Source organism: Photobacterium ganghwense, from assembly GCF_017329545.1.
GTDB classification, from domain to species: Bacteria; Pseudomonadota; Gammaproteobacteria; order Enterobacterales; family Vibrionaceae; genus Photobacterium; species Photobacterium ganghwense.
Genome location: NZ_CP071325.1, coordinates 284,729 through 342,399 on the forward strand (window position 1 = coordinate 284,729; position 57,671 = coordinate 342,399).

Below are 57,671 nucleotides of genomic sequence, written 5' to 3' on the forward strand. Positions count from 1 at the left end.
GGCGTTGAGCTAACCTGTACTAATTGCCCGTGCGGCTTAACCATACAACACCCAAGGGGTTTTACGGACTCCACGAGCACTTGAATGGTGTGCTTGAACTTTAGTCAGTTTTTTCCAAGATTGTGATTTGCGGCCTGCGGGCGGTGAATCAAAGAATTTGCCTGGCGACCATAGCGCTGTGGACCCACCTGATCCCATGCCGAACTCAGACGTGAAACGCAGCAGCGCCGATGGTAGTGTGGGGCCTCCCCATGTGAGAGTAGGACATCGCCAGGTTTTATTTGAAGTTTCCATCATTTATAAAAAGATGGGAACATACAAGTAAAGCAATAATGGTAAGACTTTATTTGTAACGCAGAATTGCGTGCTGGTATAGCTCAGTCGGTAGAGCGCACCCTTGGTAAGGGTGAGGCCCCCAGTTCAAATCTGGGTACTAGCACCACGCTTTTGTTCAGCGACAATAGCACAATGGAACCACCTGATCCCATGCCGAACTCAGTAGTGAAACGTTGTAGCGCCGATGGTAGTGTGGGGCCTCCCCATGTGAGAGTAGGACATTGCTGAACACTTCTTCCTAAACCCAGCCTAATGGCTGGGTTTTTTCATTTCAGCCTTTCTCATTTCTTTTTTATCACATCTCCCTTTTTGATGAATCATGAGTTTTATTCAACTCATGGCACTCAGCTTTAAATCTTTTAATCTTCTTTTGCTTGCGCGGTCGACTAATCTTCTATAGTTTTAGTTAGATATCTGGACGTCTACACATCTTTTAATGGGATTGTTCGCTGGATTTTACGTTTAAGGAGCAAACTAAGATGCCGATAAAAATTCCTGATAAGCTGCCAGCCACGGATATCTTGCGCAGTGAAAATATCTTTGTGATGTCGGAAGCGCGTGCAGCTAGCCAGGAAATCCGCCCGTTGAGAGTCTTGCTGCTCAACCTGATGCCGAAGAAGATTGAAACTGAAACCCAATTTATGCGGTTGCTTTCTAATTCTCCGCTGCAAGTTGATGTGGAGTTATTGCGGATTGATAACCGTCCCACGAAGAATACGCCTACCGAGCATTTGGATACCTTCTACCGCCAGTTTGATACGGTGAAGCACCGGAATTATGATGGGCTGATTGTCACTGGTGCGCCGCTCGGGTTAGTGCAATTTGAAGATGTACTCTACTGGGAAGAGATACAAGCAATCATGAATTGGGCACGGGAGCATGTGACCTCGACCATGTATGTGTGCTGGGCTGCGCAGGCGGGCTTGAAGTTGTTGTATGATTTGCCGAAACGAACCCGCAAAGAAAAGCTGTCAGGCGTGTATTTTCACCAGATTCATGATTGTCATCACCCTGTGCTACGGGGCTTTGATGATACGTTTCTCGCCCCTCATTCCCGTTATGCGGATTTTTCCCCGGATTATCTGGCTGAGCACACGGATCTCGATATTCTGGCAACTTCTGAGCTGGCGGGCGTCTATCTGGCCGCGACCAAGGATAAGCGTAATCTGTTTGTCACTGGTCACCCGGAATATGACGTCAATACATTGCACAATGAATATATCCGGGATGTCGGAGAAGGTATGGAGCCCAATATTCCGGTGAACTATTATCCGGACAATAATCCGGAGAAGCCGCCGGTGGCCAGTTGGCGCAGTCATGGACATTTATTGTTTTCTAACTGGCTTAATTACTGTGTTTACCAGCAGACACCGTATGATTTGGATCATTTCTCTGTGGCCAATTTTACGCGCGACGAGTAAAAAAAAAGACCTGCTGATGCAGGTCTTTTTTTGTCAGCAAGGTGCTTTAGTTATTTTTGATTCTGTGCTTCCCACGCTTTGGCTTTTTGAATTAGTGGGGTAATGGTTGAGCCCTGAATCAGGATAGAGAACACCACCACCGCGTAGGTCATCACCAGAATGATTTCCCGGACGTCGATGTTTTTATCCGGAATAACCATCACACCAGCCGGAATGGCCATGGCCATGGCCAATGCCAGGCCGCCGCGCAATCCGCCCCAGGTCAGGATCTTGATCGATAGCGGGTTGTAGTCTCGGTAGCGCTGGAAGCCGAAGTAGGAAAACTTGATACTGAGATAACGGCTGAGCAGTACCAGAGGCACGGCGATAACCATTAGTACCCAGTCTTCTTCATGGAACCGGAACTGCAGCATACTCATACCGATTAACAGGAACAGAACGCCATTGAGGAACTCATCGACCAGCTCCCAGAAGTGGTCGAGGTGGTCCTCACTCTCTTTTGAGAAACCAATATAGCGGGTCCAGTTACCAATCATAATCCCGGAAACCACCATCGCCAGCGGGCCGGAGACATGGATGACTTCGGCAAAAGCGTAACCGGCAGTTGGGATACCGAGTGTTAGCAGCAGCTCCATAGAGTGGTCGTTGGTTGAGCTGATCAGATAATGGAACAACAGACCCAGCGCAAACCCGTAGGCAATACCACCAATAGCTTCCTGCAGGAACAACTGGCTGACGCCCAGCACTGTTGGGGCTTCATGGCCGAAAGCAATGGTGAACAAAGTAACGAAAATCACCAGACCAAAGCCGTCGTTAAACAGCGATTCGCCTTCAATCTGGGTGGAAATTCGTTTGGGAGCATCCAGCTTTTTGACAATTGCCAGTACAGCGATGGGGTCGGTAGGAGAGATCAGTGCGCCGAACAGCAGGCAGTAAATCAGTTGAAGTTGGATTCCGATGGCTTGGCAGATCCCCCAGAGGGCAAAGCCGATGAAGAAGGTCGAGAACAGGGTAGCGAACAGGGCGAGTATTGTGATTTCCCATTTCTGATCTTCGAGGTGAGGGAGTTTAATCCCGAGACCACCAGCAAAGAGAAGGAAGCCTAAAATCCCTTTAAGCAGGAAGTTCTCGAAGTTGACTTCTCCCAGTTGCTCGGCGGCGATTTCTTCAAGGTGGAACCAGCCATTATGACCAGCGATGATGATACCTAAAGAGAGGATCAATGCGCCGGCGGTAATGGCGATTGTGGTCTGCATTTTTCCTATCTTACTGTTGATAAAGGCGATGAGCATGGCTGCCGCCGCCAGGAAGCAGAGGGTGCTGTAGACTGACATCCCGTGACCTCGATGGTGATTTAAAGTAAAGCGCAAAATTGTGTCAAAATATAAAGCGAACCTGCCTTGATATCTATCACTATTTTCCTACCTGTCCGACATAATTTAATCTTCGAAAAGGCATTTGGACGTCTAGATTTCCATCTGTGCTGTGGTAGGATGTTATTCAGCTGTGAAATATTACATAAGGAAGTAGTGCGGTGTTGAAGGGTAAGGAATTCATACAAGAGCGTTTGGCGCAGCAAATCCTGATCATCGATGGCGGGATGGGCACCATGATCCAGGGGTATAAACTGGAGGAAGCAGACTACCGGGGTGAGCGTTTTGCCGATTGGCCCTCGGATCTGAAAGGGAATAACGATCTGTTGGTATTGACCCAACCTCAGCTGATTCGTGATATCCATAGTGCCTACCTCGAAGCCGGGGCGGATATTCTCGAAACCAACACTTTTAACGCCACAACCATCGCGATGGCAGACTACGGGATGGAAGCGCTCAGTGCCGAGATTAACCTTGAAGCTGCCCGCCTTGCGCGGCAGGTGGCTGATGAGTGGACGGCAAAAACACCGCATAAACCAAGATTTGTGGCCGGGGTCCTTGGCCCGACAAACCGGACCTGTTCCATTTCGCCGGACGTGAATGATCCCGGCTACCGCAATGTGACGTTTGATCAGCTGGTTGCAGCCTATGCTGAATCGACCCGGGCATTAATTGAGGGGGGATCCGATCTCATATTGATCGAGACCATTTTCGATACCCTTAATGCCAAGGCCTGTGCCTTTGCGGTGGACACTGTTTTCGAAGAGCTGGGCTTATCCCTACCGGTGATGATTTCCGGTACCATTACCGATGCATCCGGTCGTACGCTGTCCGGTCAGACGACTGAAGCTTTCTACCATTCCTTACGCCACGTCAAACCGATTTCCTTCGGCCTTAACTGTGCCCTCGGACCTGATGAATTACGCCAGTATGTGGAAGAGTTATCCCGCATTGCGGAATGTGCCGTCTCTGCGCACCCGAATGCGGGTCTACCGAATGCATTTGGTGAATACGACCTCTCGCCGGAAGAGATGGCCGCGCACATCCGGGAGTGGGCACAAAGTGGGTTCCTGAATCTGGTCGGCGGCTGTTGTGGTACGACCCCTGAGCACATTCGTCTGATGGCTGAGGTGGTGGCTGATCTGGCTCCGCGCCAGTTGCCTGACCTACCGGTTGCCTGCCGTTTGTCCGGTCTTGAACCGTTAATCATCGAAAAAGATACCCTGTTTGTGAACGTGGGCGAACGTACCAACGTGACCGGTTCGGCCCGATTTAAGCGCCTGATTAAAGAAGAGCAGTATGACGAAGCGCTCGATGTGGCCCGTCAGCAGGTGGAAAACGGTGCCCAGATCATCGATATCAACATGGATGAGGGCATGCTGGATGCGGAAGCATGCATGGTGCGCTTCCTTAATCTGTGTGCGTCAGAGCCGGAAATTTCCAAGGTGCCGATCATGGTCGACTCCTCCAAATGGGAGGTCATCGAAGCCGGTCTGAAATGTATTCAGGGTAAGGGGATCGTCAACTCGATCTCGCTTAAAGAAGGCAAAGAAAAGTTTATTGAGCAAGCCAAGCTGATCCGTCGTTATGGCGCCGCGGTGATCGTGATGGCTTTTGATGAAGTCGGTCAGGCGGATACCCGGGCGCGTAAGCTGGAAATTTGTACCAATGCTTATCGGATTCTGGTGAATGAAGTGGGTTTCCCGCCGGAGGACATCATATTTGACCCGAACATTTTTGCAGTGGCAACCGGTATCGATGAGCACAATAACTACGCGGTTGACTTTATTGAAGCGGTCGGCGACATCAAGCGGGATCTGCCTCATGCGATGATTTCCGGCGGGGTGTCGAATGTTTCTTTCTCGTTCCGCGGCAATAACTATGTGCGTGAGGCAATCCATGCCGTGTTCCTCTATCACTGCTTCAAACGCGGGATGGACATGGGGATCGTTAATGCCGGTCAGCTGGAAATTTACGATAACGTCCCGGATAAATTGCGTGAAGCGGTGGAAGACGTGGTGCTCAACCGCCGTGATGATGCGACCGAGCGCCTGCTCGACATTGCAGATGAGTACCGTGATAACGGGGTTGGCAAGCAGGATGACGGCGCAGCGCTGGAATGGCGCAGCTGGCCAGTCGCTAAACGGCTGGAGCATGCTCTGGTCAAAGGGATCACGGAGTTCATTGTCGAGGATACTGAAGACGCTCGAGTGAACGCCAGCAGGCCGCTGGAAGTGATCGAAGGGCCGTTGATGGACGGCATGAATGTGGTCGGTGACCTGTTTGGTGAGGGCAAGATGTTTCTGCCCCAGGTGGTGAAGTCTGCCCGGGTGATGAAACAGGCCGTGGCCTACCTGGAACCGTTCATTGATGCTGAGAAACAGAGTGGCCGCTCAAACGGCAAGATTCTGCTGGCGACGGTCAAAGGGGATGTCCACGATATTGGCAAAAACATTGTCGGGGTCGTTCTGCAATGTAATAACTACGACATTATCGACCTCGGGGTCATGGTGTCGTGTGAGCAGATCCTTAAGGTCGCGCGGGAAGAAAACGTCGATATCGTCGGTCTGTCCGGACTCATTACTCCGTCGCTGGATGAGATGGTGCATGTTGCCAAGGAAATGGAGCGCCAGGGCTTTGAACTGCCGCTGTTGATTGGCGGTGCGACAACCTCAAAGGCGCATACCGCAGTGAAAATTGAGCAGAATTACCGCCATCCGGTGGTGTATGTTAACAATGCGTCGCGGGCGGTGGGGGTTTGTACCTCGTTGCTGTCGGACGAACTGCGTCCGGCGTTTGTGGAGAAACTGGATGTCGACTATGAGCGGGTCCGGGATCAGCACAGCCGTAAACAGCCTCGAACCAAACCGGTCTCGCTGGAGAGGGCCAGAGCCAATAAGGTCGCGATTGACTGGGCAACCTATACGCCGCCGGTACCGGCGAAGCCCGGTACTCATGTGTTTGATGATTTCGATGTCAGCATCCTGCGCAACTATATCGACTGGACCCCGTTTTTCATGACCTGGTCGCTGATGGGCAAGTACCCGGCCATTCTGGATCATGAGGAAGTGGGAGAAGAAGCCCGCCGTTTGTTCCAGGATGCGAACGAGTGGCTGGATCGCATCGAGCGGGAAGGTCTGATGAAGGCCCAGGGCATGTGTGCCTTGTTCCCGGCGAACAGTACAGGGGATGACATTGAGGTCTATACCGATGAGTCCCGCAGCCAGGTAGCGCATGTGCTGTATAACCTGCGCCAGCAGACGGAGAAACCGAAAGGCTATAACTACTGTCTGTCGGATTACATTGCACCGAAGGACAGCGGGAAGCCGGACTGGATTGGCGCGTTTGCGGTTACCGGCGGCATCGGAGAGCGAGAGTTGGCCGATAAATTTAAAGCCCTGGGTGATGATTACAATGCCATCATGGTACAAGCGGTGGCTGACCGTTTGGCTGAAGCGTTTGCCGAGTATCTGCATGAGCAGGTGCGTAAAGAGATTTGGGGATACTCGCCGGACGAAGCGCTGTCGAATGACGAACTCATTCGTGAGAAATATCAGGGGATCCGTCCGGCACCCGGCTACCCGGCGTGTCCGGAACATACCGAGAAAGGCACCTTGTGGGAGATGCTCAATGTCGAAGAGGCCATTGGGATGTCACTCACCACCAGCTATGCTATGTGGCCGGGAGCGTCGGTCTCAGGCTGGTACTTCTCGCATCCGGACTCACGCTATTTTGCTGTGGCACAAATTCAGGAAGATCAGCGTGATAGCTATGCCGAGCGCAAAGGCTGGGATCTGGTTGAAGCGGAAAAATGGCTGGGGCCGAACCTGTCATTGTAATGCAGCAAAGGCGTAATGTATTAAAGGCGTAATGACTCAAAGGCCCCGGATGCCACAGCTGCGGGGCCTGTTTTTTACAGGTGACACCCATCGGGAACACTGACACGGCAACAATCATACACTGATATGAAAAAGGCGCTCATCATGAGCGCCTTTTTTGTGTCCCGGACTTGGGTTACTTCGCGGCCTCAAACAGGGCAGCGTGGAGGGTTTTAACCACTTCGCGCGATTCGCTGGTTTTGACCAGGAAACACAGGTTGTGCGGACTGGCGCCAAAGCAGATCATGCGCGGACTGTAGTTGTCCAGCTTGCCAAAGACCTGAGTGGCGGCTCCCGGGGCTTCGCCCAGTTTGTTGCCGATAAGTGCAACCAGGCACAGATCCTGTTCTACTTCCACACGGCACAGCTTGCTGAGAGCCTCTGTTGCTGCGGCTGGCAGGCTTGGTGCTCCGCCGCCGGTGTTAGTCTGATCCAGGGTCAGTGAAACGCTGACTTCAGACGTTGTGATCAGATCAACAGACACCTTATGTTCACCAAGGATGCGGAAGACTTCTGACAGGAAGCCATAGGCATGGAACATATTCAGGCTGGTCAGGGTGACCAGGGTCTGGTTGCAGCGCAGGGCCAGTGCCCGGAATTTTGGTGGCTGGGCCACGTGCTGGCGAATCCAGGTTCCACCTTGCTCCGGTGCTTTTGATGAACCGATGAACACCGGAATTTGCTGGCGGATGGCTGGCAGCAACGTCGACGGGTGCAGAATTTTTGCCCCGAAGTTAGCCATCTCAGAGGCTTCGCTGAAGCTGATTTCCTGGATTGGCATGGCGTTGGCTGTAATACGCGGATCGGTGCTGTACATCCCCGGAACGTCGGTCCAGATCTCCAGAATTTCTGCACTGATGGCTTCGGCAACCAGTGCTGCACTGTAATCACTGCCGCCACGGCCCAGCGTCGTTGTCTGGCCGGTTTCATCAGAACCGATAAAGCCCTGAGAGACAATAATTTGATCAGACTGGAGCAGCGGTTGCAGTTGCTCACTGGCCAACTGGCGAATTGCATCCACATCCGGTACGGCTTTGCCGAACTGGCTATCGGTACGCATTACCGGGCGAATATCAAAACGGGTAGCTTTAGCCCCCATTTCGTTAAGAATTTGGGTAAAAAGAAAAGTCGACAGTAATTCGCCGTGGGCGACCAGCTGATCGGTCAGTTGCACGGAAGGGGCGCTGGCAGTTTGTTTGGCCAGGGCTTCAACGTCTGTCAGAAGTTGGTCGATCTCAGCTGCTACCGCTTCCGGGTGAGTCAACTGATCAATGATCGATTGGTGAATCGTTCGAAGTTGTTGTAGCCGTTGTGAGCGCTGCTCGTTGTCGGCAATTCCATTTGCTAATTCAACCAGCAGATTGGTTACGCCGGAACACGCACTGATTAATACCACTTTAGCAGCTGGGTTGTCCTTGATAATCGTTGCGCTTCGACTCATGGCGGCATGATCGGCTACACTGGTGCCGCCAAATTTCGCTACAGTAATTGGTGGAGGAACAGTAAAGTTAGTATTTACAAAGCTCAAAACAAGGTCTCCCAATCAGAAGTGTAAAAACGTTCTTAAATTTAGGGGGAATGACCCGGGATCAAGATCCCGACGCAAATGTCAGGAGAGCAATAAGGTAGGATGTAGTCAGGTACAACAACCAGAAGCTCCCCACCTTTCCACTACCTATATCGTCTGGAAAGGTGACAGCCAGAAGGATTCAACCTTCCAAGCCGATATGCCATGCCCCCTGTCACAACATATCTCGGCGCTACTCCCCCTCTCCAGACTGCCTTGGGGTGGGGCCCCGCAATCCTAGATACCTGGGTAACGCTCCTCTTCTGTCTGCCCCTGAGATAAGGTGCATCTCAGGATGAACAAAAAACGTGCTCTATTGAAGCGGATTTGAGAGTCTTTTGTCAATCATGGCGGGGCAGAATATGCAAAATAATTGCAAATTTTTTGTCTTTCCCGGACGGAGGAATCGCAGGGGGCAAAAACAGCGCTGTCACAAGAGACGCAACTTGTGATCAGACCTGATATAGTCAGTACGTACCTTACACCAACAGGCCTTACCATCAGGGAGAAATAATAATGACAATTGGTAGTTTTTATCCGCCACAGCGTACACTCATGGGACCGGGTCCATCAGATATTTATCCGCAGGTGTTACAGGCCCTGAGTCGTCCGACCATCGGTCACCTGGATCCGCTGTTCATCGGGATGATGGATGAGCTAAAACAGCTGCTGCAATATGCTTTCCAGACAACTAACCCGTTCACGATAGCGGTCTCTGCGCCGGGCAGTGCCGGGATGGAGGCTTGCTTTGTGAACCTGGTTGAGCCGGGCGACAAAGTGATTGTCTGCCGCAACGGTGTGTTTGGTGACCGGATGCGTGAAAACGTGGAACGCTGCGGCGGTGTTGCGGTGATGGTGGACAACGCCTGGGGTGAACCGGTTGATCCGCAGTCAGTGGCTGAAGTCCTTGAGGCACACCCGGATGCGAAGATTGTCGCGTTTGTCCACGCTGAAACGTCGACCGGTGCGCTGACTGATGCCGAGGCAATCGCTAAGCTGGCACGTCAGCACGATTGTCTGACTATCGTGGATGCGGTGACCTCGCTGGGTGGCGTACCGCTGCTGGTGGACGAATGGCAACTGGATGCGGTGTACTCCGGCAGCCAGAAATGCCTGTCTTGTGTTCCTGGTCTGTCGCCTCTGACGTTCTCTCCGCGTGCGGTGGAGAAAATTCAGAGCCGTCAAAGCAAAGTACAAAGCTGGTTTCTCGATCAAAGCCTGGTTCTGGGCTACTGGAGCGGCGAAGGTAAACGCAGTTACCACCATACAGCACCGGTGAACAGCCTGTATGCCCTGCATGAAGCGTTGGTGCTGCTGAAAAATGAAGGGCTGGAAAATGCCTGGCAGCGTCACCGCGACGTCCATCTGGAATTGCGTGAAGGGTTGGAACAACTGGGTATCGAGTTTGTGGTTGATGAGGCGTACCGCTTACCACAATTGAATGCGGTGCATATTCCTGCCGGGGTAGATGATGCGCAGGTGCGTAAAACCCTGCTGGAGCGTTATAACCTGGAAATTGGTGCCGGACTGGGTGCGCTGGCGGGCAAAGCCTGGCGGATTGGCCTGATGGGCTATGCTGCACGCAGCGAGAACGTTGCGCTGTGCCTGAAAGCGCTGGAGTCAACCCTGAAATAAGTGTCGGCCTGTTCAGTCAGGCTCTTTCGTTTTGCTACTGTTCGGGCAGGCGCTGCCCGGAACAGGCAGGTCGAGACCAAAACGGCTACCTTACGGTAGCCGTTTTTTATGGCTGTGTCCTATGGAGCGGATGCTTGCTCCGGGGGCACCTAGTCAGTGACTGCGGGGGGAGCCGTCAGGACGACCGCACCCGATGTGACAGGTTCCGCTTTAGCGGCTGGCGCAAAAATCTGCCCTGGGAACAGGTAGCGGGCTTCCTGTTGTACCTGCTCGGCCAGCGCGGTTTCACCGAGATGCTGGTACGCAGCAATCAGGTTTTGGTACAGCGTGGGGCGTGGCCAGATCAGGGCTTTTTGGCGAGCCCATGCAATATACGTCTGAATCAGTGCCGGGTTGGCGGTGGTAATCCCAACCTGCAGCTGGGTGACGTGCAGATCCCACTCAAATCGATCCTGCCAGGCCCATGGATTGTTGACCTTCAGCAGGTAGTCAATATTGGCCGGTTGGCGGGTCTCAAACTGGGTTAATTGATGGCCCGAGTACAGGGTAGTGGTCATGAAACCAGTGGTGAGCACCGGCAGGATCAGAACCAGTCCCCGAATGGACAGCACATACTCCACCTGACGGCGGTAGTATTTGGCGGTCAGATTGTCCACCCAGTAGATCAGGATAATGAACATCACCCAGTGCGGTAGGGAGTGGTAAAACGGATACTCCAGCTGGGTATGCAGGGTAATCGGCAAGAACAGGCCAACCAGTGCTAATTGGGTGCCAGCCCGGGCTTTGCGGATTTTCAGAAAGACGGCGGCGGCGGCCAGCAACAGTCCCAGTAACGGCAGGATGCCCCCTTCTGCAGCCCAGTAAGCCAGTTCATTATGCGGGTGATCCAGCGAAGGCATACCATAGGGCTTGCTCGGGTCCTGATGGTGCCACTGCGCTGTTTGGGTCACATAACTGGTTTCGAACCGGCCATAGCCATAGCCTGACAGCGGTTTGGCCAGGAACATATTCACGGCCTGAGGAATGTGCATGGCACGCGGGCTGATCAGGCTGAGGCGTTCTTCCTTGGGGGCCCAGCCGGTGTGCTGGTTTACCTGCCAGGAAACACTCAGTCCCATTACCACCATCAGCAGCCACATTCGCCACTGGGCTTTGGCGGCAAACCGGCGCAGGTAAGGAATCATCAGCACCACACCCACGGCGGCTCCCAGCCAGCCGGTGCGGGAACTGAGTACCACCAGGATAGGTAGGGTAACCACCGGCGTCAGTAGCAAGATCAGCTGCAGCCAGGACCATTTCCCCCGATACATAGGCAGCCTTGCCAGCAGATAAGCCGAGAGCACCAAGCCGGTTGCCAGAAAACTGGCCATCACATTGGGTTGCTGAAAAATACCGTACGGGCGGTTTTCTAGCGTGTTGTAGCCGATCGGGTTGCCCGGCTCCAGCCACAAAAACTGTACCCAGCCAAAGCCCGCTTCGAGCCAAACGCCCAGCAAAATCAGCCACAGCAGACGCTGCCGCTGTTTATGGGAAAACGCAAACTGCTGCAGGCCGACAAAAAACAAAAAGCCGGCCCATAAGCCAATCAGACGAGGCAGGGCAGTAGCGCTATTGGCCTGCGGAAACAGCACCGGAATAGTCAGCAGCAAACAGCAGACGAACAGCACCAGGGTTAGGCGGGAATAGCGCCATACCCGCTGGCGACAGATTTCCAGCAGGCCGAAGGCGATAGCAAAGCTGAACGGGATCCAGCTCATCGCATTGAATGGCAAGTTCAGGCCAGCACCGCCCGGGTTGTGCTGAAAATAATGCATGGCCAGCAGGAACAGGAAGCCCAGTGAGGCCAGAAACGGTTTGACCATGGGTTTGCTGATCCCCTGCTCGGCAAGTCGCGTGCCTTTTACATGTAAAACAGTCATGGCTGTTCCGTCTGTCACAGGGTGAAAGAAATAAAACCGGGCATCATGGGCCCGGTTGTCCTATCTGAATGTTGGAAGCGGCCAGCTTCAGCTCGCCGCAGTGAGTGCCGGTAACAGCGGCTTCAGGAAGCGGGCGGTATGCGAGCCTTCAACCAGTGCCACCTGCTCCGGTGTCCCGGTTGCAATAATTTCACCGCCGCCACTGCCGCCTTCTGGTCCCAAATCGATGATCCAGTCTGCCGTTTTAATAACATCAAGGTTGTGCTCAATCACCACGATGGTGTTGCCGTGATCTCGCAGGCGGTGCAACACGGTCAACAGCTGCTGAATATCATGGAAATGCAGGCCGGTAGTCGGCTCATCCAGAATATACAGTGTTTTACCTGTATCGCGTTTGGACAGCTCACGTGCCAGTTTGACCCGTTGGGCTTCCCCGCCGGATAAGGTGGTCGCGGCCTGACCGAGACGGATATACGATAACCCGACATCGATCAGCGTCTGTAATTTTCGCGCAATCGCTGGAACTGCATCAAAAAATTCGCGGGCATCCTCGACGGTGAGTTCCAGCACTTCATCGATGGTTTTACCTTTATAGCGAATTTCCAGGGTTTCGCGGTTATAGCGCTTGCCCTTACAGACATCACACGGCACATACACATCCGGCAGGAAGTGCATTTCCACTTTGATCACCCCGTCGCCCTGGCAGGCTTCACAGCGTCCACCTTTCACGTTAAAGCTGAATCGACCTGGTTTGTAGCCGCGGGAGCGGGATTCCTGCGTACCGGAAAACAGCTCGCGGATCGGAGTGAAGATCCCGGTGTAGGTCGCTGGGTTGGAGCGTGGGGTCCGGCCGATCGGGCTCTGATCAATGTCGATCACTTTGTCGAAGTGCTCCAGATCGCGGATCTCGCGGTAAGGAGCCGCATCGCCGCCAGCTGCGCCGTTGAGCTGGTGGTGGGCGATCTTAAAGAAGGTGTCGTTGATCAGGGTTGACTTGCCGGAGCCGGAGACCCCAGTCACGCAGGTCAGCAGACCGACCGGAATCTCTGCGTCGACCTGCTTGAGGTTGTTACCGCTGGCCCCCAGCAGTTTTACGGTGCGGGCCGGATCCATCTCCACCCGCTGTTCGGGCACGGCGATCATCTTTTTGCCACTCAGGTACTGGCCAGTCAGCGAGTCGGCGTTGCTGAGGATGTCCTCCAGTTTCCCTTCGGCAATGATGCTGCCGCCGTGTACCCCGGCCCCCGGGCCAATATCTATGATGTGATCGGCAGTACGGATGGCATCTTCGTCATGCTCGACCACGATCACGGTATTGCCGAGATCCCTGAGATGAGTCAGGGTTTTGAGGAGTCGCTCGTTGTCGCGCTGGTGGAGACCGATAGACGGTTCATCAAGGACATACATGACACCGACCAGACCGGCACCAATCTGGCTGGCCAGGCGGATTCGCTGAGCTTCCCCGCCCGACAGGGTGTCGGCACTGCGGGACAGGTTGAGGTAGTTCAGTCCGACGTTGACCAAAAAGTGTAGGCGATCTTTGATTTCTTTCAGGACTTTTTCGGCAATTTTCGCTTTCTGGCCGGTCAGGCTCAGCTCGTCGAAAAATGTCAGCGCGCCGTTGATGCTCATCTCACTGATCTGAGGCAGTGTGGTGTTGGCGATGAACACATTGCGGGCTTCCAGGCGCAGGCGTGAGCCGCCACAGCTGCTGCACGGCTTAGTGGAGACAAATTTAGCCAGTTCTTCCCGGACGGAGTTGGATTCGGTCTCGCGGTAGCGGCGCTCCATGTTGTTGAGGATACCCTCAAACGGGTGGCGGCGAACCGTGATATCTCCGCGATCATTGATGTATTTGAATTCGATTTCCGTGCGCCCGGAGCCGTTCAGAATGACGTCCTGCACTTTTTTCGGCAGCTCACCAAACGCTGCTTCCACATCAAACCCGTAATGATCCGCCAGCGATTTCAGCATCTGGAAATAATAAAAATTGCGCTTGTCCCAGCCGCGAATCGCACCGCCGGCAAGGCTCAGCTCATCATTCTGGACGACCCGGCCCGGATCAAAAAACTGCTGTACGCCCAAGCCGTCACAGGTGCCGCAGGCACCGGCCGGGTTGTTGAAGGAGAACAGGCGGGGCTCCAGCTCCTGCATGCTGTAACCACAGTGCGGGCAGGCAAAATTGGCAGAGAAGACGATTTCCTCATGTTCACCGTCGGTCATCGGGCTGACCACGACGGTGCCACCGGACAGCTCCAGTGCGGTCTCAAAGGATTCTGCCAGTCGCTGCTGCAGATCGTCGCGCACCTTGAAGCGATCCACCACCACTTCAATGGTGTGTTTTTTGTGTAACTCCAGGGTCGGAGGATCGGACAGATCGCATACCTCGCCGTCGATCCGTGCCCGGATGTAGCCCTGAGCAGCCAGGTTGGCGAGGGTTTTAACGTGCTCCCCCTTGCGCTCTTTGACTATCGGGGCCAGCAGCATCATCTTGCTGCCTTCCGGCAGTTCCAGCACTTTATCGACCATCTGGCTGATGGTTTGCGCGGCCAGTTCGACGTTGTGGGTTGGACAGCGCGGCTCACCGACGCGAGCATAAAGAAGGCGCAGATAATCGTACACTTCCGTGATGGTGCCGACAGTAGAACGCGGGTTATGGGAGGTCGATTTTTGTTCAATCGAAATCGCCGGCGACAACCCCTCAATGTGGTCGACATCCGGCTTTTCCATCAGTGACAGGAACTGGCGGGCGTAAGCCGAGAGGGATTCGACATAGCGGCGCTGTCCTTCGGCATACAGGGTATCAAAGGCCAGAGAGGATTTCCCAGAACCCGACAGGCCGGTAATAACAATCAGCTGATCCCGTGGCAGCGTAAGGGAAATGTTCTTCAGGTTATGGGTCCGGGCACCCCTGACTTCAATTTTGTCCATAATGATGCGCTTAGTGACTGACGTAGTTGTCCGGCATTATTGCATAGCCGCCGGGGGCTTAAAAGAGAAGGCTGTATAAAGATACAGTGAAGTGTATGCAAATCCACCGTTCGTCTGGTATGCTTAGCAGCTAGAATTTGCGGCGCAATACCCAGCTTCAGCCCTGTTCGCAATGGGGGGAAGCATGATAGACTGCGCGATTAAGTATAAACTTTCAATAACGGTGCTTGTGGTAAAAGCAGGCCCGATAATGAGATCGGAGTGAACTATGGCCAGTCGTGGCGTAAACAAGGTTATCCTGGTTGGTAACTTGGGTAATGATCCGGAAATCCGTTACATGCCGAGTGGTGGTGCAGTTGCAAATATTACCGTTGCCACCTCTGAGACTTGGCGTGACAAAAACACCGGCGAGCAGCGTGAAAAAACAGAATGGCACCGTGTAGTGCTGTTCGGTAAGCTGGCGGAAGTGGCGGGTGAATACCTGCGCAAAGGTTCGCAAGTTTACATTGAAGGTCAGCTGCAAACGCGTAAATGGCAAGACCAGAGCGGCCAGGATCGCTTCTCGACTGAAATCGTCGTGCAGGGTTACAACGGCATTATGCAAATGCTGGGTGGCCGTCAGGGTGGCCAGGGTATGGGTGCCCCTATGGGTGGTCAGCAGCAGCAAGGTGGTTGGGGACAGCCGCAGCAGCCAGCTGCCGCACCACAGCAGCAGAGCTACGCGCCTCAGCAACAGTCTGCCCCACAACAGCAGCCTGCGTCTCAGCCTCAGTACAATGAGCCGCCAATGGATTTCGATGACGATATCCCATTCTGATTTAGAATGTGCGAGCCATACAAAACCCCGTTAAGACGGGGTTTTTTGTTATCTGGACAAGAGAAATTCTGAGGTGCTAGGTGCTAGGTGCTAGGTGCTGATTTTGGCTTCTGGCTCACCGATTTTCGGTTGACGACTCACTCAAAAAAAATGAAGTAGCCATACGCTACCACCAGAGCGGGAACCGATGAGTAGAGAGTCGCCACCAAAGCGGCTTTGGGTGCCAGTGCAATGGCAGGGAATAAAGCATCCCCGTCATTGCTGATGGCGTTCCCAAGCTGTGCTGAGAGCGGAATGGATCCGGACAGATACAGACTGGTGACCAGAATCTGTGGGCCACAGCCGGGCAGCAGGCCGATGGCTACGCCCATCAGTGGCAACAGCAGGGCCCAGTTAGCGAAGATCTCTGACAGATTGATACCGGTCCAGTAGATAGTGAGCTCAAACAGCAGGAAAGCGCCGATGACCCAGCTGGTGACAAAGTTGGTGTCCTGTGCCACGCGCTGAAAAAGGTTGGCGGTTCGCGCTTTGGGATCCTCAGAAACGGCGGACTCATAGTCGGTGATATCGCGGCTGGTGGCCCACAGCAGCATGGCGCAAAGCGCGGCTGCGGCTCCCGCGATATTGGTGGTGTTGGCTGGCAGGCTGAACAGCTGATCCGGGTCGATCTGCAGCGATCCCAGGATAGCAATGGCGCTGGCTGGCAGGAGCAACCACTGCCAGAACCGGCCTTGCAGGCGGCTGACCGGTTCGCTGATTGGGGCAATGTGGCGCGAGTGGTCATCAGCCGTTGACTGTGCATCACGAACCGGACGCATAAACGCGGTGCCGTGCAGGCGATCGACAATCATGCCGGAAATCAGACCCACCACAAAACCGACGGCGATGACAGCCAGCGCAGTAGACGGCTCTGCCGCCAGTAACAGGAAGGCGGCATCGCCCATGGTCGCAGTCAGCACCGCCACGACCGCCCCAAAACTGAGTTTGCCCCTGACAAACTGGGTGATCACCACAATGGCGCCACCACAGCCGGGTAAGGCCCCCATCGCTGAGGCAAACAGCACCTGAAAGCGGGCGCTCTGGGCCAGCATCAGACTCAGTTGGTTATTGTCTTTGTTCAACCTAGCGGCAATGGCGTGGTACAGCGTCAATGTAGCCGCTACATACGCTGCTACCTGCCAGAATGCATCAGCCATGACTCCGACAGTGATTGCTCGGGTGGTGGGCGAAGCGGTAAGTAATGCGATCAGAATCACCGGAAGGATCAGGCGTTTGTTGGCCAGTCGCCATGAATGCTGCTGAATGTGCCGACTGAGTGTCTGCTGAAAAGATGTCATTGCCGCCTCCGGAGCCTGTTTGTAATTCCTTATCATTTAAACGCAACTGATAATTATTATCAATTGGTTTTTGTGGTTATTGTGTCGAATAACGGGTCGCCCTGTTGGTGAGCAGGGCTCTATCACAAATTGTAGGGGCTGGTGGGCGAACAGGCCGATTATTCCTGATCTCTGAGCCTGTTTTACCGACGTCTGAGTGTCAGTGATCACGACCGGCTCAGACCCGGACGGCATGGCTTCAGTCAATCTATTGATTTACCCATGTATCCATTTATTCATAACCGGTTATCTGTCACTGGATGACTGGCATTACTGCATCATGCGAACTGGTACCGGGCTAATTAGCCGGATTGGCTTTGGCCTTGATGAAGTCAATAAACAGCTTTGTTTTGACATGGTTATAGTCGAGTTTGGGGTAATAGGCATACGCGGAGCTGACCGGCTGCTTCAGCTGTGGTAGTACCGGCACCAGCAGGCCCTTACTCAGTTCACGGCGAACCGTATTTTCACCAATCAGAATGATCCCCATCCCGGCGACTGCTGCGGCAACCAGGGCTTCCGGATTCTGGGTGGTGAAATTGCCCGTTAGCCGCAGACGCAGGTTGTTCTCGAACACATGCTCCTGTTCATGGCCGTGCGTGCCGAACAGCAGGCAGTTATGCTCTGCCAGTTGTTCAGGAACCTCGATGGCCGGACGACCTTCCAGATAGCTCGGGGCGGCATAAAAGCCGGGCTGGAAATCAAACAGTCGGGTTGCGATATAGCTGGAAGAATTAAAGTCCGTCAGTGCCTTACTGATAAAAACATCCAGATTGAGGTCCGGCAGCTGGCCCGGGGTCACGGTATGCAGCTCCACCTGAATTTTCGGGTAGGCCTCAATGAACTCAGCCAGGTAGTGCACCAGCAGGCGGCTACCGGTTGCCAGCGGCGCCCCGATGCGTAGCACCCCGCTGACTTCACCATAGGTTGAGGTGGTTTCTGCCAGCAACTGGTGCCAGTCATCCAGCAGGCGGGCGCTGCGTTGATAAAACAGCTTTCCGGCGTCGGTCATGGTCAGGCTGCGGGTGGTGCGCTTGAGCAGCTGCACGCCCAGCTGTTTTTCCAGCCAGGACAGGCGTTTCGACAGTGCAGAGCTGGAGGTGTTGAGCTTGTTCGCGGCCTGTGCCAGAGAACCCTGGTTAACGACCATGACAAAGCTGTTGGTGCAGGTGATCCAATCCATGTTTTGACGTACCTATTTTGACGTAGCTATGTTGACATTGCTATCTGACGGCGAGCGGCCGGGTGGTTGCGGGAACGGAATGGGGAACGATTTGCCTATTCTGTGCGGGCAACTATAGTCTGTGCGGCAACTATAGCATGCGTAAGCACAACCTGAACGCGGCTTCCGGTGCCAGAAGTGAACGCCGCATGCATTTCGCGTCAATCAACCGGATAAGGTATTAATAAATTGTTAATTTGTCGACCGTGGCACTGACAAATTGACCATGATAATGGTACTTTGCACGCCAGATCCTGCTTGATGATGACCGGAACCAATGTCGAGCAACCCCTTCTACAACTTACTGATATTTATCTGCCTATGAGAAAAGCGTCAGGAATGAGACTGACCAACCGGTTGGTTGCTTTTGTTACCGTCATTGTGATCTGTGCGATGTTCGTCATTTTTATCGGCGGCGCCGTCAGTTTCCGTAAACTGGGCCAGGACTACCTCACCCACTACCTTGATGGGGTGGTGGAAGTGATTGATCAGGAAATGGCCGATCCTCAGGGAGCGCAGTCCCTGTCGCGCTGGCTGCCTAAATTGCTCAAAGCCAGCAATGTAATGGAACTGGAAGTCAGCAGCGAAGCCGGGGTGATCTACAGTTTTAAAGGGCTGCAGACCTTAAACGATCCCTCCATTCTGTATCGGAGCCGGTATGAGCTGCAGCACAACCCAGGCTACTTCGTGGACATGAAGTCGATCCCGCCATACACCGAATTTACCTATTCTCTCGGGGCGATGTCGTCCATCAGTCTGGCCATCGCAATCATTATCGCCGGGCTGATATGGGGCATGGACTGGCTGCGTCGCCAGCTGCTCGGCTCTGAATTACTGGAACACCGAGGCCGGATGATTCTGGCCGGACGGGTCGAAGAGAACGAAATTGGCGATGAGCGGGAGTGGCCGGCCACGGCCAGTCTGGCCCTGGATAAGATGATAGCCGAGCTGAAAGATGCCCGGCAGGAGCGCAGCCGGTTCGATACTTTTATCCGTACCCATACTTTCCTGGATCAGCTGACGGGCGCGGCCAACCGGGTGATGTTCGACAGCCGTTTGCAGTCCATGCTGCAGGATCAGGAAACCCACGGGGCCGTGATTTTGGTGCGGATTGCAGACTGGGAAGAGCTGTTGGCGGAGAAAGGCAAAGAAGAAGCGGATGAACTGATTCAGGACGTCGGCGGCATCTTGTCGAACTTGGTGCAGCGCTATCCCGATACCGTACTGGCGCGTTATTTCGATGCCGAATTTGCGATTTTGCTGGGACAACAGTCGGTGAAAGAGGTTAAACAGTTCGCCAATACCATGATGAACGCCCTCGACCGGCTCAGCCCGCCCACACCACTGGACAAGGAAAATTGGTGCCACATTGGTGTGACTTCCTGGGTCAGCGGGGAGCGGCGAGGCCGTATCATGGACGAAGCCGACATGGCGCTGCGCAGTGCCCAGCTGCAGGGCACGAACGGCTGGTTTGCCTTTAAAAAGGATCAGCAGGTGGAAGACGCCCGCGGCAGTGTGCGCTGGCGAACTCTGCTTGACAGTATTTTCAGCAGCGGCGGCCCACTGTTGTACCAGCAACCGGTGATCATGGCTGATGGTACGACGCTGCACCGTGAGCTGTTGTCCCGGATCCGGGATGAAAACGGCATGCTGATCAAGGCCTCGCGTTTCCTCAGCGCGGTGGAGCAGGTGGGATTCAATGCCCGCATGGATCAGCAGGTGATCAGCAAGACGTTAAATATGTTGCGCAATGAACCGGTAGAAGATGCACTGTCGGTCAATGTGAGTGTGGAGGCGCTGCTCGACAAGGCTTTCGTCAAATGGCTGCGGGACGAGCTGCTGCAGACGCCGCGGACGGTGCTGAACCGGCTGTCGTTTGAGATCCCGGAAAGTGGCCTGGTTAAGCATCTGGATGCAATTCGTCCGGTGGCCCGAATTCTTGTCGGCCTGGGCTGTAAGCTGGTGGTCGATCAGGCCGGACGCACGATTGTCAGTACCCATTACATCAAGGATATCAAGGTCGATATCATCAAGTTGCACCGTGGTCTGGTGCGGGAGATTGACTTGCGGCAAGAGAACCAGCTGTTTGTCCGCAGTATGCTCGGTGTTTGTGCCGACTCGGCGGTGCAGGTGGTTGCGGTCGGGGTAGAAAATCAGAATGAATGGCAGGTATTAAAGCAGTTGGGCGTCAAGGGCGGCCAGGGACGTTATTTTGCCGCAGAGTTGTCACTGGAAAAGCCGGAAAGTCCGCGTAAACAAAAATAGACAAAAGACTTAATAAAAGTGTTTCTATTAATTAAAAAACACTATTAAATCAATATAATTTATTTATAATGGTCAAATAATTGACGCAGGTAAGGCAAATTTATGCAAATCGCAAAATTTGCCGTTTTTTTTTGGGGTCGTTTATTACGGCCATAGACATTGAATATGTTAGTTACCCAATTTTTTAAAAAGAAAAGCCAGCGCCAGACAGCCTGCATTGCGCTGTTTTCTGACACGCTAGCCCTCGCTTACCAATTCGAAAATCAATGGCATACCGATGAGCACCCTGTCGCTGACAGCCATCAGTGGGGCGATGCCATCAAGGCGCTGATCAGTCGCAACCCACTTAAGGGAGCGGCCCTGCGTCTGGTACTCGGACACGGCTACTACCAGAGCATGATGATCGAAAAGCCGGAGTTGCCGCAGGAGGAATACCCGACCGCGTTGCCTTTCCTGGTCAAAGAATTGGTCAATGAATCTCCGCAGGAGCTGGTGGCGGATGGATTTCTGGCACCGCTGAAGCAGCGTTTGCAGGTGTTTGTCGCTAATCGGCGTTTACTCGAAAAACTGGCGGCGGCCTGCCGCGATGCCGGTTGTGACCTGACTGTGGTATCCGCGGAAGACGTGGTCTGGGGTCAGTTGACGGCGGCGACGCAGAGCCAGGTGATTCTGCATCGTCGCAGCCAGGGGAATTTACAGTTAACGGCGTTCAAAGAGCAGGTGTTGTGTTTTCAGCGCCAGCTGCGTGGTTTCGCTGCCCCTTTACTGGTCGGGCAGGCGGATGATTTGTCCTCCGGCTTGCAACTGGACGGCCTGGCGTTGGAGTTACAGCGCTCGCTGGATTTTCTGAGTGCGCAGCTGCGTGAAACCCCCGTGACTCAGATGCTGGTGTCCTGTGATGATGATGACGATAGTCGATTGGCGCAGGTGCTGGGTGAACGTTTGAGTGTGCCGGTAGTGGCACTGACACCGGCACAACCCGCTCTGCTTAGTAACGCACTGCGGGTCGCTCAGGCCGGTGCCGCTTACGGAACCGGGGCGATCAACCTTTACAACGAGACCCTCAAACCCAAAACCGAATTGCTTACCCTGCCGAATATTGCGGCCAGCTGGTTGGCAATTGCCATTCTGCTGGGGGCTTTCAGCGGTTGGTGCAGCTGGCAGAATCACCAGCAGCAACTGGCCCTGCAGGCGGAACAACGTCAGCTGGATGAAAAGCGCCAGCAACTGGATCGGGCGAAAGCCGCGTTGGCACGGCATCTGCCGAGCGTCCTGAAAGTGGAATCCGCAGACGGACTGGAGCAGCACCTGGCAGCCAAGCAAGCGACGCTGGCAGCGATTGCCCAGCATGATGACAGCCTGAAGGTAGGCTACGCCGGTATGCTCCAGCAACTGTCGGATGCCGCCAGCGGGGATATTTCCCTGCAGCGGATCAGTGTTGCTGGCCGTCGCTTGGATCTGGAGGGTCTGGCTCGTTCACCGGACTCCGTGCCGAGCTGGCTGCAGGCTTTCAAAACCTATCCGGCGCTGTCTGACCGTCGCTTCGAGCTGATGTCGTTGGGCCGCACCGAAGACAACATTGTGACGTTCAAACTGCTGGCAGAGCGGAGCCAGCCCGGCGCCGTGGCACCATCCGTGAAGCAGGGGAATCAATCATGAATCGCTGGTACACGTTGTGCGATAAATTTGCGGTGCTGACCGAGCGTGAGAAATGGCTGATCGCGATTTCCGGCTGGGTGGCCTTGAGCTTTGCCGGTTATTTGCTGGTGGTTGAGCCGGTTCTGATGAAACAGGAATCACTGCAGCGGCAGCGAGCATCAATCAGTAATGTACTGACCGCCAGTATGGACCAGATTCAGGTGATTGAGCGCAAGCTCCGGACCGATCCGGACCAGGAAATTGATGAGGAAATTGCGCGCCTGACCCGTGAAAACCGGGCGCTGGACGATGAGCTGGGCGAGCGTGTGGCGAGCCTGGTCAGCCCGGTGCAGATGTCGGCGCTGATGGAGCAGGTTCTGCAGCGCACCAAGCAGCTTAAGCTGGTGGCGCTGACCTCGCAGCCGCCGGTTCAACTGATCAGCGGTAACGATCAGGGGTACTACATTCATCCGGTGAGCCTGACCCTGCGTGGACGTTACTTCGATGTGGTGGCGTATCTGCAGCAGCTGGAGGCGTTGCCGGTGAAATATTACTGGCGCAGCCTGAATTATCAGGTCGATACCTATCCATGGGCGGACATTCAGTTGGACGTTTATACCCTGGGCGAGAGTAAGGACTTTATTGGTGGCTAAATCTCTATTTATTGCTCTGGGTCTGATGGTTCTGGCCGGTGCGGCCAACGCCACTCAGGATCCGACCGCTCCGCTGGGGTGGCAGGCACCGGCGGCCAAACCGTCTGTATCGCAGAGCCGGTTACCGAGCCTGGAAGGCATCTTCTGTGACAAAGCCAGCCAGGATTGCACTGTGGTTCTGAGCGGCAAAATGGTCAGCCAGGGTGGCAGTGTTAATGGTTATCAGGTCGCGGCTATTTACGATGATGCGGTTATCGTAAAACGCGGCGGTCGGCAGTGGCGGCTGGAAATGTTTGCCGACAACATCAAGTCAGATTTTTAAATAAGTGGTTAAGATGCGTGGATTAGTTGTAGCAGCGGTCATTGCCTCCCTGGTCGGATGCTCGACCAACATGGGGCACCGTGACCCGGTTGAGGTTAAAGGGGCGTTAAACGAGGCGGCCAATCAGGCTAACAGCCGACCGTTGATGGATTTGCCGGCGTCGGTGAATGCGGATCTGATGCCAAGCCTGGACGGCAGTGATTATGTCAGTCCGGTGGCGGTGGAGAAGCGATTCCGGGTCAGTGCCCGCAATGTCGATGCCAAAGCCTTTTTTGGCAGTCTGGTTAAAGGGACGCCGTTTAACATGGTGATCCACCCTAACGTGCAGGGCCGTATTTCGCTGACGCTGCAGGATGTCACGCTGGATGAAGTGCTGGAAGTGGTCTCTGACATTTATGGATACAGCACGACCCGCAAGGGCAATATCATTCAGATTTTGCCGGCGACCCTGCGCACTGAAGTGATGCCGGTCGATTACCTGCAGCTGAAACGCCGTGGGATCTCGCTGACTTCTCTGACAACCGGCTCGATTTCGGATACCGGCAGCGATAGCTCCCGGAATAACCGCTCAAGCAGCAATCGTAATAACAATAACGATTCCGAGCAGAACAACAGCAGCTCCAGTTCCAGTAAAGCGACCGGCGGGACACAGATTGAAACCCTGTCGGAAAGTGATTTCTGGCAGCAGCTGGAGCGTGCCGTGCAGGCGATGATCGGCAGTGGCCAGGGACGCAGCATTGTGGTGTCACCGCAGGCCAGCCTGATTTCGGTGCGTGCGTACCCGAATGAGTTGCGTGAAGTGAAGGAGTTCCTCGGGGTGTCGCAGCAGCGCCTGAAGCGTCAGGTGGTGCTGGAAGCCAAAATCATGGAAGTGACCCTGAGTGACGGTTATCAGCAGGGTATCAACTGGAGCAACATCACCAAGAGTATCGGCGGGACCGACATTACGTTTGGCACCGGTCAGGTGGTCAGAGATCTGGCGGGCAACATTGTGCCTCAGCTGCTGCCGGGCGGAAATGAAATCTCTAACCTGCTGAACGGTCAGACTAACGTGACGATCTCAGACGGTAACTTTGATGCGGTACTGAGCTTCCTTGATACTCAGGGCGATCTGAATGTGCTGTCCAGCCCTCGGGTAACGGCGGCTAACAACCAGAAAGCCGTGATTAAAGTCGGCGGTGATCAGTACTTTGTTACCGATATCTCCGGCGGCGAAGTAAACAGCGATGGCGGTACGGCATCGCCGGATATCGAACTGACCCCATTCTTCTCGGGTATTTCCCTGGACGTGACGCCGCAGATTGATGATGAGGGCGGCGTGCTGTTGCACGTGCATCCGACCGTGGTGGATGTAAGTACCGAGATCAAAGACATCGCCCTGGGCGATACATTCGGCACCTACAGATTGCCATTGGCAAAGAGCTCGGTACGTGAGTCAGATTCTGTCATCCACGCCCGCTCCGGCGATGTGGTCGTGATCGGCGGCCTGATGAAATCATCGGTGCACGATCAGGTTAGCAAAGTGCCGTTACTGGGAGATATCCCGATGCTGGGCCATCTGTTCCGTAACGTGAATCAGCTACAGACTAAAACCGAGCTGGTGATTTTGCTTAAACCAACCGTGGTGGGTGAGCAGACGTGGCAGAAGGAAATTGAGCGTTCGCGTGCCCTGGTTAACGAGTGGTTTCCTGAAGAGGGATAATCATGTACCAGTCCCATTTTGGTCTCACGTCAGCGCCGTTTGCGCTGACTCCCAATACCCGGCTTTTTCATGCTTTGCCTCCGCACCTGGAGGCAATTGAAACGACTCTGGCGGCGCTGGCGATGGGAGAAGGTATCATCCAGATCTCCGGTGAGGTCGGGACGGGAAAAACGCTGGTGTGTCGGATGCTGATTAACCAGCTGCCGACGCAGTTTGAGCTGGCCTATCTGCCGACACCGGCTCGAAGCGGCAAAGAGCTGCGAATCGCACTGGCCCGGGAGCTGGCGCTCGAGACCGATGGTGACGAGGCATTGCTGGCTGACGGTCTGCAGCAGGCGCTGCTGGCCCGAAAAGCGGCCGGGAAAACCGTGGTAGTGCTGATAGACGAGGCGCAGGCCCTGCCGGACGATGCGCTGGAAGTGGTCCGCTTGCTGGGTAACCTGGAGACCGAGCAGGAAAAGCTGCTGCACATCATTCTGCTGGGGCAGCCTGAGCTGGATACCCGGTTGGCGCAGCACCACCTGCGTCAGTTCCGCCAGCGAATCACGTTCCGCAGTTGTCTGCGGCCGCTGGATCTGTCTGAAACCGCAGCCTATATCATCCACCGTCTTGCCGCTTCAGGCTGTGAGACGGAACTTTTTCATCTGGCCGAGATAAAAGCGATCTGGTCTGCCAGTCGGGGGATTCCGCGGCTGATTAACCAGTTGTGTCATAAGTCTTTACTCGCAGCCTGTAGTGAACAACGCCAGCACATTGATCGTCAGGACGTGCTGCTGGCAATCCGAGATACTTTGGGCGCGCGCCAGCCTCGCTGGACGTTTCCGGTATTGTGGGGATGGCAATAACACCCATGAGTGAACTGAATAAAAAATTAAGTGCGTTGCACCAGCAACAGGCGCAACAGACATCCGCTGCGGCAACGCTGCAACCTGCCGCTGTGACTCCGTTGCCGCAGCCGAAACCTTGGCGCTGGGGCGTGGTCGGTGTTTGCTGCCTGCTGGCAGCCGGTGGTGTTGGTTGGTGGCTGGGAAGCGGTCAGGTACAAACTGTTACCGATAAAACAGCCACGGGCATCGCTGCCACCGACGCAACGGTTGATGATACGGTTGCCACGGCTACTGAAACGACAGCGAAAACAGCGGCAGTTAAAGCCCCGGAAGCTAAAGTCCCAGAAACTAAAGTCCCAGAAACTAAAGCCCCGGCGGGCAAAGTAACGGTAACAGCGACCGAGGACGAGGCCATCGAGGAAATAGCCGTCGGGGAAACCGCTGGCGGAAAAATAGCTGCACAGAAAATGGCGGCGAAAGATAGCGCCATAGCAAAAACCACGAGCAAGAGCACTGCTCAGGCCGAGGATTCGGCGACCGTGGCGCAAGTCATGAACTCCCGTGTTGCCGCTGGCCGTTCGGCGGTGACGCCTGAGCCGGAAGTCCAGACAAAGCCGACCCCACAGATGGCCGTGCGCCAAGCACCGGTGTCTCGACAGGTGAACGACGAGCCTGTGACGGTGGCCAGTGCGTATGATGACGAAGACGTTGACGCGTTTGAGTCTTATGACGACATGCAGGACACGGACGAACAACCAGCCGAGTTGGAGATTGAAACCGTTGAGCTGGATGCTGGTCAACTGGCACAGGTGGAATACAACCGTGCCCAGAAGGCCATGAAAGAAGGGAATACCCGCAAAGCCATCGGCTATTACGAAGCGGCCCTGAAATACCAGCCGGAATGGGTGTCGGCCCGTCAGAAACTGGCGGCGCTGTACTATGGCCGAGGCGATGCGCGCCATGCCCTCAACACGCTGCAAAAGGGGCTGGAATTCAACCATACCCAGCCGGACCTGCGTCTGACGCTGGCCAAGCTGCTAATGAATGAGTCGCAACCCCAGGCCGCACTGAATGTGCTGTCTGCGATGCCGGAAAAAGATCACAGTGGTTATCTGGCCATGCGCGGGGCGCTGGCCCAGCAGTTACAGAACAATGCGATGGCGAAAAGCAGTTACCAGCGCTTGAGCCAGACAGAGCCGTATGACGGACGCTGGTGGCTGGGACTGGCCATTGCGCTTGAGCGCAGTCATGACGCCGAGCAAGCACGTGAGGCCTATCAGCAGGCATTGCTGATGGGGCGGATCTCCGCGACCTCGCAACAGTTTATTCAGCAGCGCTTAACCGTGCTGAGCCAAGCAGAGGGTTAACCATGCCGATCAGACTTCGAAAACGCCTGGGTGACCTGCTGGTCGAAGAAGGCATTGTGGATCAGAGCCAGCTTGAGCAGGCACTGGATCAGCAGCAAGCGACCGGCCGCAAGCTGGGCGCCACCCTGATCAGCATGGGGTTCCTGACCGAGCAGCAGATGCTGCAATTCCTGTCCCGTCAGCTGGATATCCCGCTGGTGGATCTCAACCGGGTGACGGTCGAGATGGAATCCGTCACTTTGCTGTCAGAAGTGCATGCCCGTCGGCTGCGGGCACTGGTTATTGGCCGCCGGGACGACACGGTTCGGGTGGCGATGAGTGACCCGGCAGATCTGGCAGCACAGGAAGCGGTCTACAACCAGCTGGCGCAATATCGGGTGGAGCTGGTGATTGCGCCGGAGCGCCAGCTGATTGCGGCGTTCGACCGTTACTACCGCCGGACTCAGGAAATTGTTTCTTTTGCTGAGCAGCTGAAAGCCGAGCATCAGCAGGAATCGGATTTCCGGTTCGGGTTTGATGATGCCGATAACGATGAAGTCACGGTCGTCAAACTGATCAATTCCTTGTTTGAAGACGCGATTCAGGTCGGCGCATCCGATATTCACATTGAGCCGGACAGCGATGTGCTGCGTATCCGTCAACGTATCGACGGGGTGCTGCATGAAACTCTGTTGAACGAAACCAGCGTGGCTTCGGCACTGGTGCTGCGCCTGAAACTGATGAGCGGGCTGGACATTTCCGAGAAACGCTTGCCTCAGGATGGCCGTTTTAATGTGAAAGTGCGTGGCAACTCCGTCGATGTGCGGGTCTCGACCATGCCGGTCCAGCATGGTGAATCGGTGGTGATGCGTTTGCTCAACCAGTCGGCGGGTATTCTGAGTCTAGATCAAATCGGGATGCCGGAGGCGATCCTGCATCGCTTCCGCCGTCAGCTGAAGCGCCCGTACGGCATGATTCTGGTTACCGGGCCAACAGGCTCAGGGAAAACCACCACGCTGTACGGCGCGCTGAGTGAACTCAATAAGCCGGGCAAGAAGCTGATCACGGCGGAAGACCCGGTGGAATACCGCCTGCCGCGGGTCAATCAGGTGCAGGTGAACACCAAGATTGGCCTGACGTTCTCGTCGATTCTGCGGACGTTCCTGCGCCAGGACCCGGATATTATTCTTGTGGGTGAGATGCGTGATCAGGAAACGGTGGAAATTGGTTTGCGTTCGGCCCTGACCGGTCACCTAGTCTTGTCGACCCTGCACACCAACGACGCGATTGACAGTGCGCTGCGCATGATGGACATGGACGCGCCGGGCTATCTGGTTGCCAGTGCTGTGCGCGCCGTGCTCGCACAGCGTCTGGTTCGCCGGGTGTGTCAGGATTGCGCTGAAAGTGTGATGCCGGATGCGGCTAAACAGCAATGGCTGATGGCTCGATTCCCGCAGCATGCCGGGGTGCCGTTCCGTCAGGGGCGGGGCTGTCAGAGCTGTAACTTTACCGGCTACAAAGGCCGGGTTGGCGTCTTCGAACTGCTGGAAATGAATACGGACATGATGGATGCCCTGCGTGCCGGAGATGCGGTGCTGTTTGCCCAGATCGCCCGTCAGACACCGGGATACCAGCCTCTGATTGAATCTGCGATGGCGCTGGCTCAGGACGGGGTCACCAGCCTGGAGGAAGTGCTGATGCTGGGTGAAGGTGATGACCACGACGGTTTTGTACTGTAACCGGCACTGGTGCTGTGAATAAAAGGATCCGGGTATGCCTGTATTTAACTACCGCGGTCGTGGCGCTCAGGGCGAACTACGGCGCGGACATATTGAAGCGGCCAGTCAGGATGCGGCGGCCGATCTGCTGCTGAGACAGGGAATCATCCCGCTGGAACTCCGTCAGTCGAATGCCCGTAGCAACGGGCTGGATCTGAACCAGTTGTTTAAGAGCACCATCCCGCTGGAAATGCTGGTGATCTTTTGTCGTCAACTGTACAGCCTGACGAAAGCCGGGGTGCCATTGCTGCGATCCATGAAAGGATTGGGACAGAGTGCGACGCATCCCTTGATGAAAAGCACACTGGAATCCGTTGTGGCGGAAATGACCAATGGTAAGCCGCTGTCGGTGGCGATGAAGCAGCATCCACGGGTCTTCAATACCTTGTTTGTCTCGATGATTCAGGTCGGGGAAAACACCGGTCGGCTGGATGACACCTTGCTGCAGCTGGCGCATTACTACGAGCAGGAAATGGAAACCCGTCGCCGTATTAAATCCGCGATGCGTTATCCGATGTTTGTCATGAGTGCCATTATGCTGGCGATGGTGATCCTGAATATCAAAGTGATCCCGCAGTTTGCGTCTATGTTCAGCCGGTTTGGCGTGGAGTTGCCGTTGCCGACCCGCATCCTGATTGCCAGCTCGAACTTTTTTGTCGGTTACTGGCCGTTGATGCTTGGGGGATTGGTGGTGGCTTGGATGGGGGTGCGCCTGTGGCGGCAAACACCGGCGGGCAGTGAAAAGTGGGATCTGTGGCGTCTGAAAGTGCCTATTGTGGGCGATATCGTTAATCGCGCCCAGTTGTCCCGTTTTTCCCGTACTTTCTCATTAATGATTCGGGCGGGGGTGCCGCTTAATCAGGCGATTCAGATGTCCGCGGAAGCGCTGGGCAACCGCTACCTGGAAACCCGGCTGATTGACATGAAAATGGGGATTGAATCCGGTAACAGTATTGCGGCCACAGCCAGCCAGTCAGGGGTCTTTACCCCACTTGTCCTACAGATGATTGCGGTAGGGGAAGAAACTGGTCAGGTTGACGAACTGCTGTTTGAAGCGTCGGAATTTTATGATCGCGAAGTGGACTACGACCTGAAAACTTTAACGGCGCGTATTGAGCCTATCTTGTTGTTAATTGTGGCAGCCATGGTGCTGTTGCTGGCACTCGGCATCTTCCTGCCGATGTGGAGTCTGCTCGATGTGGCCAGAGGTGTATAAGTGGCTTCAGCAGCGGCGGCTCTATGTCTTTTTGTGGGGGAGTTTGTTGCTGCTGACGGTCACCATATTAATGGTGCAGGGTGAACATTTTGTTGATCGGGCGGAAGAGATCCAAGTCAAAGTTTTGACTCAAACTATGGTGAAAAGTGCGGCCTCCATTCGTCAAAAATGGGAGCTTGAAAACCGACCTGAATACAGTTCAATTAACGGAATAAATTACGGCTTTACTCAATATGGCTGGCCTATTATTCGTTCTGAAAAGGGAATTGATTGCTCCCAAACGTGGAATTTGCTGTCTTCGAGAAATTCTGAATTGGAATATTTAAATTTCGAACGTAAAAGTACTGTTACATCATATTCTTATGACTCGTGTTTTTATCAAATTAGCCATGGAAAATGGGTGGCATTATTTTATGAAAATGAGACAATACGAATTAACGGTTTTTTGACGCATTACGAAAAGTGATGACGTTGATTTGACAAAAAATAATAAAAGGTAAATCCCAAGATGAAAAAGCAAACCGGATTTTCCCTGGTGGAATTAGTCATCGTAATTATCGTTGTCGGTTTGTTGGCTGTTGCTGCATTACCACGTTTTCTTAACGTGACCGACGAAGCGAAGAAAGCGTCCATTGAAGGGGTTGCCGGTGGTTATGCCACCGCCGTGCTGTCAGTACGTGCACAATGGGAAGCGTATGGTCGACCAAAAAGCGATAACCGTAACATGGTTAACTATGACGGTACTGACATTTACCTGACTCAGGCCGAAGATGCGAACAACCCGAGTGTGGGATACCCGATTGCCCTGACAAATAAAGCGGTTGCCGCTTTGTCAGCAACCGACTGCGTCGCTTTGATGGATAACCTGTTACAGAATCCACCGAAAGTGACCAGTGACAGCAGCGAAGCGCAGGGCGGTAAATACCTGTTCTTTGCATCACTGACTCAGGAAAATAACCAGAATGCTTGCCGCTATTATCAACTGGCCTCTGCCAGCAGTAACGGCGGTGGTAACTCAGATGTGACCTCCGGTCACTACTTCACTTACCAGCCTGCCAAAGGTCTGGTGCAGACTGTAATACGCTAAGCGTATAGAAACATAAAAATTAGGAGAAACTTATGAAACGTCAAGGCGGTTTTACGCTGATTGAGCTGGTTGTGGTTATCGTGATTCTGGGTATCCTGGCCGTTACTGCAGCCCCTCGTTTTCTGAACCTGCAAGGTGATGCTCGTCACTCTGCGCTAACCGGTCTGGAAGGTGCAATGAAAGGCGCTGCGGGCATTGTTTACGGCAAAGCGGCCATTCAAGGCCTGGAGTCAGAAGCTGGTACAGCGAACAAGTCAGTAACAGCGTCAGGTACAACTGTTGAAATCGCATTCGGCTACCCGAAAGCGACAGATAAAGGTATTGTTGCTGCGCTGACTGGTTTTGAAGATAACGGTGACTGGGTTATCGTGAAAGACAGCGCTAAAGATAACTCCATTCTGCTGACTTTCTCTGAGTACAAAGATCAAAATCAGAAAGATTTAGACGATAACAACCGTAAATGTTACATCCAATACACAGAAGCGAAAAATAACAATAGCGAGCCGACAATCACGCTATTAACTGACGCTTGTAAATAATATTTTATATAGAGCTCTTCGGAGCTCTATTTACTCAGGGCATTCTCGAATATATGTCCTGAGTAAATAGCCTGTCCTTCCCAGTTACATTTTCAGGGTGCACTTATGCCCGCCAGTCAACGTGGCTTTACCTTAATTGAACTTATTGTGGTGATTCTGCTGGTCGGCATCCTTGGTGCCACAGCGGCTTCTCGCCTCTTTGGTCGCAGCCATTTTGATGCCTTTGTCGCCCGCGATCAGGCCATGACCATTACCCGTCAAATCCAGTTAAGTGCGATGCAGGCGCAAGACTCGGAAATCCAGCGTATCCGTTATCCGCTGCGCATCATTGCAGGGAGCAGTGAGAAAGATTCTTGTCTGGGGCGAATGGTGGACACCGTCTGTCCTACAGCGTCCAGCCTCAACAGTGACGTACTGTTAGGAACAACCAGCCAGACCCGATTCACGGTAACGAGCCCGCATCCGGCCCCTTCAGTTTTGTATTTTGACCTGCTGGGCCGTCCTGTCGACAGTCTGGGGCGTATTGTCTGCGAGCTGGGGTGCGAAATTTCGCTGACGGCCAGGGATAACACTCAACTGAGTTTTTGTATTAATCGTGAAGGATTTATCGGCAAGGGAAGCCTGAGCGAAGGAGCTTGTCAATGATCCCGTATCAACGCGCCAGAGGCTTTTCGCTGATTGAGGGGATCATTGCCATTGTGGTAATGGGAATCGCCATGGTCACGTTAACCAGCTTCCTGTTTCCTCAGGTGGAACGGTCTGCGATTCCGCAATATCAGGCCCGGGCCGCAGCTATTGGCCATGCCATGCTTAATGAAATTCTGGCCCGGAAATTTGACAGTCGCTCAGATCCGAATGGTGACAGCCTGATTCGGTGCGGGGAAAAATTGCCGGTCATAGACACATTTATCGAATGTACGGCGCCGGAGCTGCTGGGGGCTGAAAGTGGTGAAACAGACCCCAAGGGTAGCCTGAATACCGCCCTTGCTGATGATGTGGATGACTTTAAAGGATGTTGGGGCACGAGATCTCAATGCAAAGGAAAAGTCTGGCGTGGTTCGCTCAGCCAATTCGTGCCTGGTGATGAATATGCCAATATCTGGGCTGAAGTCGATGTTTTTTATGATGAAGGCTTTGTCGGAACGCCGCATGAGCAGGTAACTGCTCACAAGCGAATCACTGTCTCCATCAAGACAACACGCTATGGGGAATATGTTTTCATTGCCTACAGGAGTAACTACTGATGCGGGCAATGAAAGGGTTTACGCTCATTGAGTTACTGATAGCACTGGTGATACTGGCCATCATTTCACTGGGGATAGGCAGTTTTCTGCGCTTTGGCGCTGATGGTTATGTCAGTACGGTTGAGCGTGAACGGTTACAGTCCGAGGCTCGATTTGTCACGGAACGCCTGAGCCGTGAAATCCGTCATGCCGCTCCCAACAGTGTCGCGGTCAAGGATGGTTGCCTGTCGTTTTTCCCTATTTACCTGAGTAGCTTTTATCTGCAGCAACCTACCGCATCAAGCCATTCGATTGGGTTCATACCGCGGCAGCAGGACGTTTCAATGTGGACAGCAGAAGCGGGTGGCCAGCCAGCGATTAAAAATCTGGGGGTGGCCGTGGGCTTGATGAATCCCGCTCAGTATCAGGACGTTTTATTACCGCGAGCTGAGCGGGCAATGATAGCCAATGGCCTGGGAACGCTAACCTATAAGCATTCACTGACGACGCAGTCTCCGGGAAAGCGCCTTTATCTGGTTGGAAAACAAGTGGCGTTTTGTTTTGATGGTGTGTCGCTGACGCGTCAGGTGCAGGGAAGCGATACCTACGTAATCAGTAAAAAGCTGACTCAATTTGCAGCGGTATCAGAAGGCGCGGCGCTAAACAGTAATGGGTTGGTGCATTTAGAAATGACGTTTACCGATCCGCGCAGTGGCGAAAGGGCGCATTACAATCACAGCGTACAGGTGATCAATGTTCAGTAATTCCCCTCGACAGAAACAACATGGCAGCGCACTTATTGTGTCGCTGTTTGTGATTGTTGTGATGTCTTTATTGGCCGCCGCCATGATTCGAGTTGACTGGGCCAATCAAGATATCACCACCAAAGAAGTGTTGGGTACCCGCGCTTGGTTCACTGCGCACTCCGCCAATGAAGTAACGTTGAGCGAGCTGTTCCCGTTAAATCAACCGCCTAATACGGCAGCGTGTACAAATACCCATTTTGCACCGGCAAATAATTTTCATTGCAGCGCAGACGTGGCCTGCACGCTGCACGCAGTATCTGGTGCCGAAGGCACAATCAACACCTTTTATCTTGTCAGTACCGCCACGTGTGGCAGTGGCGAAAACCAAGTAAGCCGTACTCAGGAAGCCTGGGCGAAGGAAATACAGTAATGTTCAGACATATTTTCGTTGTTTTGTTTCTGCTTGCAGGCTTTTTTAGTGTATCGGTACAGGCATCACCACAGTTTGAATTCGGTAAACTGGATTTCCAAGACTGTTTAACTCAATCTTGTACCATCAAGTTTAAAACGGATTTTAAAACGGTTCCTTATATCTTTGTCATGCCGACGATTGGCATGAACGATTGGCAAAGCGCACCTTCATCGGTTCGAATCATGAGCCGAACCCAAACAGAAGCTTCATTCAAACAGTTTATTGCGCCATACAGAGCGGTTCATAACTCCTCGAATGGTCACTACCGTTCAATTAAGCCCACCAAAATGACTGGCTTCCATTATCTGGCGATTGAAAAAGGGGTCATTGATCTGGGTACTGCCGGTAAAATTGTCGCAGGTGAGGTCAATACTACCGGTTTTTATTGGCAGGGCGTGAAGTGGAATGACATCAATAAAGACAATAATGACTATGGCGTACCAGCGATAAATTACTCCGACTTTGGCTTCAATAGCCGGTTTGATAATCAGCCGGGAATTTTGACGCAAATCCAGTCTACCAATAACACTTATCAACAGTCACTTTTGCCTTTTTACCATGAGGGGGAGCCGATTTGGCTGACGTCATTGGGGTGGCATTTAGAAACGTCAGGAAATCGCCAAAAAATCAAAATAGCGATGGATACCTCAGAGGTACATACCAATAAGCAGACGGCAAAACCACCTTTGGCTTTTCGTCCTCAGGTGCCTGAGACGATTGCCTTTGTGGCTGCTGAAGGGAGCGGTTTTGTTAACGGTAAAAAGTTTTGGATGGGGAGCATCGAAACGAAAAATACGCATAAAGATCCCGAGAATGGCTATAAAGACCTCACTAATACGCCTCAGGATAATGTGCAAAAACCGACTACGATTGCATGTAAATACAATAGTCTGGACTTCGTTGAAGACTTCCCGTCAGCACCCGTCGTACTGATCGGGAAAAACTCCCGCAAAGGGCCCAATGGAGGCTGGATTCGCCGATGTCAGCTAACTAAAGATAAAGTAACGGTTCAAATTGAAGAAGATTTGGATCGCGACTCTGAAAGAAAACATGCTTCGGAGTTAACTGGCGTTTTCATTTTTGAAGGCAGTAAGCAAGCCCCTTACTGTGATTTGTTCCCAGGACCGGCACAAACCTGGCGTCACAAGCAATCTCTGAAATATATAGCACCTGCGCGAGGGGTTTATATTGCAAACAATGCGCAAATTCTGGGGGCCAGAAAGGTTAACAATGAGCGTGTTCTTGGCTTTGAAAGCATTTCAGGCCAAGGTGTTGCGTCAGGGTGTGATGGGAGTGAGTGTACGTTAAATGACGGTTTGATCGTCTCTGCGACTGAATTAGGTACATTCCCGGCGCTACCCAATGCTTTGTATCCGGTTGATGGCAATATGACGTTTACTCAAGCCGAACACGGAGTGTTGGGCGCGGTATCCGTGAATAAGCATGCGACGCTGTATTTAAACTCTGGCACATACTGGTTTGATAGCTTGGATGTCAGGGGCGACATACGTATTAGAAAAGGGCAGAAAGTTATTATTCATACCAAAGCAATGGCTGTGAATAATAACAGTGTGGTCATGATGGATGATGATTCATCGCTGGATAATTTACTTATTTATGTCCATGACAAACCTTTCAGTACTTCTTGGTCTAGAATTCATCGCCGTGTTGATTTCAACAATAATGCTGTATTTCGAGGGTTAATCTATAGCGAAATAGAGACTGCGTTGAGCAACAACGTACATGTCTATGGGGCTATTACGACTCTCAGCCTGGACATGCATAACAACTCGATCATTCATGGTGAAAGTGCCTGTTTTTCTTCTGTTGAAGACTACCAGATTTCCGTGACACCAGACGTTGATTTCTCCCTGACCTGTGATGCACAAGAAGTGACATTTACTGTGACTAATGACGGCAGTGTGGCAGAAAACTTCGATGGTCAGGTACGGATCTCCACCAGTTTAACCAAGCAAGGGTTGGCTGCCTGGCATGAAAATGCCGGCGGAACAGGCGCGGGCTCTGATGCCTCATTAAGCTACACAACGACTCCCAAAAATGGTCAGGTGACACTCTGGCTGAAGAGTGACTATGTCGGCACTATCAATGTGCAAGGTGAAATTGTTAATGACGATGCCGAACCCGCGACAGCTGCTTACACCTTTGTGCCGTTCAAGTTTGATATTGAAAATGCCAATGTCAATGTGGTCGCCGGAAGGCCGAAACCGATAGTCATCACGGCCCACTCGTGTAAAAGCAGTATCCGGTCAGATGTGGCTAAAGGTTATCAAGGTAAGCGAACACTTACCCTTAATACCCGTTACCTGGCTCCTGAAAATGGTCAACAGCCCGCAATTCAGCTTTCCTCGTGCTCGACCAGTGCGTGTGATGATGCAGAAGATTGGAAAGGTGACCGAATTGATTTGCGCTTCAGCGAAGGAGTGGCTCATGCCAAGCTGAAATATGAAGAAGCAGGCAAAACCGAGCTGACAATAGCGGATGAAAACTGCACCGTTGAAAAAGGCTGTGAACTCCTTCCGGCTACTTTCAAGGCTGCTAAATCTGACTTAGGTGACTGGAAGCGCCTTGAGGGCAAACGAGAGATCTGGGCTCGGCCCTATACGTTTGCGTTGTGTAAGGTTGCCGGACAGCGAAGCATCGAAGAGGCCAGCGGTACTTCGGCGCAAGGTGCGGCATTTACTGCTGCCGGCCGCGAGTTTCAAACGCAGATCAGACCGGTAATCTGGATGGCGAGTGATGGTTTTGCAACGGTAAACAGCAGCATGAATGCCCTCACAGATGTTGATAGTAGCGCTATGTGTCAGCGTCAGGAAACTCGCAACTTCTATCACCCTGATGCTCCTAAGACATTGGTACGACTGACTCACCAATTAGCAACACCGGCTGCAGGGGAGCAGGGAGTGTTGAGCGGTATGACAGAGCTCGCCCATACTCAGTTAAGTGATCCCGTTTCACTAAGCTGGAGTGAAGTCGGAAGTATTCGATTATATGCCGATACCGCGGGGAATTACCTTGATATGGATGTCAACGCAGGGTACCGCGAGGTTGGCCGTTTCTACCCAGCGTATGTTGAAATCCAAAATGGCAACAGCTACGCCTATCCATCAGGACAACGTGGTTTTGCCTATCTGGGGCAGGAATTTGATGCCCGTTTTTCGGTACTGCCCAAATCACAAGATGGCTCGCTTGTGCAGAATTACGCCAAGTTTAGTGAAAGCCTGCAGGTGAGACTTGGGCTGGATGCCATTGATAAGAAAGGCATCAGTTTTGGTGATCGCCGTAAACCGCTTAGTACCTGGCGTGACTGGAGCAATACGACAACTGAGATGCCATGGAAGCTGGAACGTGCCGGTTTTAACTCGGCTCCCCTAACCACGATACCGGAAGCGCCTTGGCATGAAAGCAACAGTCATTGGGGGCTTTATATTGCGGAAGGGGTTGATCCTACCGGGCTGAAAGCGCAAAACGGGGCAACGGCTTTGCCTGTAAATGGCAGTGCGCTGACTGAGGAAATTGTCCCGTTTGCCAATACGCCTGAGCTGCGCTATGGCCGGATGACCTTAGAGGACGCGGCGGGGAGAAATGACTCGCCGATTGCGATTCCGCTGAGGGTGGAATATTGGGATGGCGCGCGTTTTATCACTAACAAAGACGACAGTGTGTCTTGGTTTGACGGCCAATATTACTGCCGCCAAGTGGTGACGCAGTCTGATACTTCCGTAATCAGTACAAGTGACACTCAGGGAGAAGGTCACGTTAAGGATGGAGAGACCCGCTCCGGTGACTTTATTGCACGGCCGACGCCGGGGGTTAACTATCGGGAGCAGGTACGTTTTTGGCAAAAATTGATCGCAGATAAGCCGTCTCAAGCTGTGTCCGACGATGGCGATATTCACTGTGAGAATGGGTTTAGCGGAAGCAATGAGCAACCCTGGCTGACCTATGACTGGCGCGGCTTGGGCGATGAAAACCCGTCAGCTTTGGTGACGTTCGGGGTGTATCGCGGGAACGATCGCGTCATCTACCGGGGCGAGAAAGGTATTAATACAATGCTCAATTAAATAAAATGCGGTTCTGAAGCAGGTTTGACAATCCTTGCCTTGTCTCGATCCGTGCCCCCTGATACATTTAGCGCAATTTAACGAATTTGTGAGCTTGCAGGATTAGCCGGAGACTATGTTTAAAAAACTTCGTGGCATGTTTTCTAATGACCTGTCCATTGACTTGGGTACCGCCAATACCCTGATTTATGTTAAAGGCCAGGGCATCGTTCTTGATGAACCATCAGTGGTTGCGATCCGTCAGGATCGTGCCGGAGCAACTAAAAGTGTGGCCGCTGTCGGTCATGAAGCCAAGCAGATGCTGGGCAGGACTCCGGGAAATATCGCGGCAATCCGTCCAATGAAAGACGGGGTTATCGCAGATTTCTACGTCACTGAGAAAATGCTGCAGCATTTCATCAAGCAGGTTCACGACAACAGTCTGTTACGTCCAAGCCCACGAGTTCTTGTTGCTGTTCCTTGCGGTTCTACTCAGGTGGAGCGTCGTGCTATCCGTGAATCGGCGCAAGGTGCCGGTGCTCGTGAAGTGTACCTGATTGACGAGCCAATGGCGGCGGCAATCGGTGCGGGTATGCCTGTATCTGAAGCAACCGGTTCGATGGTGATCGATATCGGTGGCGGTACTACAGAAGTGGCCGTTATCTCGCTGAACGGTGTGGTTTACTCATCGTCTGTCCGCATCGGTGGTGACCGTTTCGATGAAGCCATTATCAATTATGTGCGCCGTAACTACGGTAGCCTGATTGGTGAAGCAACGGCTGAGCGTATCAAACACGAAATCGGCTCGGCGTACCCGGGTGATGAAGTGCGTGAAATTGAAGTGCGCGGTCGTAACCTAGCTGAAGGTGTACCTCGCAGCTTTACGCTGAACTCGAATGAAATTCTGGAAGCCCTGCAAGAGCCTCTTACAGGTATCGTTTCTGCGGTGATGGTTGCCCTTGAGCAATGTCCGCCGGAACTGGCTTCAGACATTTCTGAGCGCGGTATGGTACTGACTGGTGGTGGTGCGCTGCTGCGTGACCTGGACCGTCTGCTGACTGAAGAAACCGGTATTCCTGTTGTGGTTGCCGATGAGCCGTTAACATGTGTTGCCCGTGGGGGCGGTAAGGCTCTTGAAATGATCGACATGCACGGTGGCGATCTCTTCAGCGAAGATTAATGCCCGTTCGGGCATGTCAACAAACAGGTTATAGCGTTACATGAAACCTATCTTTGGCAGGGGGCCTTCCCTGCAACTGCGCCTGTTTCTTGCCATTTTACTGTCGGTTGGCTTAATGCTGGCCGACAGTCGTCTTGATGCTTTTGCCAATGTCCGCTATTTGCTTAACTCTGCGATTGCACCGCTGCAATACGCGGCCAATCTGCCCAGAGAGCTGTTGGGTGGGCTGTCAGGCCAACTGAGCTCTCATCAGCGTTTGCTGGCAGAAAACAAAGCGTTACAGCGGGATCTGCTGGTTCAGCAAAGTGATGTACTGCTGCTCGAGCAACTGAAGCAAGAAAACCAGCGTTTGCGGGAGTTGCTTGGCTCGCCATTTGTTCGTGATGAAAAGAAGCTGATTGCCGAAGTGATGGCGGTTGACTCGGATCCTTACAGTCATCAGGTGATGATTGATAAAGGCCGGGTGGACGGCGTATATGAAGGCCAGCCGGTGATCAACGAAAAAGGGATCGTCGGTCAGGTTGCATACGTAGGTGCCCATAACAGCCGGGTGCTGCTGCTGATTGACCCCACTCACGCCATTCCGGTTCAGGTGGTGCGCAACGACATTCGGGTTATTGCCTCCGGCAGTGGCCAAATCGATCAAATCCAGTTGGAACATGTGCCGAGCAGCACCGACATCGAGGTCGGGGATCTGCTGGTCAGCTCCGGGCTGGGCGGTCGCTATCCGGAAGGGTATCCGGTTGGCCGTGTCACGGAATTCTCATTCGACAACAAACGGCCGTTTGCGCAGATCAAAGCCCGCCCGACGGTGCAGTTTGATCGCCTGCGTTACTTACTGCTGGTCTGGCCGACGCCGCGCGAAACCTTGACTGAAGGAGAATTCGACATTGGTAAACAGTAGAGCCAATGGCCGGCTGTGGATATGGCTGTCTTTTATCGTTGCCCTGATCTTGCAGGCTGCACCGTGGCCGGGGGAGCTGGAGCCGTTTCGTCCGTCCTGGGTGATCCTGATTACCTTTTACTGGGTACTGGCGTTGCCGCACCGGGTCAATGTCGGCACTGCACTGGTGCTGGGTTTGCTATGGGATCTGATGCTGGGCTCCACGCTCGGGGTTCGTGGCCTGATGATGGCCGTGCTGTGCTATATCGTGGCGCTGAATTTTCAGGTTCTGCGTAACCTGTCGCTCTGGCAACAGGCGATGGTGGTGGCGCTGCTGACACTGGGCGGGAAACTGGTGGAATTCTGGGCCGAATATCTGGTCTCTGTAGTGGCGTTTGAACCGGATCGGCTCTGGTCTGTGTTGCTGAACTTCCTGCTGTGGCCATGGCTGTTCTTATTGCTGCGACGCATGCGTCGTAAGCTCTCAATTCGTTGATTTAGTTTCCCATTACGATCTGTTCAGTGCTAGTGTGTAACCATATCCATCGAGCCTGCCTGAACAGATCGCATTGATTTATCTGACTAAACCATAGACCGAAACGAAAGACCGAAAAATCAAAAAAGATTGCTAACATGTCGACACCGCAACTGTATTTAGCTTCCGGCTCACCTCGCCGTCAGGAACTTCTCACTCAACTGGGCTACCGCTTTGAGCGTGTGATTGTTGATGTGGAAGAGCAGCACCAATCCGGGGAATCACCCGCTGAGTATGTCTGCCGTTTGTCGCTGGACAAGGCGATGGCTGGCGTTGCAGAAGCCGCCCAACCTTTGCCGGTACTGGGGGCGGATACGATTGTGGTGGTGGATGACACCATTCTGGAAAAGCCGCGTGATGTTGACGACGCAAAGCGGATGCTGGCACTGTTGTCAGGCCGCAAGCATCAGGTCATGACTGCGGTGACACTGGCAACCGCGATGCGTCAGCAAACCCGTCTGGTGGTGACGGACGTCTGGTTCAAGCCATTGTCGGAGCAGGAAATAGAGGCCTATTGGGCCAGCGGTGAGCCACAGGATAAAGCAGGAAGTTATGGCATTCAGGGAATTGGCGGCAAATTTGTCGAACGCATCGATGGCAGTTATTACGCTGTGGTGGGGTTACCCTTGATGGAAACCGACATCATGGTTCAAGAGTTTTTAAGCTTAGCATTGTAGAGGCAACCATGAGCACAGAGCTGCTGATTAACGTCACGCCCAGCGAAACCCGCGTGGCAATGATTGAGGCGGGCGTCCTGCAGGAAGTCCATATCGAGCGTGAATCCAAGCGCGGAATTGTCGGTAATATTTATAAAGGCCGAGTCAGCCGGGTTCTGCCCGGGATGCAGGCGGCTTTTGTGGATATCGGGCTGGATAAAGCCGCGTTCCTGCATGCCTCCGACATTGTGCCGCATACTGAGTGTGTCGCGGAAAACGAAAAGCAGCAGTTTCAGGTGCGTGATATTTCTGAACTGGTCCGTCAGGGCCAGGATCTGGTGGTGCAGGTGGTGAAAGATCCGCTGGGCACCAAAGGCGCCCGCCTGACCACCGATGTCACCTTGCCTTCCCGTTACCTGGTGTTTATGCCGGGGGCCAGCCACGTTGGTGTTTCGCAGCGTATCGAAAGTGAAGATGAGCGCGAGCGCCTGAAGTCGATTGTCAGCGAATATTGTGATGAGCTGGGCGGCTTTATCATCCGTACCGCCGCCGAAGGGGCCACCAATGAAGAGATGGCTCAGGATGCGGCCTTCCTTAAGCATCTGTGGCGTAAAGTGCTGGAACGCCGGGCCAAGTACAAGCCGAAATCCATGCTCTACGGTGAGCTGGGACTGGCTCAGCGTATCCTGCGTGACTTTGTCGGCACGGAGCTGGACTCGATTCTGGTGGATTCCCGCCTTGGCTATGAAAAGCTGAAGGAGTTTACCGACGAGTTCGTGCCTGAGCTGAGCGACAAGCTGGAATACTATGCCGGTGAGCAGCCGATTTTCGATCTGTATGACACTGAAAACGAGATTCAGCGCTCGCTGGACCGCAAGGTAGAGCTGAAATCAGGCGGCTACCTGATTATCGACCAGACCGAAGCCATGACTACCATCGATATCAATACCGGTGCGTTTGTAGGGCGTCGTAATCTGGAAGAGACCATTTTCAATACCAACATTGAAGCGACCAAAGCGATTGCCCGTCAGCTGCGCCTGCGCAACCTGGGCGGAATTATTATCATCGACTTTATCGATATGGCGCTGGAAGACCATCGCCGCCGAGTCCTGGTGGCGTTGGAGCAGGCGTTGTCCTATGACCGGGTGAAAACCAATATCAACGGCTTCACGCAGTTGGGGCTGGTGGAGATGACCCGTAAGCGGACCCGTGAGAGTATCGAGCATGTGCTGTGCGATACCTGCCCGACCTGCGAAGGACGCGGCACGGTGAAAACGGTCGAAAGCGTGTGTTACGAGATCCTGCGTGAAATCACCCGGGTCAACCGTGCCTACGACGCCGATCGCTTTGTGGTGTATGTGTCTCCGGCGGTCGCCGAAGCGCTGGCGGGGGATGAATATCACGCACTGGCTGAGCTGGAAGTGTTCATTGGCAAACAGGTGAAGATCAAGGCGGAACCACTGTATGTCCAAGAGCAATTTGACGTCGTCATGATGTAAACGAGGCGTTTGAGTGATCCCGCTTTCTGTTCGCTTGGCGCGGAGTATCATGTGGCTGGTGCTGGTAATACTGGTGCTGGCCGCTTTTGCTATCAGTGGCCTGCGTTTTGTGCTGCCTCATTTGAATGAGTATCGCGAGCCCATTCGGCAATGGGTGTCAGCCCAGGCCGGCATGCGGATCGAGTTTGACCACGTTGAAGGGCAATGGCGGAGCCTAGCACCGTCGCTGGTGTTGCAGAAGGTTAGTGTTAACTTACCTGATGAGCCCGATTCCGTTGTGAAAATGGGCGACATTTCCCTTCAGCTGGATATGCTGGGCTCGGTCATGGCATTGAGCCCGGTATTCAGTGACATGCGCATTGACCGCATGAGCCTGGATCTGACCGCTCTGGGCAATCTGTCTGCGCCCGCTGCGGGCGACAACAGCAAACTGGCCACCATTTCCCGGCTAGAAGACATTCTCTTCGTGCAGCTGGGGCAGTTTTCACTGCGCAATTCTGACATCACCATCATGTCTCCGGCCGATGAGCGAATGACGCTGGCTATCCAGGAGCTCAAGTGGGTGGCGAACAGCAAAGAGCGCCGTGCCGAAGGCATTGTCAGTGTGCGTGACACCCATTTCAGCCAGATGCAAGTGATGGCTAACCTGTCAGCAGCCCACTCGCTGCGCGATCTGACTGGTCAGGTGTATGTACAGACCCGCAACCTGTCGATGACGCCTTGGCTCAACAAGGTGCTGTTGCAGGAAGGCAAAATTCTCAGCAGTAATTTAAATACCCAGGCCTGGCTGACGCTGCAGGAAGGGCAGCTGAAACAGGCTCGGGTAAAACTGGACGACAGCTACCTGCGCTGGCAAAAAGGTGACACGAAACACCGTTTCCGGGTGCGCAAAGGACTGGTGGATCTGAAACCTTATCCTCAGGCTGATGGCCGGGCTGGCTGGCGCCTTGATACCGACCAATTTGTGTTCCAGACGGATAAGCAGCAATGGCCAGCCTTTGACCTTGCCGCAATCTGGCAGCCTGACGGCTGGCAACTGGCACTGAACCAACTGTCACTCACCCAGCTGCGGCCTTTCCTGGACTTTCTGCCGCCGGATTTTGCCGGTACCGAAGTGCTCACTGCGCTGCAACCCGGTGGTCTGGTGCAAAACCTGCGTATTGCTGCGACAGCCCAGAATTCCCCCCGTTTTTCTTTCTCGCTGACCGATTACACCATGAACCAGTGGGAGTTGCTTCCGGGTGTCCATAACCTTCACGCTGATGTGGCCGGGGATTTGGGCGGCGGAAAAGCCGTGCTGTCACTGCAAGATGATGACCTGCCATACGGGAATGTCTTTCAGGCACCGTTGAACATCGGGCAGGGAGAGGTAACCGCCTATTGGCAAGTGGGCAAAGACGGCTGGCGCTTGTGGAGTGACCATCTGAAGGTTTCGAACCCGCATCTTGAAGCCGCGGGTCAATTCCGGTTGGACTTTCCGGCCAATGCGCCGGCTTGGTTGTCATTTTACGGGGAAGCGACGGCCAAGCGGGCTGGCGAAACCTGGCGCTACCTGCCGGCGCTGGCACTGGGCGATGCCCTGACCGATTACCTGTCAGCCGCGATCCGGGGTGGGCAGGCAAAAGATGCGCAGCTGCTCTGGTATGGCGAGCTGGCGGATTTCCCGTATGCCGATCATAACGGGGTGTTTCAGGCCAAGGTTCCGCTGCGCAACGGCAAATTCAGTTTTGACACCGCCTGGCCGGAGCTGACAGATCTGACGCTGGATTTGCTGTTTGAAAATGACTGGATGTACCTTGATGCCAGCCAGGCCCACACCATGGGAGCGAAAGCCTCCCGGGTCAGCGGCGCGGCAGAGCTGAGTGACAAGGGACACCTGAAGCTGGCCATTGATGTGGCGGCTGATGGTGAGCAGGTCCGGGATTATATGCTGGCCACTCCGCTGGTGGATTCCGTAGGGGCGGCGTTGACCACGGTACAGGTGAGCGGGCCGGTAACGTCGAGTTTTCAGCTCGATATCCCCTTTGATGGCAGTGATGTGCGCGCCTGGGGTAAGGCATCGCTGGCTGACAATCAGGTCATGCTGGATGCGCCGCCTATTCCGCTCGAGTGGGTCAGCGGGGATGTTCAGTTTGACAATGACGTCGTGCAGGGCAAAAACCTGACCGCGACCATGCTGGGCCAACCGGTGACGCTGGGCTTTGACGGCCATAGTGTAGCCAAAGGGTATCGGGTTGATGTGAATTTTGGCGGTGACTGGGACATAGCATCGCTGCGTAAAGCCGTTCCTCATCCGTTGCTCGACCAGGTATCCGGCACCAGCCGCTGGGACGGAAAAGTCGGTGTCGATTTGCATGACACCGGGTTTGATTATCAGGTGGGCCTGACCGCCGGGCTGGGTCGAATCACCAGTACGCTTCCGTACCCGCTTGGCCACCCGTCCTTGAAAAGCCCGTCGCTGAAAAATCCGTCTCAGAAAAATCTGACCCTGAGCGCCCGGGGGAACCAGCAAAGCCTGACCGGGACGCTGAAAATGCAAGACGCCGCTTATCAGGCGCGCATCAAACTGCAACCGCAGAAAGTGAGTATTGCGGCCAGCGAGCTGGTGGTGGGCCGCGCGCCGATGCCACCGCTAAAAAATGGCGAACATGGCGTCACTGTGATGGCCGATCGCTTTGATGCTGACCGCTGGATTGCCCTGCTGGATACGGCGTCCCCTTCGGGCAGCTCAAAACCGGCTGTGTCAGCCACTGCCGCAACTACTGCGAAAACCACAACTGGGACAACCACTGCTGCTACAAGCCTCGCCACCGGCACGGCCACGGCACCACCCAGCAATCAGACTGCCAGTGTCGCTACGCCGGTCAATAAGGTGCCTGTAAAGACTGCCACCGCAAGTGCGGCGTCTGACAATGGGATGCCTGAGCTGCCGGTGCCAAATCGAGTAACGGCAGAGATTAAACAGCTTACGCTCGGCACGCTGGACTGGAACCGGGTTAGCCTGACGGCGCTGCGTCAGCAAGCGGCTCAAGCGTTAAGTAAACAGTCGGGTCAATCGCCAGCGAAACCGTCGGCTCGAGGGGCGGCGATGAATGAGTGGCAGGTGACGGTCGACAGCCGAGAGCTGAAAGGGAAGGCCGTGTGGCCGACAGGCCAACCAATCCGGCTGGATCTGGATGAATTCCACCTGAATCTGCCGATACTGGCTGAAGATGCTGCTTCGAGCGAAGCGCCTTCGTCCGGAGAGCCACTGACCGTGTCCGCAAGCGCGCCAGCGACAGTGAAGCCCCGGCAACCTTATCAGCCGCAGCCGGTGATTCCGACGGCAACGGCGTTGGATCGCCGTCTGATGGCCAGTATTCCGGAAGTCGACTTGACTCTGCGTGATGGCTGGCTGCAGGGGTACCGTTTGGGCAAAGTGTCCGGCCAGCTGCGCCGCGGAAAAAACATGCTGGAGCTGGTGAATTTCACCATTGATTCCGGTACCACGACCCTGAATCTGGATGGCCACTGGAGCTTGCGGGGAGCCCGCAATGAAACCCAGCTGGCTTTTGATATTGATGGCAAGAACAGTTCGGATCTGATGGGGCGCTTCGGGATCTCCGGCGGTATTCAGGGGGCGGAGTTCAGCACCTATGCCTCGATTCAGTGGCAGGGCGCGCCGTGGTCCATGCACCGGGAGACCCTGAGCGGGGAAGTGAAATCAGAAACCGGGCAAGGGGTGATCAGTGATATCGGCGGTGCCGGTAGGTTACTCGGCCTGTTCAGCTTAGATTCCATCATCCGCAAGATGAAATTGGACTTCTCCGGCATTTTCGATGACGGGCTGGCCTTTAACTATATTCGCGGTACCGGTCGCATCGAAAATGGCCTGTTTACGACGTCAGACATCAGAATGGAAGCGTTGGCCGGGGATATGTTTATTCAAGGAAGTGCTAATCTTGTCAAAGAGACCGTTGATGCCAAAGTGAAGTTTATTCCGGACTTCACCTCAGGCATTCCGGTGCTGACTGCCTTTGCGGTCGCCCCACAGACAGCGCTGTATGTTTTTGCCATATCCACGGCTCTCTCACCGGTTCTGGATGTCTTTACCCAGGTGAACTATGTCGTTCAGGGACCAATTGATGCACCACTGGTGACAGAGCAGTCTCGTTTTACCGGCGAATATAAAGTGCCGGAGGCAGTAAAAAGCCAGGAAAACCAATAATCAGCAATGGAAAAGCGGCAGAGCCGGAAACGTTGGGCTCTGGTGTCAGGAAGGAGAAAATGATGGCAAAGATTGGCGTGGTACAGATGAACTCGGGAGCGGATCCCGAGCAGAACCTCAAACATCTGGAACGCAAACTCAAGGGGCTGCAACTGCAGGGAGCCAAGCTGGTGGTGACACCGGAGAACTGCCTTGTTTTCGGCACACGTGAGGATTATCACCGCCATGCAGAGCCACTCGGGCAAGGCCCGATACAAGAGACGGTCGCGGCGCTGGCCAAGCGACTGGGACTATGGGTACTGATTGGCTCTATGCCGGTTCGCCAGTCGGAAGGCGCGATTACCACCACCGCAATTCTGTTTGATGATCAGGGTGAGATTCGCGGCCATTACGACAAGCTGCATATGTTTGATGTGGAAGTCGCGGATTCGCACCACAGCTACCGTGAATCCGCCACGTTTCGTCCCGGTCAGGACGTGAAAGTGATAGCGACCCCGTTTGGTAACATCGGTATGTCGATCTGTTATGATGTCCGGTTTCCGCAGCTTTACAGTGCCTTGCGTGAGCAGGGGGCCGACATTATTGTCGTGCCGGCAGCGTTCACCAAGGTGACAGGCAGGGCCCACTGGGAACTGTTGCTGCGTGCCCGGGCGATTGAGACCCAGTGTTGGGTAGTTGCACCGGCGCAATGGGGAGAGCACAATGAGTCACGGGAAACCTGGGGCCATTCCATGGTTGTGGATCCCTGGGGGCAAGTGGTTGCCTGCCAGCCTGAGGGAACCGGGGTCTTGCTGACAGAAATTGATCTGTCCCTGAATCAGACCGTAAGAACAAACATGCCGCTGGCTGAACATGCCAGATTCAGTGTTCAGCCGCGTGACAACTGATCGGTAACGGCCGGTCGGTAACGAAGACAAGAGCAGAGTAAATGACGCTGGAAATTGTAGAAAACACCATGCTGGCCCAGTCCGGGCTAAGCCGTGACGATCTCAACCGCACACTGGGGCTGATTGCCACCCGTGATGTGGATTATGCCGATATTTTTTTCCAGTCATGCTGGCATGAATCCCTGATCCTTGAAGACAGCATTATCAAGGACGGCTCCTTTAACATTGACCGCGGGGTCGGTGTCCGGGCGGTATCGGGTGAGAAAACCGGTTTCGCTTATGCTGACCAGATTGACGAGATTGCGCTGAAGCAGAGCGCCAAGGCAGCCCGTGGCATTACCCGCAATGGCGGCAACGGGAAAGTGCAGGCGTTCTCACCAATGTCAGCCTCCGGCATTTATGCCCCGATTAACCCGCTGGACAGCCTGGATAAACACCAGAAAATTGCCCTGCTGAAAGAAATCGACACTTACATTCGTCACAAAGAGCCACTGGTCAAAGAAGTGTCTGTCAGTATCAACGGCGTGTACGAGCAGGTACTGGTTGCCGCGCTGGACGGTACTTATGCCGCAGATGTTCGTCCGTTGGTACGTCTGTCGATCAGCGTGCTGATTGAAAAAGACGGCAAGCGTGAGCATGGCAGCGCTGGTGGCGGTGGCCGCTTTGGCTATGAGTATTTTCTGACCGAACAGGACGGCAAATCCATTGCGCTGCAATATGCTGATGAAGCCATTCGCCAGGCGCTGATCAACGTGGACGCTGATCCGGCACCGGCTGGCACCATGCCGGTCGTACTGGGTGCGGGCTGGCCGGGCGTGCTGCTGCATGAAGCCGTGGGACATGGCCTGGAAGGTGATTTTAACCGTAAAGGCTCGTCCATGTTCTCCGGTCAGATGGGGCAACAGGTGACCTCCAGTTTGTGTACGATTGTGGATGACGGCACATTGGAAAACCGCCGTGGTTCCCTGAATATTGACGATGAAGGTGTCGCCAGTCAGTACAACGTGCTGGTGGAAAACGGCAAGCTCAAAGGCTACATGCAGGATAAGCTCAACGCCCGCCTGATGGGTGTGGCACCAACCGGTAACGGCCGTCGTGAGTCCTATGCGCATCTGCCGATGCCGCGAATGACGAACACTTACATGCTGCCGGGTGAACACTCGCCGGAAGAAATCATTGCCAGCGTTAAGAAAGGCATTTATGCCCCGAATTTTGGCGGTGGCCAGGTAGACATTACTTCCGGGAAGTTTGTGTTCTCGGCTTCAGAAGCATATCTGATTGAAAACGGTAAAATAACCCGACCTATCAAGGGCGCAACCCTGATTGGCAGCGGCATTGAAGCGATGCAGCAGGTGTCAATGGTGGGGAATGATCTTGAGATTGACCGCGGGGTAGGCGTGTGCGGCAAAGCCGGACAGAGTGTGCCGGTTGGCGTGGGCCAGCCAACCCTGAAACTGGAGTCCATGACTGTCGGCGGTACCCAGTAAAACCGGGTGGCGACAGAAAGAAAAATGCCAGCATGATGCTGGCATTTTTTTGGTTCTTCCCGCTCCGGTCAGGAGGACGGGCAGCGCCTGATCAGTCTTTAAGGTACAGCTCTTTCAGGTACTGGAAAATTTCGCGGTAAGCTTTGGCTGGCTTTTCCTGCTCTTTTTCCTTCTTCGCCTGGCGAACCAGCTGACGCAGACGCTGGCGGTCCGCATTCGGGTGATCGGCCATGATCTCATTGATCATGCTGTCGCCCTGAGCAATCAGATCGTCGCGTCTGTTCTCTAACTTATGCAGCTGGGCAGTCGACTGCGCGTGCTTGTTACGCAGTTTATCCAGAGCAATCTGGATCGGTTCGATGTCAACCTGACGCATCATTTTACCGATGAACTGCAGCTGACGACGGCGGGCTTCGTTTTTGAAGCGCTGGGCATCTTTCACAGCAGCACGCATGTCATCATCCAACGGGATTTTGGCCAGCGCGTTTGGTTTCAGGTCAACCAGCTCTTCCCCGAGCTTTTGCAGCGCTTCCATGTCGCGTTTCATCTCGGTTTTGCTAACCCAGATAATTTCTTCTTCCTCTTCCCATGGGGCTTTTTGATTTTTACGGCTCATAACAGGCTCATCATCAATTCATTTGGGATTTATTTTACCAGTTTAATCATGATTTGGGGCGCAAATTCGCGCGTGCCAGTGTTATCCTAAGAGTAATACGATTATCACGAATCTTCACTGGCTCTCTTGGTGTGATTTGCCGGACCGCAGTTCTGGGGCGGCAAATTGGTGACGGGAAAGGCGGCGGAGCTTCTCCATAAAATGATGACAGACGTCTGGCGGCGGGCAGTGATGGCCGGGGCAGCCAGTATCGAGACGATAACAATGATGGACGTGAAAGAACAGGTGGCTCAACAGCGCGTTGAGCTGGAAGCCGCTGTTGCCAGGGCTTTGGAGCTGGCTGGCCAGCAGGCTGACGCGGCAGAAGTCGCGATCAATAAGACGACCGGGATCAGTGTCTCGACCCGTTTGTGTGAAGTTGAAAACGTTGAGTTCAACAGCGACGGCGCTCTGGGGATCACAGTGTATCGCGGCCAGCGTAAGGGCAGTGCGTCGACTTCGGATCTGAGTGAAAAAGCGATTGCCCAGACTGTGGCTGCTGCACTGGATATTGCGCGCTATACCTCGGAAGACCCGTATGCAGGTCCGGGGCCGGTCGAGCTGATGGCCAAGAACATTCCTGATTTGGATCTGTTCCACCCGGATGAGCCGGAGCCGGATCATGCCGCGGAAATCGCCGCCCGTGCCGAGCAGGCCGCGCTGGATTTTGATCCTCGCATCAAACAGAGTGATGGGGCCAGTTATGACAGCCATTACGGTATCCGGGTTTACGGGAACAGCCACGGTATGCTGGCAAGCTATGCCTCCAGCCGCCATAGCACCAGCTGCTGCGTGATTGCCCAGGGTAAAAACGGCGATATGGAGCGCGATTACAGCTATACCACATCTCGCCGGGTCAGTGACCTGTGGACACCCGAAAAAGTCGGAGAGCTGGCAGCCAAGCGGACGGTTGAGCGTGTTGACCCGCGTAAGCTGTCGACCCGCGAAGCACCGGTGATGTTTGCTGCCGATGTTGCGACGGGGCTGTTTGGTCATCTGGTGATGGCGATCAGTGGCTCGAACCTGTACCGCAAGTCTTCTTTCCTGCTGGATAAGCTGGACGAGCAGATTTTTCCGGAGTGGCTGTCTATCAGCGAGCGCCCGCATATCCTACGTGGTATGGCGAGTACCCCGTTCGACAGTGAAGGCCTGGCGACGTATGACCGTGAAATCATCGAGCAAGGTATTTTAAAAACGTACCTGATGACCAGCTATGCTGCCCGCAAACTGGGACGTCAGCCAACCGGCCATGCCGGCGGGATCCACAACTGGCTGGTTAACTCGACCGGCGAGAGTTTTGAAGCACTGCTTAAAAAGATGGATCGCGGCCTGCTGGTGACTGAGCTGATGGGTCAGGGAGTGAATGTGGTGACTGGGGACTATTCCCGCGGTGCCGCCGGTTTCTGGGTGGAGAATGGACAAATCCAGTATCCGGTCAGTGAGATCACGATCGCCGGTAACCTTAAAGACATGATGATGAACATGGTGGCGATTGGTACGGATACAGAAACCCGCAGCCAGATCCAGACGGGATCGATTCTGCTGGATACCATGAAGATTGCCGGTGAGTAATCACGTCACTGATGATTGCGTCTGAAAAAAAAGCGAGAGCCTGGCTCTCGCTTTTTTGTGTGTGAGTGTGCCTGTTTTCTTTGGTGAGAGGTAGCGTGAACGTGAAATGGTTACTGCTTTGATTACACCAGAAAAACCGTGGCCAGCCCCAGGAACACGGACAGGCCGACAATATCGGTGATGGTCGTCAGCGCCATCCCGCCCGCCAGTGCCGGGTCGATTTTCATCTTCTTTAGCATGATGGGGATACACACGCCGGCAATCCCGGCAACCAGCAGGTTGGTCATCATCGCACTGGCGATAATGGCGCCGAGTAATAAGTTGCCTTTCCACAGTACGACCACGCCGCCGATGATCAGGGCCCAGAGAATCCCGTTCAGCAGGCCAACCCGGGCTTCTTTACTGAGCAGCCAGCGGGTGTTGGTGTCACCGATGTGCCCTACGGCCAGACCACGGATCACCAGTGCCACGGTCTGATTGCCCGCAACACCGCCCATGGACGGCACGATGGTCATCAAAATCGCAATGGCAGCCATCTGTTCAAGGGTATCTTCAAACATGTTGGAAACAGAGGCGGCAGCCAGCGCTGCGAGAACATTGACACCCAGCCAGATGCTGCGGCGTTTGGCGGATTTAATGACCGGGGCAAAGGTATCTTCGTCATCATCCATACCGGCCATGCTCATCATCGAGTGCTCGGCATCTTCTCGGATGATATCGACCACGTCATCGATGGTAATCCGCCCGACCAGCTGATTGTTACTATCCACAACCGGCGCTGACAGCCAGTTACGGCGCTCAAACAGGTTCGCGACTTCGCCATCGTCCATGTCGACCGGGATCGCTTCGTCGGCATCGTCCATCACATCGTGGATTTCGATATCCGGCTGTGTGGTGATCAGGGTGGCAAGCGACAAGTGACCAATCAGTTTGTCATCCTGGTCAACAACGTACAGGGCGTCGGTAGCTTCCGGCAGCTCACCTTTCATGCGCAGGTAACGCAGTACCACGTCAGCCGTGACATCGCCGCGGATGGTGATGAAGTCGGTACTCATCATGCCGCCGGCGGTTTCTTCCGGATAAGCCAGGGCTTTCTCGACCCGATGACGATCCATCGCGTCCATCTGGGCCAGTACTTTTTGGTATTTGTCATCAGGTAGGCTACGCAGGACGTAGGCGACGTCATCGCTCTCCATGCCCTCTGTCACGGCGGCCAGTTTATCTGGTGCCATCTGGGCGACGATCCCGTCTTTGACGTCCTCAGACAGCTCGTCGAGGATTTCCCCTTGATCTTCCGGGTCGGTCAGTTGCCAGAGGACCTGACGTTCTTTGGGGGGAGAGGCTTCCAGCAGGTGAGCGATGTCTTCCGGCTCCATGTCCTGCAGCAGACGGCGGACATGGACAAACATGCCGTTTTCGAGGGCCTGATTGACTTCCTGAAGAGTTTGGTGCGTGTTGTCTTGTTCTATGACATCGGCCATTACTTGCGATACCTCTAATGACTCAGATGCGAAATACCGTCGCTAGTCGTACGTATGTATTACTGTGAGGTATAACACGATGCAATAAGTTGAATTTTAACGCAATAGACGGGCCGTTGTCTCATCAGATCTGATAAATCAGCACAAGGTCAGCTTTCTTCGTCAAATCCGGACTCAATCAGTTCGCTGACCGCCGTTAATGCCTGCTCGGCATCGGCTCCTTCAGCGCTGACCTGCACTCTTTGTCCCTGAGCCGATTCCAACATCAGTAACCCCATGACACTGTCGGCCGTGGCGTCTTTCTCGCCGTTGCTGATGGTAATTACGGATTCAAAGCTCTGAGCCAGCTCAACCAGTTTGATGGCCGCCCGGGCATGAAGGCCCAGGCGGTTTTTGATAAAGAGTTCCCGTGACAGTAAGCTCATGACTTACTTTCCAGTGTTCGGTGGCGAACCTGCACCTGATGGCCTTCGTAGCGGAAATGCTCGGCCAGTTTCTGCGCCACATAGACTGAGCGGTGCTGACCGCCGGTACAGCCGATGGCCACGGTGAGGTAGCTGCGGTTATTCTTTTCCAGCATTGGCAGCCAGGTTTCAATGAAATTGCGGATCTGGTTGATCAGCTGATTCACTTCGGGATGACTGGCAAGGTATTCCTTGACGCCCTGATCCAGACCGGTCAGTGGTTTCAGCTCCGGAATCCAGTGAGGATTTGGCAGAAAACGAACGTCGAAGACGAAGTCGGCATCAGTCGGCAGGCCGTGCTTGAAGCCAAACGACTCGAACACCATGATGAGCTCGCGGGCATCGCGACCCAGCACCCGGGAGCGTACCGTTTCACTCAGGTCATGAATGGACTTGCTGGTGGTATCTATCACCAGGTCGGCCCGTTCTTTGATGGGGGTCAGCAGAGCGCTTTCTGACTGAATCGCTTGTTCCAGACTCATGTTATCGCGCGAAAGCGGATGCAGGCGGCGGGTCTCGCTGTACCGTTTGACCAGCGCCTTATCGTCCGCATCCAGAAAGATGACATTGATGTCGACATCTTCACTCAGCGAGTCGAGGGTATTGCGGATATCTTCCGGCTCGGCGGGCAGGTTACGGACATCGATACTGACCGCGACATTCTGCTGACGGCCTTCCAGCGTTTCCACAAATTGCGGCAACAGGCTGACCGGCAGGTTATCGACACAGTAGTACCCGAGATCTTCCAGTACCCGAAGGGCGATGGATTTACCTGAGCCCGAACGGCCACTGACGACCATTAGCATCATGGCTGGCATTCCTTAACAGTCTGGGTGAGTGTGATCCTCATTATGAATCACGGGTAAGGATTTGATAAAGCTCTTCGTCGCTTTTTGCGGTACGAAGCTGCTTACAAATCTGCTTGTCGCTCAGTTTTTCTGCAATACAGGAAAGGGTTTTGAGGTGCTCTTTACACTGGGCATCAGGGACCAACAGGGCAAATAGCAAATCGACCGGCTGATTGTCGATGGCATCAAATTGGATGGCGTCCTGGCATTGGATCAGGACAGCGATGGCTTGATCGCTATTGCTGATTCGACCGTGAGGGATGGCGATTCCGTTACCTATCCCGGTACTGCCCATTTTTTCCCGGTTTAGCATACACTCAAAAAGTGGTTGCGGGTTCTGATCCAGATGACGGGCAGCGATTTCACTGATGATTTCCAGAGCGCGTTTCTTGCTGGAGCAAGGGACTGCACTTTTAGTGCAGTCCAGGCTCAATACGTTACTCAGTTGCATGATTCAGTGGCTATTGAGTTTATCTTTGTGTTTGTTTAGTTGACGCACCAGTTTATCAGTTAATGCATCGATAGCGGCATACATATTTTCCGAATCCGCTTTAGCGTGGATTTCCCCCGCGTTAATGTGCAACGTTGCTTCGGCGATTTGCTGAAGCTTTTCGACATTCAAGACCACATGCACATTATTAATTTTATCGAAAAACCGCTCTAGCTTATCGAACTTCGTCTCCACGTAATCACGCATGGCTGGAGTAATTTCAACATGGTGCCCAGTTAGATTAATTTGCATAGACATCTTCCTTCTGTTGTCGCCTGTTAGAGCAGACGTTTTCGCTGATTAGAAGGCGGAATACCCAGTGACTCACGGTATTTGGCGATAGTCCGTCTCGCCACCATGATGCCTTGTTCCGCCAATAATGTCGCTATTTTACTGTCACTCAGCGGCTTGGCCTGGTTTTCGGCCGCGACCAGCTTTTTCACCAGAGCGCGAATTGCAGTGGACGAACATTCGCCACCGTTATCGGTACTGACGTGACTGGAGAAGAAGTATTTCAGTTCGAAAATCCCGCGAGGGGTATGCATGTACTTTTGGGTGGTTACCCGAGAGATTGTCGATTCGTGCATATCAACCGCCAATGCAATGTCATTGAGCACCATTGGCTTCATGGCTTCTTCGCCATATTCAAAGAAGTCCTGCTGGTGTTCCACAATGCAACGAGCGACTTTCAATAACGTTTCGTTCCGGCTTTCGAGGCTTTTGATCAGCCACTTGGCGTCTTGCAAATGGGTACGGATAAACTGGCTGTCTGCCGTATTGCGCGCACTTTTGCTCAGCGCGGCATATTGTTCGTTGACGCGGATGCGCGGGACACTGTCCGGGTTGATGGTCACGATCCATTTGCCGCTGTCTTTGAAGACCGAGACATCCGGCACCACGTATTCGGTTTCGGAGGCCACTACGCGGTTGCCCGGACGCGGGTCTAGCCCGTGGATCAGTTGCATTACCTGCTTGAGTTCGGCTTCCTTCAGCTTGGTGTCGCGCATCAACTGGCGAAAATCGCGGTTGGCCAGCAAATCGATATAGTCGGTCAGCAGCATGCGCGCTTCTTTGAGCCATGGGGTGGCCGGATCGAAGGTTGCCAGCTGCAGCATCAGGCATTCCTGCAGGTTACGGGAGGCCACACCCAGCGGGTCAAATTGCTGGATGCGCTTGAGCACGGCTTCGACCTCGTCCAGCTCGACTTCTTCGTCGCCCAGACTTTCCAGAATTTCTTCGGTAGAGCAGGTCAGGTAGCCTTTCTCGTCAATGGCATCAATGATCGCGGTGGCGATAGTCCGGTCCGTTTCGCTAAATGGCGTCAGCTGAACCTGCCACATCAGGTAGTCCTGCAGGCTTTCGGTGGTTTCGCCCTGGTAAACCGGCATGTCATCATCCATAGCCAGGCCGGTGTTGCCGGTGCTGGCGCTGTAGACATCGTCCCAGGTGGTATCAACCGGCAGATCTTCCGGCATTTCCCGTTGTTCAATGACATCGGAGGTATCATATGCGTCCGCATCGTGCTCGCCCAGCTCATTGTCGCTGTCTGCACTCTCTGAGGCGTCCGTTTTGCTGTTGCCGTCCATGTCCTTTGGCTCCGTGTCGCCATTGAGGGAATCATGTCCGGTCTCATCCAGCTCCAGCAGCGGGTTGGCATCCAGTGCCTCTTGGATTTCCTGCTGGAGATCCAGGGTGGATAACTGCAGCAGGCGAATCGCTTGCTGAAGTTGCGGCGTCATTGCCAATTGTTGGCCGAGTTTTAGCTGGAGCGAGGTTTTCATAGATTCATATGTACCTTGTTGTTATCGTTGGTGTTCGCTTTAAGGCGCCGGGTGAGAAACGTCCTCTTTCACCGTGGCGCTCGCGTCTGGTACGTCCTTACTTCTAACTATAGACGGAACTGGTCGCCCAGATAGACCCGTTTCACATGTTCATCGTTGAGTACTTGTGTCGGGGTGCCATGGGCAATCAAACGCCCCTGACTAACGATATAAGCCTGCTCACACACATCCAGGGTTTCCCGGACATTATGGTCGGTGATCAGTACCCCAAGCCCGCGATCCCGCAGGTGTTCAATAATCTTTTTGATGTCGATCACTGAAATCGGATCGACCCCGGCAAACGGTTCATCCAGCAGGATGAACTTCGGGTTGGCCGCCAGTGCCCGGGCGATTTCGACCCGGCGGCGTTCCCCCCCGGACAGGGCCATGCCAAGGCTGTTGCGAATATGCTGGATATTGAATTCATCCAGCAGTTCTTCCAGCTTGTCCTGACGCTCTGCCTTGTTGAGATCGGCGCGGGTTTGCAGAACCGCCATCAGGTTGTCATGGACAGAAAGGCGGCGGAAAATCGAGGCTTCCTGCGGCAGGTAACCGATACCCATTCGGGAGCGGTTGTGCATCGGCTGCAGGCTGATATCCGTCCCGTCAATGGTAATACTGCCTTCATCACGGGCCACCAGGCCCACAATCATGTAA

Annotated in this window: 44 protein-coding genes, 1 tRNA gene, 3 rRNA genes and 1 riboswitch (2 of these 49 running past the window's edge); of the genes, 34 read left to right on the forward strand and 14 right to left on the reverse strand. The window is 53.9% G+C overall.

The window, feature by feature from the left end; all coding sequences use genetic code 11:
• The 5 genes from FH974_RS01425 to metA form a co-directional block, all read left to right on the forward strand.
• Positions 1 to 44: ribosomal RNA gene (locus FH974_RS01425) — 23S ribosomal RNA — on the forward strand; it begins 2,848 nt to the left of the window's first position.
• Positions 45 to 160: 116 nt separating this feature from the next.
• A 5S ribosomal RNA gene (gene rrf / locus FH974_RS01430) occupies positions 161 to 276 on the forward strand.
• A 90-nt stretch (positions 277 to 366) separates the two neighbouring features.
• Positions 367 to 442: transfer RNA gene (locus FH974_RS01435), tRNA-Thr, on the forward strand.
• 8 nt (positions 443 to 450) lie between these two features.
• Positions 451 to 566 (forward strand): 5S ribosomal RNA (gene rrf / locus FH974_RS01440).
• Positions 567 to 815: 249 nt separating this feature from the next.
• Positions 816 to 1,757, forward strand: coding sequence for a homoserine O-acetyltransferase MetA (gene metA, locus FH974_RS01445; protein WP_207103444.1), 942 nt, complete (start codon positions 816 to 818; stop codon positions 1,755 to 1,757).
• 50 nt (positions 1,758 to 1,807) lie between these two features.
• Here metA and FH974_RS01450 read toward each other — a convergent pair whose 3' ends face one another.
• Positions 1,808 to 3,091 (reverse strand): cation:proton antiporter, encoded by a 1,284-nt coding sequence (locus FH974_RS01450; RefSeq protein WP_047887878.1) that lies wholly within the window; start codon positions 3,089 to 3,091, stop codon positions 1,808 to 1,810.
• Between the two features lie 200 nt (positions 3,092 to 3,291).
• Here FH974_RS01450 and metH point away from each other — a divergent pair, with 200 nt between their 5' ends.
• On the forward strand, positions 3,292 to 6,969 hold the full coding sequence (metH, locus tag FH974_RS01455; protein ID WP_242551842.1) for a methionine synthase: 3,678 nt from the start codon (positions 3,292 to 3,294) through the stop codon (positions 6,967 to 6,969).
• Positions 6,970 to 7,144: 175 nt separating this feature from the next.
• On the opposite strand, the gene lysC is transcribed toward metH, so the two are convergent.
• A complete protein-coding gene (gene lysC / locus FH974_RS01460; protein ID WP_047887880.1) occupies positions 7,145 to 8,536 on the reverse strand; it encodes a lysine-sensitive aspartokinase 3 in 1,392 nt (463 codons plus the stop codon).
• Between the two features lie 117 nt (positions 8,537 to 8,653).
• Positions 8,654 to 8,846, reverse strand: a riboswitch (Lysine riboswitch).
• A gap of 245 nt (positions 8,847 to 9,091) precedes the next feature.
• Here lysC and FH974_RS01465 point away from each other — a divergent pair.
• Positions 9,092 to 10,210, forward strand: coding sequence for a pyridoxal-phosphate-dependent aminotransferase family protein (locus FH974_RS01465; RefSeq protein WP_207103445.1), 1,119 nt, complete (start codon positions 9,092 to 9,094; stop codon positions 10,208 to 10,210).
• 149 nt (positions 10,211 to 10,359) lie between these two features.
• On the opposite strand, the gene FH974_RS01470 is transcribed toward FH974_RS01465, so the two are convergent.
• Both FH974_RS01470 and uvrA read right to left on the reverse strand, forming a co-directional pair.
• Positions 10,360 to 12,129, reverse strand: coding sequence for a PglL family O-oligosaccharyltransferase (locus FH974_RS01470; protein ID WP_207103446.1), 1,770 nt, complete (start codon positions 12,127 to 12,129; stop codon positions 10,360 to 10,362).
• A gap of 87 nt (positions 12,130 to 12,216) precedes the next feature.
• The gene (gene uvrA, locus FH974_RS01475) at positions 12,217 to 15,060 is read right to left on the reverse strand and encodes an excinuclease ABC subunit UvrA (protein ID WP_207103447.1); all 2,844 of its coding nucleotides are present in this window, start codon (positions 15,058 to 15,060) and stop codon (positions 12,217 to 12,219) included.
• Between the two features lie 268 nt (positions 15,061 to 15,328).
• Here uvrA and FH974_RS01480 point away from each other — a divergent pair, with 268 nt between their 5' ends.
• Positions 15,329 to 15,877 (forward strand): single-stranded DNA-binding protein, encoded by a 549-nt coding sequence (locus tag FH974_RS01480; protein WP_207103448.1) that lies wholly within the window; start codon positions 15,329 to 15,331, stop codon positions 15,875 to 15,877.
• A gap of 137 nt (positions 15,878 to 16,014) precedes the next feature.
• Here FH974_RS01480 and FH974_RS01485 read toward each other — a convergent pair whose 3' ends face one another.
• Together FH974_RS01485 and FH974_RS01490 are read right to left on the reverse strand one after the other, a co-directional pair.
• Entirely contained in the window at positions 16,015 to 17,214 is a 1,200-nt protein-coding gene (locus tag FH974_RS01485) for a putative manganese transporter (RefSeq protein ID WP_207103449.1), read from the reverse strand.
• A 337-nt stretch (positions 17,215 to 17,551) separates the two neighbouring features.
• Positions 17,552 to 18,436 carry a LysR family transcriptional regulator gene (locus FH974_RS01490; protein ID WP_047887022.1) on the reverse strand — a complete coding sequence of 295 codons (885 nt, stop codon included), beginning with the start codon at positions 18,434 to 18,436 and terminating at the stop codon, positions 17,552 to 17,554.
• A 360-nt stretch (positions 18,437 to 18,796) separates the two neighbouring features.
• On the opposite strand from FH974_RS01490, the gene csrD reads away from it, so the two are divergent.
• The 25 genes from csrD (at position 18,797) to tldD (ending at position 49,684) form a co-directional block, all read left to right on the forward strand.
• Positions 18,797 to 20,740 carry an RNase E specificity factor CsrD gene (gene csrD / locus FH974_RS01495; protein WP_207103450.1) on the forward strand — a complete coding sequence of 648 codons (1,944 nt, stop codon included), beginning with the start codon at positions 18,797 to 18,799 and terminating at the stop codon, positions 20,738 to 20,740.
• 165 nt (positions 20,741 to 20,905) lie between these two features.
• Complete coding sequence (locus FH974_RS01500; protein ID WP_207103451.1) at positions 20,906 to 22,399, forward strand: PilN domain-containing protein; 1,494 nt, start codon at positions 20,906 to 20,908, stop codon at positions 22,397 to 22,399.
• A complete protein-coding gene (locus FH974_RS01505) occupies positions 22,396 to 23,031 on the forward strand; it encodes a type II secretion system protein M (protein WP_047887020.1) in 636 nt (211 codons plus the stop codon). The genes FH974_RS01500 and FH974_RS01505 overlap by 4 nt, the downstream gene beginning before the upstream one ends.
• Positions 23,024 to 23,353, forward strand: coding sequence for a hypothetical protein (locus FH974_RS01510; protein ID WP_047887019.1), 330 nt, complete (start codon positions 23,024 to 23,026; stop codon positions 23,351 to 23,353). Before FH974_RS01505 ends, FH974_RS01510 begins: the two co-directional genes overlap by 8 nt.
• A 13-nt stretch (positions 23,354 to 23,366) precedes the next feature.
• Complete coding sequence (mshL, locus tag FH974_RS01515; RefSeq protein WP_047887018.1) at positions 23,367 to 25,055, forward strand: pilus (MSHA type) biogenesis protein MshL; 1,689 nt, start codon at positions 23,367 to 23,369, stop codon at positions 25,053 to 25,055.
• 2 nt (positions 25,056 to 25,057) lie between these two features.
• On the forward strand, positions 25,058 to 25,900 hold the full coding sequence (locus FH974_RS01520) for an ExeA family protein (protein WP_047887017.1): 843 nt from the start codon (positions 25,058 to 25,060) through the stop codon (positions 25,898 to 25,900).
• Between the two features lie 5 nt (positions 25,901 to 25,905).
• Positions 25,906 to 27,249: a tetratricopeptide repeat protein gene (locus FH974_RS01525; protein WP_207103452.1), complete on the forward strand. Its 1,344-nt coding sequence runs from the start codon at positions 25,906 to 25,908 to the stop codon at positions 27,247 to 27,249.
• 2 nt (positions 27,250 to 27,251) lie between these two features.
• Entirely contained in the window at positions 27,252 to 28,967 is a 1,716-nt protein-coding gene (locus FH974_RS01530) for a GspE/PulE family protein (protein ID WP_047887015.1), read from the forward strand.
• 34 nt (positions 28,968 to 29,001) lie between these two features.
• Positions 29,002 to 30,222 carry a type II secretion system F family protein gene (locus FH974_RS01535; protein ID WP_047887014.1) on the forward strand — a complete coding sequence of 407 codons (1,221 nt, stop codon included), beginning with the start codon at positions 29,002 to 29,004 and terminating at the stop codon, positions 30,220 to 30,222.
• A complete protein-coding gene (locus FH974_RS01540; protein ID WP_053061924.1) occupies positions 30,203 to 30,688 on the forward strand; it encodes a hypothetical protein in 486 nt (161 codons plus the stop codon). The genes FH974_RS01535 and FH974_RS01540 overlap by 20 nt, the downstream gene beginning before the upstream one ends.
• A gap of 42 nt (positions 30,689 to 30,730) precedes the next feature.
• Positions 30,731 to 31,309 (forward strand): prepilin-type N-terminal cleavage/methylation domain-containing protein, encoded by a 579-nt coding sequence (locus tag FH974_RS01545; protein WP_047887013.1) that lies wholly within the window; start codon positions 30,731 to 30,733, stop codon positions 31,307 to 31,309.
• A gap of 32 nt (positions 31,310 to 31,341) precedes the next feature.
• Complete coding sequence (locus FH974_RS01550; protein ID WP_047887012.1) at positions 31,342 to 31,848, forward strand: type II secretion system protein; 507 nt, start codon at positions 31,342 to 31,344, stop codon at positions 31,846 to 31,848.
• Between the two features lie 105 nt (positions 31,849 to 31,953).
• Positions 31,954 to 32,493 carry a type II secretion system protein gene (locus FH974_RS01555; protein ID WP_047887011.1) on the forward strand — a complete coding sequence of 180 codons (540 nt, stop codon included), beginning with the start codon at positions 31,954 to 31,956 and terminating at the stop codon, positions 32,491 to 32,493.
• The gene (locus tag FH974_RS01560) at positions 32,490 to 33,092 is read left to right on the forward strand and encodes a type IV pilus modification PilV family protein (RefSeq protein ID WP_207103453.1); all 603 of its coding nucleotides are present in this window, start codon (positions 32,490 to 32,492) and stop codon (positions 33,090 to 33,092) included. Before FH974_RS01555 ends, FH974_RS01560 begins: the two co-directional genes overlap by 4 nt.
• On the forward strand, positions 33,092 to 33,835 hold the full coding sequence (locus FH974_RS01565; protein WP_047887009.1) for a PilW family protein: 744 nt from the start codon (positions 33,092 to 33,094) through the stop codon (positions 33,833 to 33,835). Before FH974_RS01560 ends, FH974_RS01565 begins: the two co-directional genes overlap by 1 nt.
• Positions 33,825 to 34,247, forward strand: coding sequence for a type II secretion system protein (locus FH974_RS01570; protein ID WP_047887008.1), 423 nt, complete (start codon positions 33,825 to 33,827; stop codon positions 34,245 to 34,247). Before FH974_RS01565 ends, FH974_RS01570 begins: the two co-directional genes overlap by 11 nt.
• Complete coding sequence (locus FH974_RS01575) at positions 34,184 to 38,371, forward strand: DUF6701 domain-containing protein (protein WP_207103454.1); 4,188 nt, start codon at positions 34,184 to 34,186, stop codon at positions 38,369 to 38,371. The genes FH974_RS01570 and FH974_RS01575 overlap by 64 nt, the downstream gene beginning before the upstream one ends.
• Positions 38,372 to 38,486: 115 nt before the next feature.
• On the forward strand, positions 38,487 to 39,530 hold the full coding sequence (locus tag FH974_RS01580) for a rod shape-determining protein (protein ID WP_047887006.1): 1,044 nt from the start codon (positions 38,487 to 38,489) through the stop codon (positions 39,528 to 39,530).
• Positions 39,531 to 39,570: 40 nt separating this feature from the next.
• A complete protein-coding gene (gene mreC / locus FH974_RS01585; RefSeq protein WP_047887005.1) occupies positions 39,571 to 40,434 on the forward strand; it encodes a rod shape-determining protein MreC in 864 nt (287 codons plus the stop codon).
• A complete protein-coding gene (gene mreD, locus FH974_RS01590) occupies positions 40,421 to 40,909 on the forward strand; it encodes a rod shape-determining protein MreD (RefSeq protein ID WP_047887004.1) in 489 nt (162 codons plus the stop codon). The genes mreC and mreD overlap by 14 nt, the downstream gene beginning before the upstream one ends.
• 137 nt (positions 40,910 to 41,046) lie before the next feature.
• Positions 41,047 to 41,625 (forward strand): Maf family protein, encoded by a 579-nt coding sequence (locus tag FH974_RS01595; protein ID WP_047887003.1) that lies wholly within the window; start codon positions 41,047 to 41,049, stop codon positions 41,623 to 41,625.
• A gap of 8 nt (positions 41,626 to 41,633) precedes the next feature.
• Positions 41,634 to 43,103 carry a ribonuclease G gene (gene rng, locus FH974_RS01600; protein ID WP_047887002.1) on the forward strand — a complete coding sequence of 490 codons (1,470 nt, stop codon included), beginning with the start codon at positions 41,634 to 41,636 and terminating at the stop codon, positions 43,101 to 43,103.
• Positions 43,104 to 43,116: 13 nt separating this feature from the next.
• Positions 43,117 to 47,310, forward strand: coding sequence for a YhdP family protein (locus FH974_RS01605; RefSeq protein WP_207103455.1), 4,194 nt, complete (start codon positions 43,117 to 43,119; stop codon positions 47,308 to 47,310).
• A 62-nt stretch (positions 47,311 to 47,372) separates the two neighbouring features.
• Entirely contained in the window at positions 47,373 to 48,197 is an 825-nt protein-coding gene (locus FH974_RS01610) for a carbon-nitrogen hydrolase family protein (protein WP_207103670.1), read from the forward strand.
• A gap of 41 nt (positions 48,198 to 48,238) precedes the next feature.
• The gene (gene tldD, locus FH974_RS01615) at positions 48,239 to 49,684 is read left to right on the forward strand and encodes a metalloprotease TldD (protein ID WP_047886999.1); all 1,446 of its coding nucleotides are present in this window, start codon (positions 48,239 to 48,241) and stop codon (positions 49,682 to 49,684) included.
• A gap of 91 nt (positions 49,685 to 49,775) precedes the next feature.
• On the opposite strand, the gene yjgA is transcribed toward tldD, so the two are convergent.
• Entirely contained in the window at positions 49,776 to 50,300 is a 525-nt protein-coding gene (gene yjgA / locus FH974_RS01620; protein WP_047886998.1) for a ribosome biogenesis factor YjgA, read from the reverse strand.
• 267 nt (positions 50,301 to 50,567) lie between these two features.
• Here yjgA and pmbA point away from each other — a divergent pair, with 267 nt between their 5' ends.
• The gene (pmbA, locus tag FH974_RS01625; RefSeq protein ID WP_207103671.1) at positions 50,568 to 51,911 is read left to right on the forward strand and encodes a metalloprotease PmbA; all 1,344 of its coding nucleotides are present in this window, start codon (positions 50,568 to 50,570) and stop codon (positions 51,909 to 51,911) included.
• A gap of 122 nt (positions 51,912 to 52,033) precedes the next feature.
• Here pmbA and mgtE read toward each other — a convergent pair whose 3' ends face one another.
• The 7 genes from mgtE to lptB form a co-directional block, all read right to left on the reverse strand.
• A complete protein-coding gene (mgtE, locus tag FH974_RS01630) occupies positions 52,034 to 53,392 on the reverse strand; it encodes a magnesium transporter (RefSeq protein WP_047886997.1) in 1,359 nt (452 codons plus the stop codon).
• Positions 53,393 to 53,541: 149 nt separating this feature from the next.
• Entirely contained in the window at positions 53,542 to 53,817 is a 276-nt protein-coding gene (locus FH974_RS01635; protein ID WP_047886996.1) for an HPr family phosphocarrier protein, read from the reverse strand.
• Positions 53,814 to 54,665: an RNase adapter RapZ gene (gene rapZ / locus FH974_RS01640; RefSeq protein WP_047886995.1), complete on the reverse strand. Its 852-nt coding sequence runs from the start codon at positions 54,663 to 54,665 to the stop codon at positions 53,814 to 53,816. Before rapZ ends, FH974_RS01635 begins: the two co-directional genes overlap by 4 nt.
• A 40-nt stretch (positions 54,666 to 54,705) precedes the next feature.
• A complete protein-coding gene (gene ptsN / locus FH974_RS01645; RefSeq protein ID WP_047886994.1) occupies positions 54,706 to 55,155 on the reverse strand; it encodes a PTS IIA-like nitrogen regulatory protein PtsN in 450 nt (149 codons plus the stop codon).
• A 3-nt stretch (positions 55,156 to 55,158) separates the two neighbouring features.
• Positions 55,159 to 55,446, reverse strand: coding sequence for a ribosome hibernation promoting factor (gene hpf / locus FH974_RS01650; RefSeq protein ID WP_047886993.1), 288 nt, complete (start codon positions 55,444 to 55,446; stop codon positions 55,159 to 55,161).
• A gap of 26 nt (positions 55,447 to 55,472) precedes the next feature.
• Positions 55,473 to 56,975 (reverse strand): RNA polymerase factor sigma-54, encoded by a 1,503-nt coding sequence (locus tag FH974_RS01655; protein WP_047886992.1) that lies wholly within the window; start codon positions 56,973 to 56,975, stop codon positions 55,473 to 55,475.
• A gap of 107 nt (positions 56,976 to 57,082) precedes the next feature.
• Positions 57,083 to 57,671 carry the 3' portion of an LPS export ABC transporter ATP-binding protein gene (gene lptB, locus FH974_RS01660; RefSeq protein ID WP_047886991.1) on the reverse strand. The gene runs 137 nt beyond the window's last position, so the window shows 589 of its 726 coding nt (coding positions 138-726); its start codon lies off the right edge, out of view — the gene reads right to left on this strand; the stop codon is at positions 57,083 to 57,085.

Bases quoted from the DNA above. Each gene is read 5' to 3' on its own strand.
- metA (WP_207103444.1), top strand. From the start codon at position 816: ATGCCGATAAAAATTCCTGATAAGCTGCCAGCCACGGATATCTTGCGC.
- FH974_RS01450 (WP_047887878.1), bottom strand. From the start codon at position 3,091: ATGTCAGTCTACAGCACCCTCTGCTTCCTGGCGGCGGCAGCCATGCTC.
- FH974_RS01465 (WP_207103445.1), top strand. From the start codon at position 9,092: ATGACAATTGGTAGTTTTTATCCGCCACAGCGTACACTCATGGGACCG.
- FH974_RS01470 (WP_207103446.1), bottom strand. From the start codon at position 12,129: ATGACTGTTTTACATGTAAAAGGCACGCGACTTGCCGAGCAGGGGATC.
- uvrA (WP_207103447.1), bottom strand. From the start codon at position 15,060: ATGGACAAAATTGAAGTCAGGGGTGCCCGGACCCATAACCTGAAGAAC.
- FH974_RS01480 (WP_207103448.1), top strand. From the start codon at position 15,329: ATGGCCAGTCGTGGCGTAAACAAGGTTATCCTGGTTGGTAACTTGGGT.
- FH974_RS01485 (WP_207103449.1), bottom strand. From the start codon at position 17,214: ATGACATCTTTTCAGCAGACACTCAGTCGGCACATTCAGCAGCATTCA.
- FH974_RS01490 (WP_047887022.1), bottom strand. From the start codon at position 18,436: ATGGATTGGATCACCTGCACCAACAGCTTTGTCATGGTCGTTAACCAG.
- csrD (WP_207103450.1), top strand. From the start codon at position 18,797: ATGAGAAAAGCGTCAGGAATGAGACTGACCAACCGGTTGGTTGCTTTT.
- FH974_RS01500 (WP_207103451.1), top strand. From the start codon at position 20,906: ATGTTAGTTACCCAATTTTTTAAAAAGAAAAGCCAGCGCCAGACAGCC.
- FH974_RS01505 (WP_047887020.1), top strand. From the start codon at position 22,396: ATGAATCGCTGGTACACGTTGTGCGATAAATTTGCGGTGCTGACCGAG.
- mshL (WP_047887018.1), top strand. From the start codon at position 23,367: ATGCGTGGATTAGTTGTAGCAGCGGTCATTGCCTCCCTGGTCGGATGC.
- FH974_RS01520 (WP_047887017.1), top strand. From the start codon at position 25,058: ATGTACCAGTCCCATTTTGGTCTCACGTCAGCGCCGTTTGCGCTGACT.
- FH974_RS01525 (WP_207103452.1), top strand. From the start codon at position 25,906: ATGAGTGAACTGAATAAAAAATTAAGTGCGTTGCACCAGCAACAGGCG.
- FH974_RS01530 (WP_047887015.1), top strand. From the start codon at position 27,252: ATGCCGATCAGACTTCGAAAACGCCTGGGTGACCTGCTGGTCGAAGAA.
- FH974_RS01535 (WP_047887014.1), top strand. From the start codon at position 29,002: ATGCCTGTATTTAACTACCGCGGTCGTGGCGCTCAGGGCGAACTACGG.
- FH974_RS01540 (WP_053061924.1), top strand. From the start codon at position 30,203: ATGTGGCCAGAGGTGTATAAGTGGCTTCAGCAGCGGCGGCTCTATGTC.
- FH974_RS01545 (WP_047887013.1), top strand. From the start codon at position 30,731: ATGAAAAAGCAAACCGGATTTTCCCTGGTGGAATTAGTCATCGTAATT.
- FH974_RS01550 (WP_047887012.1), top strand. From the start codon at position 31,342: ATGAAACGTCAAGGCGGTTTTACGCTGATTGAGCTGGTTGTGGTTATC.
- FH974_RS01555 (WP_047887011.1), top strand. From the start codon at position 31,954: ATGCCCGCCAGTCAACGTGGCTTTACCTTAATTGAACTTATTGTGGTG.
- FH974_RS01560 (WP_207103453.1), top strand. From the start codon at position 32,490: ATGATCCCGTATCAACGCGCCAGAGGCTTTTCGCTGATTGAGGGGATC.
- FH974_RS01565 (WP_047887009.1), top strand. From the start codon at position 33,092: ATGCGGGCAATGAAAGGGTTTACGCTCATTGAGTTACTGATAGCACTG.
- FH974_RS01570 (WP_047887008.1), top strand. From the start codon at position 33,825: ATGTTCAGTAATTCCCCTCGACAGAAACAACATGGCAGCGCACTTATT.
- FH974_RS01580 (WP_047887006.1), top strand. From the start codon at position 38,487: ATGTTTAAAAAACTTCGTGGCATGTTTTCTAATGACCTGTCCATTGAC.
- mreC (WP_047887005.1), top strand. From the start codon at position 39,571: ATGAAACCTATCTTTGGCAGGGGGCCTTCCCTGCAACTGCGCCTGTTT.
- FH974_RS01595 (WP_047887003.1), top strand. From the start codon at position 41,047: ATGTCGACACCGCAACTGTATTTAGCTTCCGGCTCACCTCGCCGTCAG.
- rng (WP_047887002.1), top strand. From the start codon at position 41,634: ATGAGCACAGAGCTGCTGATTAACGTCACGCCCAGCGAAACCCGCGTG.
- FH974_RS01610 (WP_207103670.1), top strand. From the start codon at position 47,373: ATGGCAAAGATTGGCGTGGTACAGATGAACTCGGGAGCGGATCCCGAG.
- tldD (WP_047886999.1), top strand. From the start codon at position 48,239: ATGACGCTGGAAATTGTAGAAAACACCATGCTGGCCCAGTCCGGGCTA.
- yjgA (WP_047886998.1), bottom strand. From the start codon at position 50,300: ATGAGCCGTAAAAATCAAAAAGCCCCATGGGAAGAGGAAGAAGAAATT.
- pmbA (WP_207103671.1), top strand. From the start codon at position 50,568: ATGGACGTGAAAGAACAGGTGGCTCAACAGCGCGTTGAGCTGGAAGCC.
- mgtE (WP_047886997.1), bottom strand. From the start codon at position 53,392: ATGGCCGATGTCATAGAACAAGACAACACGCACCAAACTCTTCAGGAA.
- FH974_RS01635 (WP_047886996.1), bottom strand. From the start codon at position 53,817: ATGAGCTTACTGTCACGGGAACTCTTTATCAAAAACCGCCTGGGCCTT.
- rapZ (WP_047886995.1), bottom strand. From the start codon at position 54,665: ATGATGCTAATGGTCGTCAGTGGCCGTTCGGGCTCAGGTAAATCCATC.
- ptsN (WP_047886994.1), bottom strand. From the start codon at position 55,155: ATGCAACTGAGTAACGTATTGAGCCTGGACTGCACTAAAAGTGCAGTC.
- hpf (WP_047886993.1), bottom strand. From the start codon at position 55,446: ATGCAAATTAATCTAACTGGGCACCATGTTGAAATTACTCCAGCCATG.
- FH974_RS01655 (WP_047886992.1), bottom strand. From the start codon at position 56,975: ATGAAAACCTCGCTCCAGCTAAAACTCGGCCAACAATTGGCAATGACG.